43 protein-coding genes and 1 tRNA gene (1 of these 44 cut by a window edge) are annotated in these 46,782 nt (G+C 70.5%); 34 read left to right on the top strand and 10 right to left on the bottom strand.

What is annotated here, in order from left to right; all coding sequences use genetic code 11:
* The 5 genes from AWQ70_RS12555 to AWQ70_RS12575 form a co-directional block, all read left to right on the top strand.
* On the top strand, positions 1 to 346 hold the final stretch of the coding sequence (locus AWQ70_RS12555; protein WP_218004509.1) for an energy-coupling factor ABC transporter ATP-binding protein. Its footprint begins 404 nt before the window's first position; 346 of the gene's 750 nt are visible here — the last part of the coding sequence; its start codon lies off the left edge, out of view; it ends in the stop codon at positions 344 to 346.
* Between the two features lie 64 nt (positions 347 to 410).
* Complete coding sequence (locus AWQ70_RS12560; protein WP_067174694.1) at positions 411 to 755, top strand: STAS domain-containing protein; 345 nt, start codon at positions 411 to 413, stop codon at positions 753 to 755.
* A 33-nt stretch (positions 756 to 788) separates the two neighbouring features.
* A complete protein-coding gene (locus AWQ70_RS12565; RefSeq protein WP_067174697.1) occupies positions 789 to 1,568 on the top strand; it encodes an SDR family NAD(P)-dependent oxidoreductase in 780 nt (259 codons plus the stop codon).
* A 14-nt stretch (positions 1,569 to 1,582) separates the two neighbouring features.
* Positions 1,583 to 2,347: a crotonase/enoyl-CoA hydratase family protein gene (locus tag AWQ70_RS12570; RefSeq protein WP_067175012.1), complete on the top strand. Its 765-nt coding sequence runs from the start codon at positions 1,583 to 1,585 to the stop codon at positions 2,345 to 2,347.
* 142 nt (positions 2,348 to 2,489) lie between these two features.
* A complete protein-coding gene (locus tag AWQ70_RS12575; RefSeq protein ID WP_067174700.1) occupies positions 2,490 to 3,122 on the top strand; it encodes a rhomboid family intramembrane serine protease in 633 nt (210 codons plus the stop codon).
* A gap of 169 nt (positions 3,123 to 3,291) precedes the next feature.
* Here the strand turns inward: AWQ70_RS12575 and AWQ70_RS12580 are convergent, their stop codons facing one another.
* Both AWQ70_RS12580 and serC read right to left on the bottom strand, forming a co-directional pair.
* Positions 3,292 to 3,843: a TIGR00645 family protein gene (locus AWQ70_RS12580; protein WP_245646928.1), complete on the bottom strand. Its 552-nt coding sequence runs from the start codon at positions 3,841 to 3,843 to the stop codon at positions 3,292 to 3,294.
* Between the two features lie 227 nt (positions 3,844 to 4,070).
* A complete protein-coding gene (gene serC, locus AWQ70_RS12585) occupies positions 4,071 to 5,183 on the bottom strand; it encodes a phosphoserine transaminase (RefSeq protein ID WP_067174707.1) in 1,113 nt (370 codons plus the stop codon).
* A gap of 126 nt (positions 5,184 to 5,309) precedes the next feature.
* On the opposite strand from serC, the gene AWQ70_RS12590 reads away from it, so the two are divergent.
* On the top strand, positions 5,310 to 8,039 hold the full coding sequence (locus AWQ70_RS12590; protein WP_067174710.1) for an ABC transporter substrate-binding protein: 2,730 nt from the start codon (positions 5,310 to 5,312) through the stop codon (positions 8,037 to 8,039).
* A 208-nt stretch (positions 8,040 to 8,247) separates the two neighbouring features.
* Here AWQ70_RS12590 and AWQ70_RS12595 read toward each other — a convergent pair whose 3' ends face one another.
* Positions 8,248 to 9,354, bottom strand: a complete 1,107-nt coding sequence (locus AWQ70_RS12595) for a citrate synthase 2 (protein ID WP_067174713.1) — start codon at positions 9,352 to 9,354, stop codon at positions 8,248 to 8,250.
* A gap of 170 nt (positions 9,355 to 9,524) precedes the next feature.
* On the opposite strand from AWQ70_RS12595, the gene pdxH reads away from it, so the two are divergent.
* A complete protein-coding gene (gene pdxH, locus AWQ70_RS12600) occupies positions 9,525 to 10,169 on the top strand; it encodes a pyridoxamine 5'-phosphate oxidase (RefSeq protein WP_067174716.1) in 645 nt (214 codons plus the stop codon).
* Between the two features lie 26 nt (positions 10,170 to 10,195).
* Here pdxH and AWQ70_RS12605 read toward each other — a convergent pair whose 3' ends face one another.
* Entirely contained in the window at positions 10,196 to 10,807 is a 612-nt protein-coding gene (locus AWQ70_RS12605; RefSeq protein ID WP_067174719.1) for a UdgX family uracil-DNA binding protein, read from the bottom strand.
* 77 nt (positions 10,808 to 10,884) lie between these two features.
* Here AWQ70_RS12605 and AWQ70_RS12610 point away from each other — a divergent pair, with 77 nt between their 5' ends.
* The 4 genes from AWQ70_RS12610 to AWQ70_RS39835 all read left to right on the top strand — a co-directional run bounded on the left by AWQ70_RS12610 (position 10,885) and on the right by AWQ70_RS39835 (position 15,046).
* The gene (locus tag AWQ70_RS12610) at positions 10,885 to 11,589 is read left to right on the top strand and encodes an iron-dependent transcriptional repressor DtxR (protein WP_067174722.1); all 705 of its coding nucleotides are present in this window, start codon (positions 10,885 to 10,887) and stop codon (positions 11,587 to 11,589) included.
* Between the two features lie 123 nt (positions 11,590 to 11,712).
* Complete coding sequence (locus tag AWQ70_RS12615) at positions 11,713 to 13,938, top strand: SpoIIE family protein phosphatase (RefSeq protein ID WP_067174727.1); 2,226 nt, start codon at positions 11,713 to 11,715, stop codon at positions 13,936 to 13,938.
* Between the two features lie 42 nt (positions 13,939 to 13,980).
* Positions 13,981 to 14,766 (top strand): alpha/beta fold hydrolase, encoded by a 786-nt coding sequence (locus AWQ70_RS12620; RefSeq protein ID WP_067174731.1) that lies wholly within the window; start codon positions 13,981 to 13,983, stop codon positions 14,764 to 14,766.
* 118 nt (positions 14,767 to 14,884) lie between these two features.
* On the top strand, positions 14,885 to 15,046 hold the full coding sequence (locus tag AWQ70_RS39835; RefSeq protein ID WP_169808653.1) for a hypothetical protein: 162 nt from the start codon (positions 14,885 to 14,887) through the stop codon (positions 15,044 to 15,046).
* Positions 15,047 to 15,064: 18 nt separating this feature from the next.
* Here the strand turns inward: AWQ70_RS39835 and AWQ70_RS12625 are convergent, their stop codons facing one another.
* Positions 15,065 to 16,210, bottom strand: coding sequence for an acyl-CoA dehydrogenase family protein (locus AWQ70_RS12625; protein ID WP_067174734.1), 1,146 nt, complete (start codon positions 16,208 to 16,210; stop codon positions 15,065 to 15,067).
* 150 nt (positions 16,211 to 16,360) lie between these two features.
* On the bottom strand, positions 16,361 to 17,035 hold the full coding sequence (locus tag AWQ70_RS12630) for a DUF998 domain-containing protein (protein WP_067174736.1): 675 nt from the start codon (positions 17,033 to 17,035) through the stop codon (positions 16,361 to 16,363).
* Between the two features lie 412 nt (positions 17,036 to 17,447).
* Between AWQ70_RS12630 and AWQ70_RS12635 the strand changes: the two genes are divergently transcribed.
* The 6 genes from AWQ70_RS12635 (at position 17,448) to AWQ70_RS12665 (ending at position 25,126) form a co-directional block, all read left to right on the top strand.
* Positions 17,448 to 18,878, top strand: a complete 1,431-nt coding sequence (locus AWQ70_RS12635; protein WP_067174738.1) for a hypothetical protein — start codon at positions 17,448 to 17,450, stop codon at positions 18,876 to 18,878.
* A 407-nt stretch (positions 18,879 to 19,285) separates the two neighbouring features.
* Positions 19,286 to 20,092, top strand: coding sequence for a class F sortase (locus AWQ70_RS12640; RefSeq protein ID WP_157530033.1), 807 nt, complete (start codon positions 19,286 to 19,288; stop codon positions 20,090 to 20,092).
* Positions 20,093 to 20,098: 6 nt separating this feature from the next.
* A complete protein-coding gene (locus AWQ70_RS12645; protein ID WP_245646929.1) occupies positions 20,099 to 21,856 on the top strand; it encodes a DUF2079 domain-containing protein in 1,758 nt (585 codons plus the stop codon).
* 157 nt (positions 21,857 to 22,013) lie between these two features.
* Positions 22,014 to 22,940: a hypothetical protein gene (locus AWQ70_RS38800; RefSeq protein ID WP_218004510.1), complete on the top strand. Its 927-nt coding sequence runs from the start codon at positions 22,014 to 22,016 to the stop codon at positions 22,938 to 22,940.
* Between the two features lie 9 nt (positions 22,941 to 22,949).
* The gene (locus AWQ70_RS12660) at positions 22,950 to 23,840 is read left to right on the top strand and encodes a class F sortase (protein WP_067174745.1); all 891 of its coding nucleotides are present in this window, start codon (positions 22,950 to 22,952) and stop codon (positions 23,838 to 23,840) included.
* Between the two features lie 140 nt (positions 23,841 to 23,980).
* Positions 23,981 to 25,126 (top strand): acetyl-CoA C-acetyltransferase, encoded by a 1,146-nt coding sequence (locus AWQ70_RS12665; RefSeq protein ID WP_067174747.1) that lies wholly within the window; start codon positions 23,981 to 23,983, stop codon positions 25,124 to 25,126.
* Between the two features lie 84 nt (positions 25,127 to 25,210).
* Here AWQ70_RS12665 and AWQ70_RS12670 read toward each other — a convergent pair whose 3' ends face one another.
* Complete coding sequence (locus AWQ70_RS12670) at positions 25,211 to 27,088, bottom strand: acyl-CoA dehydrogenase family protein (protein ID WP_067174749.1); 1,878 nt, start codon at positions 27,086 to 27,088, stop codon at positions 25,211 to 25,213.
* Positions 27,089 to 27,255: 167 nt separating this feature from the next.
* Entirely contained in the window at positions 27,256 to 27,987 is a 732-nt protein-coding gene (locus AWQ70_RS12675; RefSeq protein WP_067174751.1) for a class I SAM-dependent methyltransferase, read from the bottom strand.
* 178 nt (positions 27,988 to 28,165) lie between these two features.
* Between AWQ70_RS12675 and AWQ70_RS40485 the strand changes: the two genes are divergently transcribed.
* From AWQ70_RS40485 to AWQ70_RS12690, 3 genes are all read left to right on the top strand, one after another.
* Positions 28,166 to 29,287, top strand: coding sequence for a LuxR C-terminal-related transcriptional regulator (locus AWQ70_RS40485; protein ID WP_067174753.1), 1,122 nt, complete (start codon positions 28,166 to 28,168; stop codon positions 29,285 to 29,287).
* Positions 29,284 to 31,500: an ATP-binding protein gene (locus tag AWQ70_RS12685; RefSeq protein WP_084516928.1), complete on the top strand. Its 2,217-nt coding sequence runs from the start codon at positions 29,284 to 29,286 to the stop codon at positions 31,498 to 31,500. The genes AWQ70_RS40485 and AWQ70_RS12685 overlap by 4 nt, the downstream gene beginning before the upstream one ends.
* A gap of 286 nt (positions 31,501 to 31,786) precedes the next feature.
* Positions 31,787 to 32,905, top strand: a complete 1,119-nt coding sequence (locus tag AWQ70_RS12690; protein WP_067174756.1) for an ATP-binding protein — start codon at positions 31,787 to 31,789, stop codon at positions 32,903 to 32,905.
* Between the two features lie 166 nt (positions 32,906 to 33,071).
* Here AWQ70_RS12690 and AWQ70_RS12695 read toward each other — a convergent pair whose 3' ends face one another.
* A complete protein-coding gene (locus AWQ70_RS12695; RefSeq protein ID WP_174552385.1) occupies positions 33,072 to 34,121 on the bottom strand; it encodes an adenosine deaminase in 1,050 nt (349 codons plus the stop codon).
* A 68-nt stretch (positions 34,122 to 34,189) separates the two neighbouring features.
* On the opposite strand from AWQ70_RS12695, the gene AWQ70_RS12700 reads away from it, so the two are divergent.
* The 3 genes from AWQ70_RS12700 to AWQ70_RS38810 all read left to right on the top strand — a co-directional run bounded on the left by AWQ70_RS12700 (position 34,190) and on the right by AWQ70_RS38810 (position 36,151).
* Positions 34,190 to 34,690 (top strand): SigE family RNA polymerase sigma factor, encoded by a 501-nt coding sequence (locus tag AWQ70_RS12700; protein WP_067174763.1) that lies wholly within the window; start codon positions 34,190 to 34,192, stop codon positions 34,688 to 34,690.
* Positions 34,687 to 35,655: a PASTA domain-containing protein gene (locus tag AWQ70_RS12705; protein WP_067174766.1), complete on the top strand. Its 969-nt coding sequence runs from the start codon at positions 34,687 to 34,689 to the stop codon at positions 35,653 to 35,655. The genes AWQ70_RS12700 and AWQ70_RS12705 overlap by 4 nt, the downstream gene beginning before the upstream one ends.
* Before the next feature lie 328 nt (positions 35,656 to 35,983).
* Complete coding sequence (locus AWQ70_RS38810) at positions 35,984 to 36,151, top strand: hypothetical protein (RefSeq protein WP_157530035.1); 168 nt, start codon at positions 35,984 to 35,986, stop codon at positions 36,149 to 36,151.
* A gap of 70 nt (positions 36,152 to 36,221) precedes the next feature.
* Here the strand turns inward: AWQ70_RS38810 and AWQ70_RS12710 are convergent, their stop codons facing one another.
* A complete protein-coding gene (locus AWQ70_RS12710; protein ID WP_067174768.1) occupies positions 36,222 to 37,427 on the bottom strand; it encodes a pyridoxal phosphate-dependent aminotransferase in 1,206 nt (401 codons plus the stop codon).
* 198 nt (positions 37,428 to 37,625) lie between these two features.
* Here AWQ70_RS12710 and AWQ70_RS12715 point away from each other — a divergent pair.
* From AWQ70_RS12715 to rpoB, 11 genes are all read left to right on the top strand, one after another.
* Positions 37,626 to 37,698 (top strand) — tRNA-Trp (locus AWQ70_RS12715).
* A gap of 76 nt (positions 37,699 to 37,774) precedes the next feature.
* Positions 37,775 to 38,032: a preprotein translocase subunit SecE gene (gene secE / locus AWQ70_RS12720; RefSeq protein ID WP_067175019.1), complete on the top strand. Its 258-nt coding sequence runs from the start codon at positions 37,775 to 37,777 to the stop codon at positions 38,030 to 38,032.
* A gap of 52 nt (positions 38,033 to 38,084) precedes the next feature.
* Positions 38,085 to 38,855 (top strand): transcription termination/antitermination protein NusG, encoded by a 771-nt coding sequence (nusG, locus tag AWQ70_RS12725; protein ID WP_067174770.1) that lies wholly within the window; start codon positions 38,085 to 38,087, stop codon positions 38,853 to 38,855.
* Between the two features lie 140 nt (positions 38,856 to 38,995).
* Positions 38,996 to 39,427, top strand: a complete 432-nt coding sequence (rplK, locus tag AWQ70_RS12730) for a 50S ribosomal protein L11 (RefSeq protein ID WP_067174772.1) — start codon at positions 38,996 to 38,998, stop codon at positions 39,425 to 39,427.
* Positions 39,428 to 39,501: 74 nt separating this feature from the next.
* The gene (gene rplA, locus AWQ70_RS12735) at positions 39,502 to 40,215 is read left to right on the top strand and encodes a 50S ribosomal protein L1 (protein WP_218004511.1); all 714 of its coding nucleotides are present in this window, start codon (positions 39,502 to 39,504) and stop codon (positions 40,213 to 40,215) included.
* Between the two features lie 195 nt (positions 40,216 to 40,410).
* A complete protein-coding gene (locus tag AWQ70_RS12740) occupies positions 40,411 to 41,232 on the top strand; it encodes an SCO4651 family lipoprotein (protein ID WP_084516930.1) in 822 nt (273 codons plus the stop codon).
* Positions 41,233 to 41,460: 228 nt separating this feature from the next.
* On the top strand, positions 41,461 to 41,985 hold the full coding sequence (rplJ, locus tag AWQ70_RS12745) for a 50S ribosomal protein L10 (RefSeq protein WP_067174779.1): 525 nt from the start codon (positions 41,461 to 41,463) through the stop codon (positions 41,983 to 41,985).
* A gap of 81 nt (positions 41,986 to 42,066) precedes the next feature.
* Positions 42,067 to 42,459, top strand: a complete 393-nt coding sequence (gene rplL, locus AWQ70_RS12750) for a 50S ribosomal protein L7/L12 (RefSeq protein ID WP_067174782.1) — start codon at positions 42,067 to 42,069, stop codon at positions 42,457 to 42,459.
* A 138-nt stretch (positions 42,460 to 42,597) separates the two neighbouring features.
* The gene (locus AWQ70_RS12755; protein ID WP_067174786.1) at positions 42,598 to 43,110 is read left to right on the top strand and encodes an Rv1363c family protein; all 513 of its coding nucleotides are present in this window, start codon (positions 42,598 to 42,600) and stop codon (positions 43,108 to 43,110) included.
* Positions 43,107 to 43,622, top strand: a complete 516-nt coding sequence (locus AWQ70_RS12760; RefSeq protein ID WP_067174788.1) for an Rv1363c family protein — start codon at positions 43,107 to 43,109, stop codon at positions 43,620 to 43,622. Before AWQ70_RS12755 ends, AWQ70_RS12760 begins: the two co-directional genes overlap by 4 nt.
* Before the next feature lie 412 nt (positions 43,623 to 44,034).
* Positions 44,035 to 46,782, top strand: a 2,748-nt coding sequence (gene rpoB / locus AWQ70_RS12765; protein ID WP_245646930.1) for a DNA-directed RNA polymerase subunit beta, incomplete at its 3' end; no start/stop codon positions are given.

The raw sequence follows: 46,782 nt of genomic DNA on the forward strand, positions 1-46,782 counted from the left end.
GATCGACCGGCCGCCGCACCACCTCTCGTTCGGCCAGCGCAGACGGGTGGCGGTGGCCACGGTGCTCGCGATGGAGCCGGAGATCCTCGTGCTGGACGAGCCGTCGTCCAACCTCGACCCCGCCGCCCGCCGCGAGCTGGCCGAGATCCTGCGGAAGCTGGACGTGACGGTGCTGATGGTCACGCACGACCTTCCGTACGCGCTGGAACTGTGCGAGCGGTCGCTCATCCTGTCCGCCGGGGTGATCGCGGCCGACGCCCCCACCCGCGACCTGCTCTCCGACGCCGATCTGCTCTCCGCCCACCGGCTCGAGTTGCCGTACGGCTTCGCGGTTCCGGCCGTTTGATCACGATGGTGAACTTCACCCACGGTGATGTCGAAGTAAAGTGGCCTCGCTGAGGAGGTCCACCATGAAGCTGCGGCTCGCGCGTCGATCGCTCTCCGGCGCCGTCGTCGTGGTGGTCGCGGGAGAGCTCGACCTGTTCACCGCACCGATACTGCGCGACGAGATACGCGACGCGATCATGCAGGACGGCGCGACCGTCGTCCTCGATCTCGCCGACCTGTCCTTCATGGACTCCAGCGGGCTGAGCGTGCTGATCGAGGCGTGGCGGCTCGCGACGAGCGAGGGCGGGGGCGTGTGCCTGGCCGCGCCGCAGCCGCCGGTGGCGCGCATCCTGCGGACGACCGGCCTCGACCGGCGCATGAAGGTCTACCCCGACGTGGACACCGCGATTTTGACCCACCCTGAGTAGAACTTCATTCGGTTGGCGCGTTAAGGTCCGGCTATGGATCTCAACGGAGCAGCAGCGATCATCTCGGGCGGTGCCAGCGGCCTCGGCGAGGCGACGGCACGCGAGCTGGCGGGCGTCGGCGCGACGGTGGTCATCGCCGACCTCAACGCGGAGCGGGGCAAGGCGATCGCCGACGAGCTCGGCGGCGTGTTCGCGCAGACGGACGTGTCCGACGAGGCGTCGGTGCAGGCGGCGGTCGACGCCGCGGTCGCCACCGGCAAGCCCCTGCGCGCGGTGATCAACAGCGCCGGCATCGGCTGGGCCTCCCGTACGGTCAACCGGGACGGCTCCCCGCACGACCTGGCGTCCTACCGCAAGGTCATCGAGGTCAACCTGATCGGCACCTTCAACCTCATGCGCATCGGCGCGGCGGCGATGGCGAAGACCGAGCCGGTGGACGCCGACGGCGCGCGCGGCGTGGTCGTCAACACCTCCTCGGTCGCGGGCATCGAGGGCCAGACCGGCCAGGTGGCCTACTCCGCGTCCAAGGGCGGCATCATCGGCATGACCCTCCCGGCCGCCCGCGACCTCGCCGCGATCGGCGTGCGCGTGCTCACGATCTGCCCCGGGATCATCGACACCCCGATCTACGGCAAGATCGGCGACAAGAACGCCGATGAGTTCAAGGCCAAGCTGGCCGCGCCGGTGCCGTTCCCCAAGCGCATGGGCCGGGCGTCGGAGTTCGGCCACCTCGTCCGCAGCCTGATCGAGAACGACTACATGAACGGCGAGGTCATCCGGTTCGACGGCGCCATCCGCTTCCAGCCCAAGTGAGCAAGGTGGATCACGTGTCTGACGAGGTTCTCGTAGAGGTCGACGGCGGCGTCGCCGTCGTCACGATCAACCGGCCCCAGGCCAGGAACGCGATCAACGGCCCGGTGGCCCGCGGGCTCGCCGCCGCCATGGACGAGCTGGACGAGCGCAAGGACGTCTCCGCCATCGTGCTCACCGGAGCGGGCGGCACGTTCTGCGCGGGCATGGACCTGAAGGGGTTCCTCAGCGGCGACATGCCGGTCGTCGAGGGCCGCGGCTTCGGCGGTCTCACCGAGAACCCGCCGAAGAAGCCCCTCGTCGCGGCGGTCGAGGGGTACGCCCTGGCCGGCGGCTTCGAGCTGGTGCTGTCGTGCGACGTCGTCGTCGCGTCGGAGGCGGCCAAGTTCGGGCTGCCCGAGCCCAAGCGCGGCCTGGTCGCCGCCGCGGGCGGGATCATGCGGCTGCCCCGGCGCATCCCGTTCCACGTGGCGATGGAGATCGCCCTGACCGGTGACCACTATCCGGCGGCCAGGCTGTACGAGCTGGGCCTGGTGAACCGGGTCACCCCGGAGGGCGGCGCGCTCGCCGGAGCCCTGGAGCTGGCCCGTTCGATCGCGGCCAACGCGCCCCTGGCGCTGGCCGCCACCAAGAGGATCGTCGTCGAGTCGGCCGACTGGTCGCGGGAGGAGATGTTCGCCAAGCAGGGCGAGATCGCCAACCCGGTGTTCGGCTCCGCCGACGCGATGGAGGGCGCCGCCGCGTTCGCGGAGAAGCGCGCGCCCAAGTGGACCGGCGCCTGACGCCGTCGTCGCCCGCCCCGTCCCCTCTCCCGAGCCCGGGGAGGGGACGGGGAGCCCGCGACCGCCTGGGGGCCGTCCTGAGCCCGTGGGATCGTGCCCCGCGAGGTCCGCACCCGCGGCTTCCAGTGCGTAGCGTGAAGTGATGAACGAGTCCGGAGCACCGGTTCCCCCTGCCGGACGGTCGGCCCGCGACCGCGTGGTCGGTCTCCTGAGCGGAGCCCTCGGCAGCGCGATCGTCATGACCGTCCTCCTCGGCGCCATGTGGGCGGTCGAGGTCGTGGACTACGTCGAGGACGGCGCGCTCGACCGGTACGGCATCGTCGCGCACGACCCCGACGGCCTGGTCGGCATCCTGTTCGCCCCGTTCCTGCACGACGGGTTCGGCCATCTGATGGCGAACTCGCTGCCCCTGCTCATCCTCGGCTTCGTCGCCGCCATCCGCGGCGTCGGCCGGTTCCTGGCGGCCAGCCTCGTCATCGTCCTGGTCAGCGGCGTGGGCGTCTGGCTGACCAGCCCGCCGGGGACGCTCACGGTCGGCGCCAGCGGCCTCGTCTTCGGCTACTTCGGGTACGTCGTCGCGCGCGGCCTGTTCGACCGGCGCGCACTCGACATCGTGCTCGGGGTCGTCGTGGCGGTCCTGTACTACTCGATCCTGTGGGGAGCGCTGCCGAGCGAGCCCGGGATCTCGTGGCAGGGCCACCTCTTCGGCCTCGTCGGCGGGGTCGTCGCCGCCTGGTTGCTCCGCCGCCGCCGCGCCGTGCGGGAAGGGGCGTGACGCGGGACCGCCCGCGACGGTGCCCCTGAGCGCCTGTCCGCGTCCAGGAGCGCTCGTTCCCCCGTACCGCATCAAAGGGGTGAGAGCCGGGCGATCGGTCCGCTGCGGCGCTCCTGGGGCCTCTCCCGGCGGGTCCGTACGGCCTGGCGGCAGGGCCGGCGGGCGGAGGTCAGTGGTCGTGGTTCTGCGCCGACGCGTTGAGCATCCGGTCGATGAGGGCCAGCCCGACCGCGGACACGATGAAGACCAGGTGGATCAGGGTCTGCCAGAGCATCGTGTCGGTGCTCATCTCGCGGGCCCTGATGAACGTCTGCAGCAGGTGTATCGACGAGATGCCGATGATCGCGGTGGCCAGCTTGACCTTGAGCACGTTCGCGTTGACGTGCGAGAGCCACTCCGGCTCGTCGGGATGCCCCTCAAGGTTGATCCGCGACACGAAGGTCTCGTATCCGCCGACGATCACCATGATGAGCAGGTTGGAGATCATCACGACGTCGATCAGCCCGAGCACGCTGAGCATCACGGACTGCTCGACGTTCATGCCGCTGGCGCTGAAGTCGCCGGTGAGCAGATGCCACAGCTCGACCATGAACTGCCAGACGTAGACGCCCTGGGCCACGATGAGCCCGAGGTAGAGGGGCACCTGCAGCCACCTGCTGGCGAACATCACGTAGCCCAGGCTGCGCTGCCGTGCCCGCAGTTCCCCCGAGGTCGAACTCACCGTCGCTCCTGTCACATGTCGTACGTGCGGGAGAAAACTTTACGGAGGTCCGGCGACCGCTTGGGCACACGGGTTTCCCGGAGTGCCCCACGGGCTGCTCCGGGGGAGCGAGCCCGGACACGCCGCGGGCCGGCACGCCTCTCGGCGTACCGGCCCGGTCACGGTCACGGTCTCGGTCTCGGATCGCCCCGACCCGATCGGATCACGGCAGATCAGGTCGGATCAGGTCAGAGGTGCTCGACCACGTAGTCGACGCACCCGGTCAGCGCCTCGATGTCGGCCGGGTCGATGGCCGGGAACATCGCGATGCGGAGCTGGTTGCGGCCGAGCTTGCGGTACGGCTCGGTGTCGACGATGCCGTTCGCGCGCAGCACCTTGGCCACGGCGGCGGCGTCCACCGAGTCGTCGAAGTCGATCGTGCCGACGACGTTGGACCGCTGGGCCGGGTCGGCCACGAACGGCGTGGCGTAGGAGCTCTTCTCCGCCCAGGTGTACAGCCGGGAGGCCGAGTCGGCCGTGCGGGCCGTCGTCCAGGCAAGGCCGCCCTGGGAGTTCATCCACTCGAGCTGCTCGCCCAGCAGGAACAGCGTGGCGAGCGCCGGCGTGTTGTACGTCTGGTTCTTGGTGGAGTTGTCGATCGCGACCGGCAGGCTGAAGAACTCGGGGACGTAGCGCCCGGTGGCGGTGATCTCCTCGACCCGGGCCAGCGCCGCGGGCGAGAACAGGCCGATCCACAGGCCGCCGTCGGAGGCGAAGCTCTTCTGCGGGGCGAAGTAGTAGACGTCGAACTCCTCGGCCGAAACGGGCAGGCCGCCGGCGCCGCTCGTCGCGTCGACCAGGACCAGCGATCCGTCGTCGGCGACACGCTTGATCGGCATGGCCACGCCGGTCGAGGTCTCGTTGTGGGTGAGCGCGTAGACGTCGACGCCCTCCTCGGCCACCGCGACGGGGTGGCTGCCCACCTCGGACTTGATCACCGTGGGCTCGCCGAGCCAGGGGGCCTTCTTGACCACCGACGCGAACTTGGACGAGAACTCGCCGAACTGCAGGTGCTGCGACTTCTCGCGCACCAGACCGAACGCGGCGATGTCCCAGAACGCCGTGGTGCCGCCGTTGCCGAGGACGACCTCGTACCCCTCGGGAAGAGAGAAGAGCTCGGACAGGCCCGCGCGCACCCGGCCGACCAGGTCCTTGACCGGCTTCTGGCGGTGCGAGGTGCCCATGATGCTCGCGCCGGCCCCGGCGAGGGCCGAGAGCTGCTCGGGACGTACCTTCGAGGGCCCGCAGCCGAAACGGCCGTCGGCGGGCTTGATGTCAGCGGGAATCACGATGTCAGCCACGCATCCAGCGTAGTGAGCCGCGGCGATGGTCTAGACCCAGGTCCGCAATGTGAGACATCATGGTGTGCCCGCTTCATTGATCATGAACTGAGCCGAATCAGCGTTTCCGTTCCGGGAGACAACCGCGTGGCCAGTCCGCATGACGCGATAGAGGAACTCGTCCGCCGACCGGCGTTCTGGCGGACCGATCAGCCGCTGCCCGTCATCGTCGTCACCGGCTCGGACGGCGCCGCCTTCGAGGCGGCGAGACGGCTCGCCGCCCCCTTCCAGGACGTCCTGCCCCACGCGACCGTGGAGTCCGGCGAGTACGGCACGCTCCGTGAGCTGGTGGCCGGTCTGGCGGGGGAGCAGGGGCAGCTCGGCAAGCCGGTGGGCGGGTCCTTCCTCCCTCCGCCGCGGTTCTCGCTCGTCCAGTTCGTCCTGTGGGCCAGACGCCAGCGCGACGAGCCGCCGTCGGACGACGGGACCGCCGGACGCTGGCCTCCCGACCCCCGGTCGCGCAAGGGCCAGGACGAGTTCAAGCAGCGCGTCAAGGAGTGGCGCAGGGCCAGGTACGGCGGGGACCGGGGGCGGCGCACGTCGGCCGACTTCATCGGGCGGGCGGCCACCACCTGGGTGCCGCTGGGCACACTCGCGGTGTGGCTGGCCGGAGGCGCCTCCGACCTGGTCGGGCTGATCCCGTGGGCGTTCGGCATCCTCGTCGCCCTCGCCGGCACCGCCGGCCAGGCGGTGCTCTCGATCAGGGGGTCGTACTTCAACGTCTGGTTCAGGCGGCAGCCGTACGTCACCCGGCGGCGTTTCGAACGCCTTCCGAGGTACGCGCTGCGGCTGGCGAACGCGAGCGACGACGAGATCGACCGCCTGCTCGTCCACGCCTTCTGCCAGGACCTACGGCAGGCGTACAAGAAGTGGATCATCCCTCAGCCGGGCTGGGGCCGGGGCCTGTACGGCATGCTCGTCCTGGAGGCGCGCGGCCCGGGCGAGGCCACCGAGCGGTTTCTCCAGATCTTGGAGGAGACCGGGGAGGACACCGGGCTCCTCGCCCCGATCCTGGTTCTGGTCGCGCTGCCGGAGGAGTTGCGGGAGGAGCGGACGCGGGCCGTCCCGACCCACCGGCTCGCCCGCCTTCCCGCGCTGGTCGCCGACTGGCGCGGGCGGGTGCGGCGGAGGGTGCCCCGGCTGCGGCTGGTCGTCGAGGCGGACGGCCCGCTCCCCGACACCGATCACCGGCCGCGGCTGCTGGGCAGTCGGATGCGGTCGCTTGGCTACTGGTCGGTGGTCGCGCTGCTGCTCGTCGGCCCGGCCGCCTGGGCGGTGCAGCACCAGCGGGACCGGCAGGCGCACTGCGGCGGTCTGGCCTGGGCCGAGCGGGTCGACGGGGAGTGCGTGGGCGTCGTCAACGCCTCCGGCCCCGCGCCCCGCGACCTGTTCCGGCCGGAGGTGACGAGGCTGATCGCGGAGATCGACAAGAACAACGCCTCCGCCGGACCCGACTCCGTCAGCGTGGTGCTGTTCGGGGAGTACTCCATCAGGGACCCCGAGCTGCCGGCCGACGAGGAGGACGGCGAGGGAGGCGGCAAGGCCGTCAAGCTGGAGGACAGCCGGTGGGCGGGCGCGCTGGCCGAGCTGACGGCGGTCGGCGAGTACCAGCGCACGGTCAGGTCCAACCCCCGCCTCCGCGTCCTGGTCGCGAACTCCGGCGACAACCTCCGCCAGGGGCGGCGCGGCGCGGAACTGATCAGGGAGCTGGCGGAGCACGACCCCCACGTGGTGGGGGTGATCGGCTTCCCGCGGAGCGTGGAGGGCGTCCGGGAGGCCATCCAGGTGCTGCACGAGGCCAAGATCCCGATGGTCGGCACCACCGGGACGGCCGACGAGCTCGGCTACGTCAGGGACGGCCCGGCCGAATCGACCAAGCTCAAGAAGGGGCCGTCCCGCTACTACTTCCACGTCGGCCCGACGAACTTCCGCGAGGCCACCCTCATGGCGCGGTTCGCCCGCCGCGCGCTCCGGAGCGGCTCGGCGGTGATCGTGCGGGACAAGTCGTCCGGCGACCAGTACACGGACAATCTGGCGGAGGACCTGGACGCCGCGCTCAAGCGGGAGAGCGTCGACGTCCGGCCCGGTGTCGAGTACTCCGTCCCCGACGGAGGCATCACCGACGCGGCCGGGGAGGCCTGCGACGAGAGCCCCGACGTCTACCTCTACGCCGGCCGCGCGCCGGAGTTCCTCGACTTCCTGCGGGCGCTGGAGAAGACGCCGTGCGGCGCGCGAACGGTGCGGGTCATCGCGAGCGACGACGTCATCAAGGTCGTCACCGACCACGGGGAGCAGATCACGAACATGCCCCGCATCGAGGTCTACTACGCGGCGCTGGCGAGCCGCACCATGTGGACCCTCGACGGGGACCCCAAGCCCACGGAGTTCGTCGCCGCCCTGCTGAAGGGCGCCCACGAGAACGCGTCCGACGACAACCTGATCATCACGTACGACGCGGCCGACGTGATCTACCAGGCGGCGAACCGGGCCTACTCGGCCGAGGGGTCGCCCAGCAAGGGCGACATCCTCTACGAGCTGGCCTTCACGTCGGGGAGCGCGGCGTTGAACGGGGCGAGCGGGGTCGTCGACTTCGCGGACGTGAAGCGGCACGACCCCGCGGACAAGGCCATCGCCATCATGCGGGTGGTCGGCGCCGCCCCGGCGCATTCGAAGGTCGAGGTCCGCTGCGGACGGCTGGCGACGGCGGGGTCCTCCGTGGCCGTCGACTCCGCCCAGGCGGGCGGCCTGTCCGGGCTGCGGGCTCTCTGCCAGAACCTCCCGGACGCGCCCCCGGGAGAGTCCGCGCCGCGCCCCTGACGGCCGGGCCTCCCGTACGCGCCGGGAAACGAGCCCGGGAAGCGGGCCAGGGAAGCGGACCGGGAAACGAGCCCGGGAAGCGGGCCAGGGAAGCGGACCGGGAAACGCGTCGGGGAAGCGGGCCGGAAAAGGAGACGGCCCGCACCGGATGTGCGGGCCGAATCAGGGGACGGCCGACGGGAGTCGGCGCGCGGTCAGGTCGAGTCGGTCAGATCCTGCCGATGACCTCGGCCGCGCCGGGGACGTCGTTGATCGAACGCTGCGAGGGGCCGACGTAGTTGGCGCTGGGGCGGACCAGCCTGCCCGTGCGCTTCTGCTCAAGGATGTGCGCGGCCCAGCCGGCGGTGCGCGCGCAGGTGAACATCGAGGTGAACATGTGCGACGGGACCTCGGCGAAGTCGAGGACGACCGCGGCCCAGTACTCCACGTTGGTGGCCAGCACCCGGTCGGGCTTGCGGGCGTGCAGCTCCTCCAGAGCGGCCTGCTCCAGAGCGGCGGCGACCTCGTAGCGCGGGGCGCCCAGCTCCTTGGCCGTACGGCGCAGCACCCGGGCGCGGGGGTCCTCGGCCCGGTAGACGCGGTGGCCGAAGCCCATGAGCCGCTGGCCCTTGTCCAGCTCCGCCTGGACGTACTTCTTGGCGTCGCCGACCTGCTCGACACCCTCGATCATGTGCAGCACGCGGGCGGGGGCGCCCCCGTGCAGCGGGCCGGACATCGCGCCGACCGCGCCCGACAGGGCGGCGGCGACGTCGGCGCCGGTGGAGGCGATCACACGGGCGGTGAACGTGGAGGCGTTCATCCCGTGCTCGGCCGCCGAGGTCCAGTACGCGTCGATGGCCTTGACGTGCTTGGGGTCGGGCTCGCCCCGCCAACGGATCATGAAACGCTCGACGATGCTCTCGGCCTCGTCCACGCGCTTCTGGGGGACCATCGGCAGGCCGAGGCCGCGCGCGGACTGGGCCACGAACGACAGCGCGGTCACCGAGGCGCGGGCGAGGTCGTCGCGCGCCTGGGTGTCGTCGATGTCGAGAAGCGGGCGGAAGCCGTACGCGGGGGCGAGCATCGCGAGGGCGCTCTGCACGTCGACGCGGATGTCACCGGAGTGGACAGGAACGGGGTACGGCTCGGCCGGAGGCAGCCCCGGCTGGAACTCGTTGTCGACGAGCAGGCCCCAGACGTGCCCGTACGAGACACGGCCCACGAGTTCTTCGATGTCGACGCCCCGGTAGCGAAGGGCGCCCCCCTCTTTGTCCGGTTCCGCGATCTCCGTCTCGAAAGCCACCACACCTTCGAGTCCGGGTTTGAAGTCGGACACTTCGGCCGCCTCCCTCTCTTGTGAAGTCAAAAGCCTTGATGTCGAGATACCGGCGGGTCAATTTAACCCGCAGGGTTCCAGTGGGTTCCCGCCGGTCCCTATGAAACGCCGTTGTCCCTGGTAGGGGGCAATGCGGGCGTCCTCTGTCAAGCGCGCAACAATACCGTTCCGTGGACACCGCTTCTCATCTGCCCGGGCTCCGGCACAGCTACGAGGGCGAACCCCTGCTCGAATCCGGCCTCCGCGACGACCCGGTGGCCCAGTTCGCCGTGTGGTTCGCCGACGCCGTCGAGGCCGGGTTGCCCGAGCCCAACGCCATGATCGTGGCCACCAGCTCCGCCGGTGGCCGACCGTCCGCGCGCACCGTTCTCCTCAAGGGCTTCGACGAGCGCGGCTTCGTCTTCTTCACCAACTACGAGTCCCGGAAGGGGCGCGACCTCGGCGAGAACCCGCGGGCCTGCCTGCTCTTCCCGTGGCATCCGATCCGCCGCCAGGTCCGCGTCGAGGGCCGGGTCGTACGGGTGTCCCGCGAGGACTCCGACGCCTACTTCCGCTCCCGCCCGTACGGCTCCCGCGTGGCGGCGTGGGCGTCGCGGCAGTCGGCGGTCGTACGGTCCCGTGAGGAACTGGACGAGAGGTTCGCGGCGCTGGCCGAGCGCTGGCCGGAGGACCCGCCGACACCGGACTTCTGGGGCGGTTTCCGGGTCATCCCCTCCGAAGTGGAGTTCTGGCAGGGGCAGACCGACCGGATGCACGACCGGCTCCGCTACCGGCGGGCCGGCGCGACGTGGGTCCTGGAGCGTCTCGCGCCCTGACCGCGGCGGCCCGGCGGACCCGGCCGTCACGGCAGCGCGGCGGCGACCCGCAGATCGGAGAGGAAGCCGGCGTAGGCCGCGTCCCTGTCCGGCGCCCGCAGGATCGACGAGGGGTGCACGGTGGCGATGAAGAAACCTCCCTCGGAGCGGGGGAGGGGGCGGCCCCGCTCCCTGCTCACCCGGAAGGCCGGGCCGAGCAGCGCGCGCCCGGCCGTCGCGCCCAGGATCACCGTCACCTCCGGGTCCACCAGGCGCATCTCCGCGTCGAGCCACGGGTGGCACGCGTCGATCTCGGCCGCGGTCGGCTTCTGGTGGATCCTGCGCTTGCCGCGCGGCTGGAACTTGAAGTGCTTGACGGCGTTGGTCACGTAGACGGCGTCGCGGTCGATGCCCGCCTCCTCGAGCGCGCGGTCGAGCACGCGGCCGGCGGGCCCGACGAACGGCGCCCCCTGCCGGTCCTCCTGATCTCCGGGCTGCTCGCCCACGAGCATGTAGCGGGCGTCGGGGACGCCCTCTCCGAAGACCGTCTGAGTCGCGTTCAGATAGAGGTCGCAGCCCTGGCAGCGGCGGGCGGCGTCGCGGAGCGCGGGCAGGCTGACCTCGTCCGGAAGAAAACGTTCCGCACCGATGTTTGCCATCCCATGTCGCTTCCCCAATAGGGTCGGCTGCGAACACATCGGAAGCTCGTAGCATCGATTACAGGACGGGAGGAACGTTGACCGCACACGGCCTGATCGATACCACCGAGATGTACCTCCGGACGATCTTCGAGCTGGAGGAGGAGGGCATCGTTCCGCTGCGTGCCCGCATCGCGGAGCGGCTCCAGCAGAGCGGTCCCACGGTCAGCCAGACGGTCGCGCGCATGGAACGCGACGGTCTGGTCAAGGTCGAGGGCGACCGCCATCTGAGCATGACGGACCTCGGCCGCACCCTGGCCATCCGGGTCATGCGCAAGCACCGCCTCGCCGAGTGCCTGCTGACCCAGGTGATCGGACTGCCGTGGGAGGAGGTCCACATCGAGGCGTGCCGCTGGGAGCACGTGATGTCGGAGTCGGTGGAGACGCGCCTGGTGGGCCTGCTTGACAACCCGACCACGTGCCCGCACGGCAACCCCATCCCCGGGCTCGACGAGCTGGGCGTGGACCAGTCTGGTTTGGTCAAGGATGAGGCGATTCTCTCCCTGATCGATCTGGCCGGACCCAGGGATGTACCCGCTGTAGTGCGCCGAATTAGCGAACAAGTGCAAAGCGATCCCGCCGCGATGCTTAAACTCAAGCAAGTTGGGATACAACCCGGACGCGAGGTGACGCTCGCGGCGAGCGATGACGGTGTACGGGTGACGGGTGACGGTGAAGCGGAGATCGGCCTTGTTGAACTTCCGCGCGACGTCGCCGCGCACGTCTTCGTCACGAGACGATGATCGAATTCGTTTGTTGACCCACAGCAGGGAGCCCCTCCTCTCTCGTCAGAACCCAGCCTCTGTTCAGGCAGGAGCGCCAGTGGTCCGCTTTGCGAACACCCGCCCCCAAGGGGTGGTCGTCGGATGAAACGTTGGGGGGACCTCTCGCAGGACAGCGCCGACCACCTCACCGCCGGTTCCGTGCTGGACCAGGCCGAGATGGCCGTCGTCGTCACCGACCGGTTCAGCAACGTCCTCTACTGGAACCCGTTCGCGGAGCGGCTGTTCGGCCGTCCGGGCGGTGAGGAGGGCAGGGAGTCCCTCCTCTCTCTCGGGATCCCGGAGAAGGACCACCCGCTGACCGCCGAGCTCGCCAAGAACGTGCTCAAGGGAGGGGTCTGGGAGGGCACCTTCGACATCGTGCGCGCCGACGGCACGATGATCTACGTGCGGGCCCAGGCCGTACCGCTCCGGCATCCGTCCGGGGCGGTCACCGGCATCGTGATCACCGCGCGCGAGGCGATGCGCAGCAACGAGCGCGAGAAGGACCGCTTCGGCCTCCTCGAACGCATCGGCGAGCGGCTGGCCGGCTCGCTGTACGTCGAGGAGACGCTCAACCGGGTCGCCGACATGCTCGTCCCGCAGTTCGCGGACCACTGCTTCATCGAGCTGGTCGAGGGCGACCGGCTGATCCGCAAGGTCTCCACCCACGTGAACGGCTGGGCCCCGCCGCCCGAGTCGTGGCTGCCCGTCGGCGGCGAGATCAGGTACCCGCCCGGCCACTACGCCGACTCGGCCCTGCGCCGCCAGGAGACCATCCTCATCGAGGACTTCTCGCAGGTCAGCTATCCCGCGCCGAGCGAGGCGTCGGCCCGCATCTGCGGGGAGATCGGCCTGACCTCGGCGATCGTGGCCCCGCTGTGCGTACGCGGCGAGACGCTCGGCCTGATGTACCTCGGGTTGTCCAACCTCACCGACCGGCGCTCGCCCCACTACGACACCTTCGACCGCGACTTCGTCGGCGCGATCGCCACCCGGGTGGCGCTGGCCGTCGACAACGCCCTGCTGTTCGAGGAGGAACGGCACACCGCCGAGTCCTTCCAGAAGCACCTGCTGCCGCGCGAGCTGCCCAAGCTGGACGGCCTGGAGATCGCGGTGCGCTACTGCCCGGCGGCGCCGCTCGCCTCCCACGGCCAGGGCATCCAGACCCAGGTCGGCGGCGACTGGTACGACGTGATCCCGCTGTCGGCCGGCCGGGTCGGCATCGTCATCGGCGACGTCGAGGGGCGCGGGGCCAAGGCCGCCGCCGTCATGGGGCAGCTCCGGGCCGCGCTGCGCGCCTTCGCCCAGGACGACAAGCCGCCCGCCGACATCCTCGCCCGCCTGGACGAGTGGACCAGGATCGTCGCCGCGCCCGAGCGCGACGACTTCGGCGAGGACATCACCAACCCGCCGATCGTCACCTGCCAGTACCTCGTCTACGACGCCTGGTCCCGCCAGCTCTCCTTCGCCAACGCCGGGCACGCGCCGCCGCTGCTGATCGTCGACGGCAACGTGACCGAGCTCGACATCAGCGAGGTCGGCCAGCCGCTCGGCGTCCACGCCAAGGGCGTGCACGCGGACCTGGTCTACAAGGAGGAGACCCGGGTCCTGCCGCCCGGCGCGGCGCTCCTGCTGTACACCGACGGCCTGGTCGACCGGCGGCCGCCGCGCGACTCGGAGGAGCCGCCGCCGAGCGAGGACGAGACGCTCCGGATGCTCTGTGACAAGGTCGCGAAGATCGCCGGTGACACGGTCGAGCGGATCGCCGACGCGGCGACCGGCGCCATCCCCGGCGAGATCGACGACGACATGGCGATCCTCGTGATCCGCTCGGTCGGCGCCGAGCTCCAGTACGAGGAGCAGACGTTCCCCGCCCAGCCGATCATGGTGGGCGAGGCGCGGCGCATGGCGTCCGACGCGTTCGAGCGCTGGCAGGTCCCCGAGGAACGCGCCGAGCTGGCCTGCCTGCTCGTCTCCGAGGTCGTCACCAACGTGGTGCTGCACGCGGCGAGCGCCAGCGTGCCCCGCCGTGACCTGATCATGGACGGGCCGCCGCTGCCGTTCGACGAGTCGTGGGACATGCCCGGCTTCGAGGACGAGGTCGTCAGCGACAAGGAGTTCACGCTCCGGCTGCGGCGCGGTGTGGAGTCGGTCTGGGTCGAGGTGTTCGACCAGGACCTGCGCCTGCCGCGCATCCGCAGCGCCGGTGAGAACGACGAGGGCGGCCGCGGCCTCTACCTCGTCGACCAGCTCGCCAAGCGCTGGGGTTCGCGTCCCACCCGCGAGGGCAAGGCGGTCTGGTTCGAGATTCCGGTCGGCGGCCGCTGAGTCGTCCTGTACGGCCCGGCCCCCGGGTGCTTGACTCGCAGTATGGAGCTGACGTACGAGCGCCGGGGGACGGGGCCGCCTCTCGTCCTGATGCACGGCATCGGGCACCACTGGCGGGCGTGGCTGCCGGTCATGGACCTGCTCGCCGACCGGCACGATGTGATCGCCGTCGATTTCCCCGGGTTCGGCTCGTCGCCGCCGTTCCCGTCCGACACCCCGTACAACGCTGAGACGGCCGCGTTCGCGATCGAGGAGTTCTGGGAACGGCTCGGTGTCGAGCAGCCGCACGTCGCGGGCAACTCGCTGGGCGGCTACGTCGCGCTCGACATGGCCTCGCGCGGAGTCGTCCGCAGTGCCGTCGCGCTGTCCCCGGCGGGCTTCTGGTCCCGCACCGAGTTCCTGTACGCGCGTACGGCGTTGCGCCTCCTGAGGAGGGCGGCGAGCAGCACGTCCGAGGGGACGGCCGCCGCGTTGATGTCGTCGGCCGTCGGGCGGACGGCCTGCCTGGGGCTGCTGGTGGCCGACCCCGCGCGGATGGCGGACGAGGAGCTGCTGCTCGGCACCCAGGCGTTGCGGAGCTCCGCCGGGTTCGACGACATGCTCGACTCGTTCACGTGGATGGCCCCGCCCGCGCCTCCGAAGGTGCCGGTCACGATCGCGTGGGGCGACCACGACCGGCTCCTGCCGCGGCGCCAGGCCGTACGCGCCGGGCGGTGGGCGCAGCAGCGGGTCAAGCTCCTGTCGGGCTGCGGCCACGTGCCGATGAGCGACGATCCGGCGCTGGTCGCCCGGATCATCCTGGAGACCACGGGCGGCCGACCGGCGTGACGGCCGGCCCCCCGACCTCGGGTTACGGCCGCCGTGACCGAGACGGCCGTTCGCACACCGGAGAAGCGGTGTCCGTTCGTCCCCGCACTCGCGGAGAATCCACCGCATACTGGTCGGCATGGACCCCGGACTCATCCTGCTGGTCTTCCTGGCCTTCCTGTTCGCGTGGTTGCTCAACCGGGTGCGCAGGTTCTTCCGGCTCGGCGCGGTCGGATACGCCGGCGTGATGATCGTGTTCGTGATCGTCATGCTGCTCGTCTGGGGCCAGCAGTTCCGCTGACGGCCGGGCGGCCGGGGGTCAGAAGCCGAAGGACCGCCCGATGATCTCCTTCATGATCTCGGTGGTGCCGCCGTAGATGGTCTGCACCCGGCTGTCGAGCCATGCCTTGGCCACCGGATACTCGGTCATGTAGCCGTAGCCGCCGTGGAGTTGCAGGCACCGGTCCACGACCTTGTTCTGCAGCTCGGTGGTCCACCACTTGGCCTTGGCCGCGTCCACGACCGTGAGCTCGCGGCGGTTCAACGCGGTGACGCACTTGTCCACGTAGTGCCGGGCGATCTCGACCTCGGTCGCCAGCTCGGCGAGGACGAACCGGGTGTTCTGGAAGGAGCCGATCTTCCGGCCGAACGCCGTGCGGTTCTTGCAGTACTCGATCGTCGTCTCCAGGACGGCCTCGGCCGCCGCCACGGCTCCGACGGCGATGGACAGGCGTTCCTGCGGCAGGTTGTTCATGAGCTGGACGAAGCCCTGGCCGTCGGCGTCGCCGAGCCGGTTGGCGACCGGGACCCGGACGTTGTCGAAGAACAGTTCGGCCGTGTCCTGCGCGTGCATGCCGATCTTGTCCAGGTTGCGGCCCCGGGCGAAGCCCTCCATGCCCCGCTCGACCACGAGGAGGGTGGTGCCGCGCGCTCCGGCCGTCGGATCGGTCTTGGTCACGACCACGACGAGGTCGGAGTTGATGCCGTTGGTGATGAACGTCTTCTGGCCGTTGACCACGTAGTGGTCGCCGTCGCGTACGGCGGTGGTGCGGATGCCCTGAAGGTCGCTGCCCGCGCCGGGCTCGGTCATGGCGACCGCCGTGATCAGCTCGCCCGACACGAAGCCGGGCAGCCAGCGCCGCTTCTGCTCGTCGTCGGTCAGGTCGACGAAGTACGGCGCCATGACGTCGTTGTGGAGGGAGAAGCCGAGGCCGCTCGCGCCGATCCTGACGATCTCCTCGACGACGACGGCGTTGTAGCGGAAGTCGGTGATGCCGGCTCCGCCGTACTGCTCGGGGACGGAGAAGCCGAACATGCCGATGTCGCCGGCCTTCTTCCAGACCTCGCGCGGGACGATGCCGTCCTTCTCCCACTGGGGATGGTGGGGCGCCACTTCGCGAGCCAGGAACTCGCGGACGGTCTGGCGGAAGAGAAGGTGCTCGTCCTCGAAGAGGTCTCGCTGCATCGGACACGCCTTCCGGGCCGGGGACATCTCGCCTGACCAGAATACGATTCGGTTACTGCTAGGTATAGCGGCGTGGTGCGGCTGGACGCGCGTGTGCGCCGGTCGGGCGATCCGCTCGCCCGACCGGCGCACTCCCGCCGTCATCGGTGGTCAGAAGTGGCGGCGGTACCGCGCGGCGACCACCGAGACCCAGAGCATCGCGGTGATGGTGCCGACGGCCAGGGTCAGGGAGCCGGCCGTGCCGCCGCTCATCGCCCATCCGTCGCCGACCAGGAGGGCGGTGCCGGCGACGAGGGAGGCGACGGCGTGCCCGCGGTTCCCCGCCCGGCTGAAGTGGCGGCCCAGGACGTAGCACGCGGCGATCAGGGCGATGAAGGCCACGGAGCCGGCGGCCATGTGGCCGTAGCTGTGCCAGGTGAGCGCGGCGGGCATCCCGGACGGGGTGCCGACGGGGAAGCCGTCCGCCGGATCCATGACGAAGATCCCGGCGGCGATCATGCCGACGCCGTTGACCAGGACCAGCCGTGGCGCCCACCTGCCGCCCGGGGTGCCGTGCATCGCCCGGCGCAGCCCCCTCGCCCCGGCGACGGTCAGGACGCCGGCGACCAGGAAGTTGGCGATCTGCAGCCAGCCGAGGGAGCCGTTGCTCAGCGCGCTCAGCGGGTGGCGGATCAGGTCGAAGCCCTCGCGGGTGGCGGCCTGGGCCAGGGAGACGATCGCCCACAGGGGAGCGGCGACGGCCGCGCACATGAGCAGGGAACGGGTGGAGGAGCGAGTGGAGGAGGCGGCGGGGGTGCTGGGGACGCTCATCTGGACGGCGGTCATGTCCGGGCCTTTCTCGGATTCGTCGTGCTTTCACTCACACGTCGATCCGGTGATGTGACAGGGAACGCCGCCACTTCCTGTCCTGTCCGTCAGCTTCCGCTCCTGGCCCGCCCTCGGCTCCGTGCTTGTTGTCGGCTTCGCCCCCGCCGCTGTCGCCCCGGATCCGCTGCCGGCTTCCCCGATGCCTCGACAACTTCGTGGGCCGCGTAGGCGATGCCCGGCGCGGATGATCTCTTGTGTTACTTTCCGGGCGAACGCCGGATTACAACTACGCCACCTTTCGGCTTTCCGCCCCCCTTGGGGCCAGTTGAAACCCATAAGATCTACCTTCGGTTTGCTATGGCCGTAGGGAATGCGGCTTTCGTGATCGGAGCATGCGGTGGATCGCTGGGGAACAGGTCTCCGGAGGACTGTGGCCGCCTCGGTTCTGGGGTTGGCGGGAGCGGCGGCGATCGTGGTTCCGTCGATCTCGGCAGGCGCGAGCACCGCTGAGCTGGTCGTCGACTACGCCTGCAAGGGTGGAATCGCGGCGACAGGGTCGGGCACGGTGAATCTCCGCACGAAGGTCACCATTCCGACGACATTGAATGTCGGGGAGCCGCTCAACATCGGGTGGAAGCTGAATTACAAGGATGTGACCCGCTTTGGCGCGCCCGCCCTTCTGCCCCAGGGCGGCAAGATCGAGGTGACGGGGAACATCCAGCTCCAGGACGCGTGGATAGGCGTCCTCAAGCCGATGGGCGCCGTCGACCAGCCGGAGGCGATGGTCAAGGGCAGCCCGCTCAAGCTCCCCGAGGGGATCTCCGACTTCGCGCACACGGACCGCGCGGGGACCGTCAAGGTGACGCCGCGCAAGCTGTTCGTCGACTTCCGGCCGCCGGCGTCCGAGGTCATGGTCAACGATGACGACCCCGCGATCCTGTACAGCGACGGCTGGGAGGATCTCAACGACCAGCCGAGCCAGAACAAGGACCACCACCTGGACCTGCACCGGACGACGAGCGGGGGCAAGTGGGCGCAGTTCACGTTCACCGGCACCGGCGTGGAGTACGTCGCCCAGAAGGACCAGCGCGCGGGACCGGTGGACATCCTGATCGACGGTCAGCCCGCTTCGCCGCCGAGGATCGACCCCTCGAAGAACGACGACGGCACGACGGTGAACGACGCCAACAAGGGCGGGCAGACCCTGTGGCGCTTCCGCGGCCTTCCGTACGCCGAGCACAAGATCGAGGTCAGGAGCGTCGAGGACGGCAAGTGGACGCAGCTCGACGCGTTCCGCGTGATCACGAGGGAACTGGCTCATCCGCCGAAGGAGTACCGAGCCGAGTGCGACCTCGTCAGCGCGCCGGTCTCGGTGAACGTCACCATCGGCGACGGTGCGACGGAGGAGCCGTCGACCGGCACCTCGCCTTCGCCGGATCCCTCGGACAGCACCGGCCCGTCGACGAGCGCCTCACCCACTCCGTCGGACACCGGGGGGAACACGCACATTCCGGTGAGTCCCACTCCTACTCCCAGCTCGAGTCCGACCGGGACGAGGAACGGTTCCACGCCGACTCCTACGGAGACCAAGCTGACGAGTGTGATCGTCCTCGGCAGCCCGACGCCGACGGCCACGGCGACCACGACGATCACACTGCCCGCCAGCACGCCGACCTCGCCGCAGGTGAAGGTCATCCCGAAGGGCGGAGCCCAGACCGGTGAGGCGCCGGAGACCTCGCGTGCTTCGGCGGCGGTGCTCATCGGGTCCGGCGGCGTCATGGTGTTCGGCGGAGTATTCAGCGGCGTCGTGCTCCTGCGCAGGCGCGCCGCACATGCCAACGACCGGTCGCGGATGGTTTGAGGGGACTGACGGCGATGAACTCGACTCCTGACGCGCACGACGACGCGCCGCAGACCGGCGGCACGTCCGACGCCAGCGGCACGCCGAGCGCCGGGACGCCCGATGCCGGCGTGCCCGGTGCCGGTGGCGTGCCACAGGCGGGCGGCGCACCTGACGCGGCGGCGCCTGATGCCGGCATGGCTCAGGCCGGGGGCGGCGCCGTACCGGACCCGGCGGCGCAGGCGGGAACGGCCGCGGGAAGCGCTGCGGCGGCTCCGGCTCCGACCTCGGTCGCTCCGGCTCCGGCTCCGACCTCGGTCGCTCCGGCTCCGGCTCCGACCTCGGTCGCTCCGGCTCCGGCTGCAGTCCCGATCGCTCCGGCCCCGGCTGCGACCCCGGCTCCGGTTCCGGCTTCCGCTTCGGCTCAGGTGCCGAAGGAGCGGAAGCCGCTGCCGCAGCCTGTGCTCGCCACGCTGCTGGTCGGCGGGTCGTTCGGCGGCATCGCGGCCATCATGGCGGGGCTGCTCGCCGTACTGTCGCCCTCCCCGGAGGAGTCGCAGGTGGAGCGGCCGGTCCCCGGAGAGGTGGTGGCACTGCAGGGAGCGGGCACGTTCCTGCCGCCGACCGTGGGACCGGGCGGCCCCGGCACACCCCTGACCGCCGCCGCGCCGACCGCGCCTCCGCCGCTCCCCGCGCTCCAGCCGCTGCCTCCGCTGACGGTGACGACGACCGCGGCGTCGTCGTCCACGTCCCCGGCCAAGAAGACGGCGTCCACCAGGCCGGTCAGGATCCGCATCCCGGCCATCGGCGTCAACGCGGCCCTCAGCTCCGTCGGCGTGCAGAAGTCGGGCGAGATCCAGACGCCGCCGCTGAGCCGCCCCAAGATCGCATCGTGGTACCGCCTGGGACCCACGCCCGGGGAACTCGGGCCGGCGGTGATCCTCGGCCACGTGAACACCCGTTCCGGCGCGGCCGTGTTCAGCCGGCTCCGGGAGCTCCGCCGCGGCAACAAGATCGAGGTACGCCGGGCCGACGGCAAGAGTGCGATCTTCACGGTGGACGGCGTCGAGCAGGTGGGCAAGACGACGTTCCCGACGAACCGGGTGTACGGCAACATCGCCACATCCGGGCTCCGGCTGATCACGTGTGGGGGCGTCTACAACGCCAAGAACCACAGCTACACGGACAACATCGTGGTGTACGCGACCATGACCGGCACTCGTAACGCGAAATAGCGGGCGGTGGGCTCCCCGTCCGCTTCGTCCCCACGGTCCGCGGCCTCCACGCCGCCCACGCCGCTCGCCGAAGGCGACGGCTCCGGCGCGGCCCGCCCGGTCCGTCCCGACACGTCCGTCCCGGAGGAGGACGACCCCGGGCCGCCCGGAGCGGGTGACCCGGCCGCGGCCGAGGACGATTCCGGCCCGGACGGCGGGGCCGGAGCGGTCACCGGACGGGAGGCGCCCAGCCGCGACGGCGGGTCCACCTCCTCGACCTCTGGGGAGGACCCGGGGTCCCCGGCGCCGGGTGGCGACGCGACGTGTGGTCCGGGCAGCGGTGATCGGCATCGGCGGGTGTGGTCGCGACACCGGTACCGCGTCGGCCTGATCACCGCGGTCGCGGCGCTCGTGTACGAGCTGCTGGGGATGGTCCGGCTGCACACGTTCCGGGCGACCACCTTCGATCTGGTCATCTTCGACCAGGCGGTGCGGGGATACGCCCACTTCTCCGCGCCGGTCAGCCCCGCGGTCGGCATGCTCAACGGGCGGGGGATGGACTACCTCCAGCTCAGCGACCATTTCTCGCCGATCCTGGCGGTGCTGGCCCCGCTGTACTGGCTGCGCGACGGCCCGGAGACGCTGATCCTCGCGCAGGCGGTGCTCTTCGCGCTGGCGATCCCGTTCCTGTGGCTGTACGCGCGCAGGTCGCTCGGGATCGGCGCCGCATATCTGGTTGCGGTGGCGTACGCGTTGTCGTGGCCGATCGCCGAGGCCGCCGACTTCGACATCCACGAGGTCGCGTTCGTGCCGGTGCTGACCGCCGCCATGATCGAGCGCTTCCAGGCGCGCCGGTACCTCGTGTCGTTCCTGTGCATGTTCGCGTTGCTGCTGGTCAAGGAGGACATGGGCCTCGCCGTCATCGGCTTCGGCGCCTATCTGGTCGTCACCGGCCGACGGTTCGACGGCGTGTGCGTCGCGCTGATCGGCGCGGCGTGGACGGGGTTGGTGCGCGGCGCCCTGATCCCGATGCTCGGCGGGGACACCGGGGACTTCTGGGCCTACGGGCATCTCGGCCGGAACGCGGGTGAGCTGATCGTGAACATCGCCACCCATCCGCTCCAGACGCTGGCGCTGCTGGTCGACAACGAGGGCAAGGTCGACACGCTGGTGCTGCTCGGGTGGCCGGTGCTGTTCGCGTGCCTGTTCTCGCCGCTGACGCTGATCGCGGTCCCGCACGTGCTGGAGCGCCTGCTGTCGGACCGCCCGGCGTGGTGGGTGCCGGACCACCAGTACAACGCGTTCGTGGTCGCGATCCTCCTGTGCGCGGGAGTGGACGGTGTCGTACGCGTCGTCCGGATCGTCAGGAAGCGGTGGCCGGGGATCGACGGGCGGGTGGCGACGGTCGCCTGGGCCGCGTGTGTGGCGGCGATCGCGCTGACGCTGGTGCCGCGGTTCGGGTTCGGCCAGTTGCTGCACCCCGATTTCTACCGGCGTGACGCGCGGGCGGTCGCCGCCGCGGAGGCGTCTGCCCTGGTGCCGTCCGGTGTGGTGGTGGAAGCGGCGAACGAGATCGGCCCCGCACTGACCGCGCGGGCGACCGTCATCGTCTGGGGTCCCGAGGCCCGGATGGCCCCCTGGGTGGTCGCCGACGTGAACCGCCCGGTTTTCCCGTTCAACTCGCCCGAGGCGCAGCGGGCCCGCGTCGGGGAGCTGGTCCAGCAGGGCTACCAGGCGGTTTACGACCGTGAGGGGTACGTGGTGCTGCGCCGCGCCGATCGGTGAGACATGGGCGCCCGAAGGCTTTCTTGACTCTGTTTCCCTACATATGAGGCGATTCCCAGGCAGAGTTCATAGGATCTCTACCTAACTGAGACGCGAGATCGGCATCCTGGTACGTCTGGTAAAGCCCAGACCGAAACCGACCACGGGAGTGAAGGAAGTGCTGAAGTCAAAGGCACGGCGTCGTATCGCCACGAAGGCCGCCGCCGGAGCAGCCAGCGCAGCCGTCCTGATCGGCGCCTTCTCGGCGGCCGGGGCTCTCGCGGACAGTAGGACGGTGACGTACAGCTGCATCCCGTATGTGGGCGGCCAGCCCCAGGCGGCGGTGAACCATGACTTCTCGGTGACGCTGACGGCTCCGGCGTCCGCGACGATCGGGACCCAGTTCACCGCCACGCTCAGCATCACGGCGCCGGCCGGTTCCCCGCTGACGGCCCCGGAGGAGATCCCGGCGGGCGCGTGGATCCAGCTCCACCCGACGGTCGTGGCGTCGGTGAGCCCGGCCGGCGCGACGGCGGCGGTCTCCTCGCCCTCGCCGTCCGCGTCGGTGGCGGCCCTGATAGCCAAGGATGCCGCGCTCGGGGCGCTGCCCATGGCGACGCTGACCATCACCCCCTCCGCGGGCGCCTCGTCGATCGTGCTCTCCGCCGAGGACTTCGCGCTGAACGTGGTGAAGCCCGCCGCCGACGGCGCGGCGGCCACTCCCGCGCCGCTGTACAACTGCGTGCTCGCGACGACGGGCGACAAGACGGTGCCGGCCATGGCGACTGTCCCGGTGAACGCCTCCGGGAGCCACTCGCCCAGCCCCTCGCCGTCCAGCACGCCGACCCCAACACCCACGCCGACCCCGACTCCGACGTCGAGCCCCCTCGGTACGCATACCGTCCGCGTGACCGTGACGGCGTCGCCGTCGAAGGACGACGACGTCCAGGTCACCAAGACGCCGGGTGGCGGCGCGGCCACCGGGGGCGGCGCGGACGCGGGACCGGACGGGCGGATGTTCGTGCTCACCGGAACCGCCCTCGTCCTGGCGGCGGCCACCGGAGGGCTCGTGCTGCGGGCGCGGCGCCGCACCGCGGAGCGGTGAGGCGGGGCAGTGACCACGCCGCCGCCGGGCCAGTACCCGCCCGGTCAGTACCCGCCGGGCCAGCCTGTGCCGCCCTACGGCGCCCCCGTGCAGCCGCAGCCGATGTACGGCCAGCCGGTGTTCCACGCGGCCCCGGTCGTGTATCCGCAGGCGTACCAGGAGCCGGAGCCGCAGCCGCGGGCCGGCGGCACGCCGGCCATCCGCGGGGTGCTGATCATGGCGGCGGTCGCGGGCATCGTCACCGTGATCATCGGTGTGTTCTTCATCCTCGGCTCACCTGAGGAGTACGAGTCGCCGGCCAGGCAGACCTTGAAGATCAAGTCGGACGGCCTGGCCCCTACGGTGGGGCCGGGCGGCACCGACCAGCCGCTGACGCAGGCGGCCGCGACCGCGCCTCCGCCGGTGCCGCCGCTTCCCCCGGCTCCCGCGATGCAGCCGGCGACGCCCCGGCGGCTGATCATCCCGAAGCTCGGGGTCAACGCGCCGATCAAGTCCGTGGGCACGGACAAGAGCGGCGCCATCGAGACGCCGCCGATCAGCAACCACAACCTCGTCGGGTGGTACCGCGGCGGCCCCACGGCGGGTGAGCCGGGCCCCGCGGTGATGCTGGGCCACAAGGACACCATGACGCGCAGCGCGGTCTTCACCCGGCTGCACGAGCTCAAGAACGGCGACACGATCGAGGTCGTCCGGATGGACGGCACGGTGGCCGTCTTCACGGTCGGCGGGGTCGAGCAGGCGAACAAGCAGACCTTCCCGACGGAACGGGTCTACGGCTCCCGGGACAACGCCGAGCTGCGGCTGATCACCTGTGGCGGGTCGTACAACAGGAGCACGGGCCACTACGTGGACAACGTGATCGTGTACGCCACCATGACGAGCACCCGCCTGGCCGGCTGAACAGGCGACCGGTCTTCTGTGGATCAGGACGATTCCGGGTATTGCTCCGGTTAACTCTCATTTCGGGGCAGGCGTCGACGAACGTTCTGTTGTAGCCTCCTGAGTAACCGAACAATGCTCGGTTTTCCGTGGGAGGCATTGTGGCAGAGGCGTACATCGTCGGGGCGGTCCGCACCCCCGTCGGCAAGAAGAAGGGCGGCCTGTCGACGGTCCACCCGACCGACCTGGCCGCGCACACGCTCCAGGCGCTGGTCGAGCGCACCGGCGTCGACCCGTCCGCCGTGGATGACGTGATCATGGGTTGCGTCATGCAGATCGGCCCGCAGTCGATGGACATCGCCCGCAACGCCTGGCTCTCGGCCGGCCTGCCGGAGAATGTCGCCGGAGTCACCATCGACCGGCAGTGCGGCTCCTCGCAGCAGGCGATCCACTTCGCCGCGCAGGGGATCCTGTCCGGCACCCAGGACCTGGTCGTGGCGGCGGGCGTCGAGTCGATGTCGATCGTCCCCATGGGGTCGAGCATCACCGCCGCGCTGGAGAAGGGCATGCCGTTCCCCTTCGGGGAGAAATGGGTCGAACGGTACGGCAACCAGGAGATCTCGCAGTTCCGCGGCGCCGAGCTGATGTGCGAGAAGTGGAACCTGAGCCGCGACGAGCTGGAGCGGTACGCCTACGAGAGCCACCAGCGGGCGGCGAAGGCGGTCGCGAACGGCCATTTCAAGGAGCAGATCGCCCCCGTCAACGGCGTCGAGGACGACGAGGGCCCCCGCCCGGACACCACGCTGGAGAAGATGGCCCAGCTCAAGACCCTGCGCGAGGGCGGGAGGATCACCGCGGCCACCTCGTCGCAGATCTCCGACGGCTCGGGGGCGGTGCTGATCGCGTCGGAGCGCGCGGTGCGCGAGCACGGCCTGGTGCCCCGTGCCCGCATCGTCACGCTGGCGCTCACCGGCGACGACCCCGTCTACATGCTGACTGCGCCCATCCCCGCGACCAGGAAGGCCCTCGACAAGGCCGGGCTGAGCATCGACGACATCGACGTCGTCGAGATCAACGAGGCGTTCGCCCCGGTGCCGCTCGCGTGGCTCAAGGAGATCGGCGCCGACCCGGCCAGGACCAACCCGAACGGCGGCGCCATCGCCCTCGGCCACCCCCTGGGCGGCACCGGCGCCGTCCTCATGACCAAGCTCCTGCACGAGCTGGAGCGCACCGGCGGCCGCTACGGCCTGCAGACGATGTGCGAGGGCGGCGGCCAGGCCAACGTCACCATCATCGAGCGCCTCTGAGCCCACACCGTCCGCCCGGACGGGAAGGAAAAGGGTGTTCCGGCCACGGCCGGGACACCCTTTCCTCATGAACGGGACGCCGCGTTATGACGGGATGGTGCGGTGGACGTCCTTCGCGGTCGTCTTGCCCGGAGCGCCGGACGCGATCCACGGGCCGTCCGTCGAGGCGTCCAGGACGCCCTCCTCCACGAACGTGTAGCGGCCGGCGAGGATCCGGCGGGCGAGCCGCACGTCGTCGGTGTCGGAGTTGACCCACAGCCGGGTGAACAGCGCGTCCGCGCGCAGCCGCGCCTGGCGGCAGAACGTGTCCGCGATCTCCAGCGCGGCGCGCCCGTGCATGGACGCGTCCTCCTGGGCACGGACGCAGGTCGCGGTGATCGCGAACAGCTCCGCCCCGATGTCGACGATCCGGCCCAGGAAGCCCTGGCGGTGCTCCAGCCTCCCCTGCCAGCGCGACATGCCGTAGAAGGTGGACCGGGCGAGCTTGCGGCAGGTCCGCTCGACGTACCTCAGGTGGTGGGCGAGCGGCCCGAACTCCGAGTAGGAGTTCGGGAGCTGACCGGCCCCCGTCACCAGCCCCGGCAACCAGCGGGCGTAGAACCCGCCGGCCCGGGTCGCGGCCCGGCCCTTGGCCCGCAGATCGGCCTTCGGGTCGATGAGGTCCCCGGCGACCGAGAGGTGCGCGTCCACGGCCTCGCGGGCGATGAGCAGGTGCATGATCTCGGTGGAGCCTTCGAAGATGCGGTTGATGCGCAGGTCGCGCAGCATCTGCTCGGCCGGCACACCCCGCTCGCCGCGGGCCCGCAGCGACTCCGCCGTCTCGTAGCCGCGCCCGCCCCTGATCTGCACCAGCTCGTCCGCGACCTGCCAGGCCATCTCCGAGCCGTACAGCTTGGCCAGGGCGGCCTCGATTCGGATGTCGTTGCTCTCGTCGTCGGCGAGGCGGCCGGCCAGGTCCACCACGGCCTCCACGGCGTACGCGGTGGCGGTGATGAACGAGATCTTGCGGCCCACGGCCTCGTGCTCGCCGATCGGGCGGCCCCACTGGACGCGTTCCGCGCCCCACTCGCGGGCGATCTTGGCGGCCCACTTGGTCGCTCCGGCGCAGGTGGCGGGAAGCGACAGCCGTCCCGTGTTCAGCGTGGTCAGAGCGATCTTCAGGCCCTGCCCCTCGCGGCCGATGAGGTTCTCCGCCGGGACCCTGACCTTGTGGAAGCGGGTCACGCCGTTCTCGATGCCGCGCAGGCCCATGAACGCGTTGCGGCGCTCGACGGTGATGCCGGGGGAGTCGGCCTCGACGACGAAGGCGGAGATCCGCGTGCCGGTCCTGGCCATGACGACGAGCAGGTCGGCCACGACGCCGTTGGTCGTCCACAGTTTGACGCCGTCGAGCACGTACGCGTCGCCGTCGCGTACGGCGGTCGTCGCCAGCCGGGCCGGGTCCGACCCCACGTCCGGCTCTGTCAGGAGAAACGCTGAAATCTCGCCGTGGGCGCATCTCGGCAGGAAGCGCTCCTTCTGCTCGGGCGTGCCGAAGAGCCTGAGCGGTTGCGGCACTCCGATGGACTGGTGCGCCGACAGTAGCGCGGCGAGCGCGGGGGAGTAGGACGCCACGAGCATGAGCGCCCGGCAGTAGTACAGGTGGCTCAGACCGAGCCCGCCGTACTGCTCGTCGATCGTCATGCCGAACGCGCCGATGCCGCGCAAGCCCTTGATCACCTCGTCCGGGATGACGGCCGAACGTTCGATGACCACGGGATCGACGCTGTCGCGCAGGAAAGCGGTGAGCGCCTGGAGGAACCGCTCGCCGTTCCGCGTCTGCCGCTCGGTGAGCCGGGGCGCGGGATGGACGAGATCCAGCCGGAAGTCTCCGAGGAAGAGCTGCTTGCCGAAGCTCGGGCGGGTCCATTCCGTCTCGCGGGCCTGCTCGGCCACCTCGCGTGCCTTGGCGTATTCGGTCATGACGACCTCCTGAGGCAGTGGATGCCTTGGTGCTACCCGCGAGTAGCCCCGCAAACCCCCAGGAATCGGGCAAGCCCCGGACGCTGACGGACCTGATCCGTCACGGAACACCAGATCGTGTGACCGCCAGGCTCATGCTCGTAAAGCGAGCGATCGGCCGGGAACGACTAGCCGGGGACGCGGGCGACGCAGAAGACCGTCTGGCCGAAAGGAGGCCGGAAGAACCGCTCGAGGAACCGCGTGGTCGGGACGACGGTCCGGTCGTAGATCTTGACCAGCCGCGGGTCCGGATAGCCGACCCCGCCCCGCCGTACGGCCGCCCACCAGGCGATGCCGCCCAGGAAGTTGATCGGCTTGAGCACCTGGGGCCGCAACCCGGCGGCGACGACCGTACGGCCCAGCGTCGCGGGCGTGTACCGGGTGACGTGGCCGACCTTGCGGTCGAAGTCGCCGTAGAGCTGCATGTAGCCGGGCACCCAGATGATGATGCGGCCGCCCGGCCTGGTCACCTTGGCGAGGGAGCGCAGCGCCTCGACGTCCTCCTCGATGTGCTCCAGGACGTTCATCATGATCACCGTGTCGACGGGGTCGTCCAGGGGGATCTCCGTCGGCAGGCCGAACTGGAGGACCGAGATGTCCTCGCGGCCGGCGAAGCGCTTGTTGAGCTGCTCCACGCAGTAGGGGTCGAAGTCGCTCACCACGAGCCGGTCGAGCCGGGGGAGGAACTGCTCCGCGAAGTGTCCGAGACCCGATCCGATCTCCAGGACAGAGCGGCCCACGTGCGGCGCGACCATGTCGAACTCGTACTGCCGGTAGTTCTTGGCCTCGTCCCCACCGAGGTGGTTCTCCAGTGCCTCGTCTCCAGCCGCCGGCTGGACTACCCGGTCATACCCAGACATACAATCCTCGTTCGCGCGTGCTGGCAGTGGCGCCGAGTCTAATGCCCGCCTCGGACGGCGGATTCCCGTTCCCGTATGGCAACCGGTGAAACGCCCGTTCCCGTGTGCGATGCCGGGGTTACCATTCGTGAACCGGAGCGCCGGGTGCAGTGAAGTCCCCCCACGATTCGAGGCTGCGATGGAGCGACGCGATCTTCCGGCCTTCCTCGGCCGCCGGGCCGAGATCGCACAGATCAGACGGCTGCTCGGCCGTTCGCGACTGGTGACGCTGACCGGGCTCTCCGGCGCCGGGAAGTCGCGGCTGGCGGAGGAGGCCGCGTGGAGCGTGCGCAAGGCCTTCGCCGGCGGGGTCCACACCGTGGACGTGTCCCAGGCGCGCGACCCGGCCACCCTCGCCCGTACGACCGCCGAGACGGTCCGGGCGCGGGACGGCCGCCTCCTGCTCGTCCTCGACGGCGTCGAACGCCTGGCGCGCCCCTGTGCGGCGCTCGCCGACTCGCTGCTCAGGGGCGCGCCCGGCCTGCGCGTGCTCGCGACCGGACGGCGCTCGCTCGGCCTCGTGGGAGAGCACATCCTCCCCGTCGGCCCGCTGCCGCCCGCCGACGCCGTCGCCCTGCTCGCCGGGCGCGCGCCCGGCCGCGGCGTCGCGGACCTGCACCGGAAGGCCGCCGCCCGGCTCTGCGAGCGGCTCGGACGGATGCCCCACACAATCGAGCTGGCGGCGGAACGGCTGCGCGCCGACCCGGACCGGGCGATCGAGGAGCTGCTCGACGACCCCTTCCACGAGACGGCCGCCAGGACGGCCCTGGACCGCGCCCTGGAACTGTGCTCGGACGACGAACGGCACGTGTGGTCACGGATCGCCGCGGCGCCCGGAACGTTCGGCCTGGCCGACGTCGAGCGGGCCTGCCCGGACGGCCCGCCGCCCGCCGAGCTGCTCGACGCCCTCATCGGCCTGATCGACAAGTCCCTCCTCGCGCGTGAGGAGAGCGGCGGGGCGGTCCGCTTCCGGGTGCCGCACGCGGGCGCCGGTCTGCCGTCCCGGCCCCCCGGCCGTGACCGGCCCCTCCCCGGCCCGTGCCGTACGGGCGACCTGGACGGGCCCCGGGTGCTGACCCGGCGCGAGCACGAGGTCGCCGAGCTGGTCGCGGACGGCCTGTCCAACCGCGAGGTGGCCGAGAAGCTGGTGATCTCGAAACGCACCGCCGAGTCGCACATGGAGCACATCCTGGCCAAGCTGAACTTCTCCTCCCGCACCCAGGTCGCCGCCTGGGTGGCGCGGCGGCGGGGCGACCGGTGATCGGGAACCTGCCCGCCGAGCCGGCCGGTTTCGTCGGCCGTGCGGACGAGCGGGAACACGTCGCGGCGCTTCTCGGCCGCGCCCGGCTGGTCACCCTCACGGGAGCGGCGGGAGTCGGCAAGAGCAGGCTGGCCCGCCGAGTCGCGGCCGACGCGCACCGGCGGTTCCCGGACGGCGTCTGGCTGGTGGAGCTCTCCTCGATCGGCGACCCGCGCGACCTCGTGCCGCTGGTCGCCGAGACGCTGTACACGGGCGACGGCGACGCCCCCGACGACCCGGACGCCGCCGCGCTCGCCGCGCGCATCGGGGGCCGGAGGATGCTCCTCGTCCTCGACACCTGCGAGCATCTGCCGGCCGCGTGCGCCGAGCTGGTCGGCTCGCTGCTGGAAGGCTGCCCGGGGCTCCGCGTCCTGACCACGGGCAGAGAGCCCCTCGACGCGCCGGGCGAGCACGTCGTGAGCGTCCTCCCGCTCGTAGGCGACGCGGTGACGCTCTTCGCGGAGCGGGCCGTCGCCACCGTGCCCGACTTCGTGCTCGACGCCGCCAACCGCCCCCAGGTCGTACGGCTCTGCGAGGAGCTCGACGGCATACCGCTCGCGATCGAGCTGGCCGCGGCCCGGCTGCGGGCGCTCTCCGTACAGGACATCAGCGCCCGCCTGCCCGACCGCTTCCGGCTGCTGAGCCGCGCCGAGACCGGGACGGGAGAGGGCAGGCACCGCACGCTCCGTACCGCGATCGGCTGGAGCCACGAGCTGTGCGAGCCCCGCGAGAGGCTGCTGTGGGCCCGGCTGTCGGTGTTCTCCCACGGCTTCGAACGCGAGACGGCCGAGGAGGTGTGCGCCGGCGACACGCTCTCGCGCGGCGACGTGTTCGCCCTGCTGGCCCGGCTCGTCGAGAAGTCCGTCCTGCTGCGCGAGGGCGACCGCTACCGCCTGCTGCACGCCGTACGCGACTACGGGGCGGAGCGGCTGCGCGAGCTGGGCGAGGAGGAGGTGACCCGCGACCGCCACCGGGACGCCTACCTGCGGCTCGCGCGCCGGGCCGAGGCGGAGTGGACCGGACCGGCGCAGCTCGACTGGGCCCGGCGGATGGCCGAGGAACTGCCGAACTTCCTGGCCGCCCTCGACCACTCCCTGGCCCGCGACCCCCGGATCGCGGTCGAGCTGGCCGGGACGCTGTGGCCGCTCTGGATCGCCTGCGGCCGCCACCGTGAGGGCCGCCGCTGTCTCGACCGGGCGCTGGCGGCGAGTGGAAGGCCGACCCCGCACCGCGTCAAGGCCCTGTGGGCCGCCGCGTGGGTGGAGGCCCGCCACTTCGACGTACGGCGGGCCCGCACGCGGATGGAGGAATGCCGCCGCGGCCCGGGAGCGGACGTGTGGGGCGCCCACGCGGCCGCGGTCGTGGCGCTCGCGGCGGGCGACGACGAGGACGCGGCCCGCCGGTTCGACGGTGTGCTCGCCGCCCGGGGAGGCGCCGGGCCCGCCTGGCTGCTCGGCCGCAGCCCCGCCTGCGTCCTCAGCCAGGCGGGCCTCGCCCTGGCCAGATCCGGCGGCGGGCGGGCCCGTGACGTCCTCGATGACGCGATGTGGCGGAGCGCGCTCACCGGAGACCGCTGGAGCCGGTCGGTCGCCCACCACGGCCTCGCCGTACTCGCCTGGGAGAACGGCGACCCGGCCGCGGCCGCGGAGCACAACCGGGAGGCGCTCCGGCTCTGCCGCGACCTCGGCGACCTGGCGGGGGCGCTCGCCGGGTTCGAGGTCCAGGCGTGGCTCTCGGCCGCCGCCGGCCGGGGCGGGCTCGCCGCGACGCTGCTGGGAGCGGTGGAGGGCCTCGGCGCCTCGACCGGCATCCGGCTGGAGGAGGCGCCCTACTGGGGGGCCCGCCACTCCACCTGCGCCGAGATCGCCCGCGGCCTCGTCGGCGGCCCCTCCTTCCGTACGGCACTCGCCGAGGGAGCCGCGCTCGACCTGGGCGCGGCCTACCGGCGGGCGCTCGGAGACCCTCCGAAGGAGGGCGTCTGCCTCACCCCGAGGGAGTCCCAGGTCGCCGAGCTGATCGCGGACGGCCTGTCGAACCGCGAGCTCGCGGAACGGCTGATGATCGCCGAGCGGACGGCCGACACCCACGTGGAGAACATCCTGGCCAAACTGCGCATGTCGTCCCGCGTGCAGATCGCCGCCTGGGTCGCGGTACGCCGTTCCGCGCGCCGCTGAACCCTCCTCGGGCATCGTCCCGATGTCACGGACCGCGTCTTTCCGGATACTTCTCGTGTCCGGGCGGCCGGGTAGGGGGGAAGCCGTCCGGACACGCCGCGCGGCGGGGGACGGCGTCGCGGCTGGGTTCGGCGGCGGGTTCGGGTCGAGGGGGGTCGTCTCGCCGCCGAACCTCCACCGCCGGATGGTGAATCTCCACCGCGGTGGGGCAATCCTCAACCCAGAGTAGTCATTCGATTACGCACTCATGATTGGCTGGGCCGCCATGCATGAGAGGGCGGATCCGGTGATCGATGCGCTGGGGCGGCGAGGCAACCTGCCCGCCGAGACGAGCACCTTCCTGGGACGGGACGAGGACCTGGCCGAGGTGGGACGGCTCCTGCGGGACGAGCCCCTGGTCACCCTGACGGGGGTGGCGGGCGTCGGAAAGACCCGGCTCGCGCTGAAGGCGGCCGGCGAGCTGCCCGGCGGCGCCTGGCTGGTGGAGCTGTCCGGCGAGCGCAACGGCGCCCTCCTGGCCCACACGATCGGCTCCGCGATCGGCCTGCCCGAGCAGGCCGCCCGCCCCCAGGGAGACGTCCTCGCCGAGCACCTCGCCGACCGCCGGATGCTTCTGATCCTCGACACGTGCGAGCACCTCCTCCGCCCCTGCCGCGACCTGGTCGGCCAGATCCTGCGGGCCGCCCCCGGCGTACGCGTCCTGGTCACCAGCAGGCAGCCCCTCGGCCTCCCGGGGGAGCGCGTCCACACCGTCCGGCCGCTCCCGGTGACCGCGGAGGACTGCGACGCCGTGCGGCTGTTCCGCGACCGGGCGCTCGCCGTGCGCCCCGGGTTCGAATGCTCCGACGACGCCGTCTTACGGCTCTGCCGCCGCCTGGACGGCGTCCCCCTCGCGCTGGAGCTCGCCGCAGGCCGGCTGCGCGCCCTGACGGCCCGCGAGCTGCTCGACCACATGGACGACCGGTTCTCGCTGCTCTCCGGGCGCGGCCGTACGGGCAGGCACCGGACCTTGCGCACGGCCGTCGGGTGGAGCCACGAGCTGTGCACGCCGGAGGAGCGGCTGCTGTGGGCCCGGCTCTCCGTCTTCGCCGGGACGTTCGACGCCGACGCCGCCGCGGACGTCTGCGCCGACGAGCGGTTGCGCGGCGTGCCCGACCTGGTCTCGCGGCTCGCCGACAAGTCGGTCCTGATCCGGCACGGCCAGCGGTTCCGGATGCTCGGCATGATGCGGGACTACGGCAGGGAGTGGCTCCGCGAGATCGGCGAGGAGCGCCTGGTCGCCGGGCGCCACCGCCACCACTCCCTCGCCCTGCGCCGCGTGATGCGCCACCCCAGGCGGCGCGCCTGTGGCGATCCCGGGCGCAGGCCCGAGTCCGGCCGCCCGCATCCCGGCCCCGGGCACTGACCCCGACCGGCCGACCGGCGGCAGGAAGCGGGCCCGGGCGCCCCTCTGAGCGTGCTCCTCGACGGCTCCCTGATCCGTCCGCGAGCGGACCTCAGATCTCAGGACCCCGTATTCCGGGACTTCGTATTCAGGGACCTCGTATTTCGGGACTTCATGCTTCGGGACTTCATGCTTCGGGCCGGGGAGCGGGTCCGTCCGGCTGGGTGAGCCAGACGTCGATCTCGCCGAGAAGCTCCTTCTTCAGCGAGTCGGGAGCCGTGGACGACCGGATCGACTGCCGGGCCAGCTCGGCGACCTCCGCGTCCCGGAAGCCGTACACATCCCGCGCGAGCTCGTACTGCGGGAGCAGCCGGGCCCCGAACAGCAGCGGGTCGTCCGCGCCGAACGCGATCGGGACCCCCGCGTCGAACAGCTTGCGCACCGGCACGTCCAGTGGACCGGGGGCCACGCCGAGCCCGACGTTCGACAGCGGGCACACCTCGCACGCGATCTGCCGGTCGGCGAGGCGTTCGAGCAGCCGGTCGTCCTCGGCCGCGCGGATGCCGTGTCCCACACGGTCGGCGTCCAGCTCGTCGACGCACTCCGCGACGCTGGCCGCGCCCAGCAGCTCCCCTCCGTGCGGCACCGCCAGCAGCCCCGCCCGCTTGGCGATGCGGAACGCGGCGTCGTAGTCGCGGGCCCGGCCGCGCCGCTCGTCGTTCGACAGCCCGAACCCCACGACGCCCCGCCCCGCGTACTGCGCGGCAAGCCGGGCGAGGGTGCGGGCGTCGAGGGGATGGCGGGTGCGGTTGGCCGCCACGATCACCGCGATGCCCACGCCCGAGGCGGCCGAGGCCCGCGCCGCGGCGTCGAGCACCAGCTCGAGGGTCGAGGTCAGCCCCCCGAAACGGGCGGCGTACCCGGACGGGTCCACCTGGATCTCCAGCCAGCGCGACCCCTCGGTGGCCTCGTCCTCCGCCGCCTCCCTGAGCAGGCGGTAGACGTCCTCGGGCCGCCGCAGCACCGACCGGGCGATGTCGTACAGCCGCTGGAACCTGAACCAGCCCCGCTCGTCCGTCGCGTGCAACTGCGGCGGCCAGTCCTGCACCAGCGCGTCGGGAAGGTGCACCCCGTGCTCCTGGGCGAGCTCGATCAGCGTCGAATGCCGCATCGAGCCGGTGAAGTGCAGATGCAGGTGGGCCTTGGGGAGCTTGTCGAGAGAGTGCGGCATTTCCATATCCTGCCGCATCCGCGTCTCAACCTGGTGCGGCTTTCACGCGTTGTGGACGGGCGAAAGGGGAGCTCATGACCGAAGAAGACGAGGCGGCCTTCGACGAGTTCCTGGCCGCGCGAAGCACCGCACTGCTCCGCACCGCGGTCCTGGTCTGCGGCGCGTCCCCCCACGATGCCGAGGACCTGGTCCAGAGCGCGCTGGAGAAGGTGTACCGGCACTGGCCGCGGATCAGGCACGACAACCCCGAGGCGTACGCGCGCCGGGTCGTCGTGAACGCCGCCATCAGCAGAGCCCGCAGGAGGCGGGTGATCCAGGAGATCACCTTCGCCAGCCCTCCGGAGACGCCGGTGGAATCCCCGGATCCGGGCCTGCGCGAGCTCCTGCTCGGGGAGCTCGGAAGGCTTCCGGCCCGGATGCGGGCCGTACTGGTCCTTCGCTACTGGGAGGACATGTCCGAGGCCGAGACGGCGGCGTCGCTCGACTGCTCGGTCGGGACCGTCAAGAGCCAGGCCGCGCGCGGCCTGGCACGAATCCGTGCACGCCTGGCAACGCTGGAAGGAGCGTCGGCATGAACGTCGAAGAGGCACTGAAGGAGGCGATGGCGTCCCGGGTGGCCGCTGTCCAGGCCCCGCCGTCGATGGGGCAGCGGGTCCGGCGGCGCAACCGCCGTCACGTGATCCGGTTTCGTACGGCGGGAGCGGCGCTGCTGACGGTCGCCGTCGCGGGAGCCGTGCCGGTGTACCTGTCCGCGACCTCCGGCCCGGCGCCGTCGCGGGCGGGGGTGGGGGCGCCCGTACCCGGAGCGTCGCAGCCCGTGGGCGAGGACAGCGCGCTGGCGGGGAACGTCGTGCCGGACGTCGTCGGCCTGACCAACGAGAACGTCGCGGGCGTGCTCAAGGCCGCCGGTTTCAAGGTGGGCGGGAAGAAGATACTCAACGACGAACACCCCCCGGGGACGATCATCGCCCAGACCCCCGCGGCCGGCACGGTGGCCCCTGAAGGGGCCCGCGTGGAGGTCACCATAGCGACGACCGCGGCGCCGAAGACCGACCAGACGCCCGAGCCCGCTGACGTCGGGCTGCCCCAGGATCTCGGCGATCTGGGCGACGGCCGGACCTTCGGCGGCATCCGCCTGGACTACCTGCCGGACGGCCTCGAATGGGGCAAGTGGTCGGGCAAGGACGGTTTCGGCAAGACGAGCTACGCCACCACCTGGGCCGAGCCGAGCAAGGCCGGCACCGGGGAGTACTCGGTGGAGGCCGTGGTCTACAAGGGGGAGGCGGCCCGCACCCGGCGCGACCGCGTGGACGGCACCCCGGTGAAGATCCGCGGAAAGGACGGCTACCTCGGCTCGTTCACGGAGGGCGGCGAGGTCGCGGGGAGCAGCCCCGAGACCACCCTCACCCTGGTCTGGTTCCCGCGCGCCGACGTCACGATCGAGCTCATGTTCAGCCCCGTGTTCGTCCAGAAGCTCGGGCAGGACGCCGCCGACGCGGAGATCCAGAAGATCGCCGAGGGGGTGACCGTCAAGGACTGAGCCTTCCGCACCTCCGCGCCCCTGCGCTTTCGTCGGGTTTCCGCAGGGGCGCGACCATTTCCTCGCCTTTCTTCTCCTCCTCGTCGTCGCCCCCGGATCGGCGGAAGCATTTGAGCGGGCCTCCCGAGCCGCGCGGAGCCGGAAGGTCCACAACCGCACGTCCTGGGGACACCCGTCCGGCAAGGGCCGGTACGTCGCCATATCCGTCCACCGGGGCAGGGGCGTCGGTACCGAACGATGGCGGAAGGACGTCTTTCGGGCGAAGCCCGAGGTCGCGACCGTCGGCGGTGTCCGCGGGCTCCTGACCCGCTCCACCACAACCGTGCGGGTGGACCGCCGACCGCTGCCCATGCGGACCTGGAGCTTCACGTGGGAGCCGCAGGCCGGGCTGGCACTCGCCGTCGTGGTGGCCGGCGTCGAGGACCCGGTGTCCTCGACCGCGTTCTCGAGCGAGATCGAGCTCCATCAGCTTGTACGGGAGGTGCGTGTGAGATAGCCGTAGGCGGTGTGTCCACCGCGTCGGAGGGCCCGGACCGACGACGGTCCGGGCCCTCCGACGGCGATGCTCAGTGCGCTTCCGCGAGCAGCTTGGCGAGCCGGCTGACGCCCTCGACCAGGTCGTCGTCGCCCAGCGCGTACGACAGACGGAAGTAGCCGGGGGTGCCGAACGCCTCACCCGGCACCAGCGCCACCTCGGCCTCTTCGAGGATCAGCTCGGCCAGCTCGGAGGAGGAGGCCGGCCGCCGGCCGCGGATCTCCTTGCCCAGCAGCGCCTTGATCGACGGGTACGCGTAGAACGCGCCCAGCGGCTCGGGGCACACCACGCCCGGGATCTCGTTGAGCATCCGCACCATCGTCTGCCTGCGGCGGTCGAACGCCTCGCGCATCTTCGCCACCGCGGAGAGGTCGCCGGAGACGGCGGCGAGCGCGGCCGCCTGCGCCACGTTCGACACGTTCGAGGTGGAGTGCGACTGCAGGTTGGTCGCGGCCTTCACCACGTCGGACGGCCCGACGAGCCAGCCCACCCGCCAGCCGGTCATCGCGTACGTCTTCGCGACGCCGTTCAGGACGACCACGCGCTCGCGCAGCTCGGGCACGGCCGTGGCGATGCTGGAGAAGGCGGCGTCGCCGTACACGAGGTGCTCGTAGATCTCGTCGGTGACGACCCAGAGGCCCTTGTCCAGCGCCCAGCGGCCGATCTCCTCGACCTGCGCGGGCGTGTACACGGCGCCGGTCGGGTTGGACGGGGAGACGAACAGCAGCACCTTGGTGCGCTCGGTCAGCTTCTCCTCGAGCTGCTCGACCGACGCGAGGTATCCGGTCGTCTCGTCGGTGACCACGTCCACCTGGACCCCGCCCGCGAGCTTGATCGCCTCCGGATAGGTCGTCCAGTACGGAGCGATGACGAGCACCTCGTCACCCGGGTCGAGCAGGGTCGCGAAGGCCTCGTAGACGGCCTGCTTGCCGCCGTTGGTCACGAGGACCTGGGAGGCGTCCACCTGGAACCCGGAGTCGCGCAGCGTCTTGTCGGCGATCGCCTGCTTCAGCTCAGGCAGGCCCCCGGCCGGCGTGTACTTGTGGAACCTGGGGTTCCGACACGCCTCGACAGCCGCCTCGACGATGTAGTCGGGCGTCGGGAAGTCGGGCTCGCCGGCGCCGAAGCCGATGACCGGACGACCGGCCGCCTTCATGGCCTTGGCCTTGGCGTCCACGGCCAGCGTCGCGGACTCTGAGATCGCGGAAATGCGCGCGGAGATGCGAGGTCGGGTCATGCCTCCATCGTTTCAGACCTGCGGGAATCCTTCCGCGCTTATCCACCATCCGGACGGCCGCCCAAGGTAGCTTTGAGCGGCGCGGACTATCTGGTTCGACGAAGTCGGCATTCCCACGTACACTTCAGCGTCTAGTGGGCCACGACGGGAACGTTCGGCGGTGTCGATCCGTTTCTCAGGTATTGTGGTGCACGGCTTAGGGCACTAGCGCAATTGGTAGCGCACCGGTCTCCAAAACCGGCGGTTGGGGGTTCGAGTCCCTCGTGCCCTGCGGAGTGCGGTCCGCGCACCAAAGGCGTGAAAGCGCGCCGCAAGTTGCGATGGACACGACGGATCAGGTGAGGACTGTGGCGATCGACACCCGCGGTGAGACCGCAGGAAAGCCAGGCAAGCCAAGCGGTGAGAAGAAGGCCAAGCGCACCTCTCCCGCCCTTTTCTACCGGCAGGTCGTCGCCGAACTGCGCAAGGTCATCTGGCCGAGGCGCAAGGACCTGATCACTTATACCTCTGTGGTCCTCGGCTTTGTTCTGATCATGGTCGCGATCGTGTCCGGGCTAGACTTCCTGCTGACGAAGGGTGTGCTGGCGGTCTTCGGCGGATCCTGATCCGGCCCTGGCCGTCGCACGTCATGTCACCGACGAAAGAGGAAGAGTCACCGTGTCCGAGTCCCCGCTGCCGGTCGATGGCTCCCGCGATGAGTGGGAGACCGAGCCGGACGAGGCCGTAGAGAAGGTCGACGACACCGCTGCCGCCGGCGAGGGCGGCGCTGACGCTGACGTTGACGCCGACTCGGGCGAGGCCGTGGCTGAGGTTGACGAAGACGGCGATGTCGTCCCGGAGGTCGACCCCGTCGAGGAGTTCAAGCGCCAGCTCCGCGGTCAGTTCGGCGAGTGGTACGTGATCCACTCCTACGCCGGCTACGAGAACCGCGTGAAGCAGAACATCGAGAGTCGTACCGGATCCCTCAACATGGAGGACTACATCTTCCAGGTCGAGGTGCCGACCCACACGATCACCGAGTTCAAGGGCGGCAAGAAGACTCCGATCAAGGAGCGCGTGCTCCCGGGGTACGTCCTGGTCCGGATGGACCTCACCGACGAGTCCTGGGCCGCGGTTCGCAACACGCCCGGCGTCACCGGCTTCGTCGGCCTCTCGAACAAGCCCAGCCCGCTCAACCTCGACGAGGTCGCCAAGCTGCTGGCGCCCGAGCCGACCGAGGAAGTGAAGAAGGCCGCGTCCAAGGCGACCGCCGCGACCGTCGACTTCGAGGTCGGCGAGTCCGTCACCGTCATGGACGGCCCGTTCGCCACGCTTCCCGCCACGGTCAGCGAGATCAGCGTCGAGTCGCAGAAGCTCAAGGTGCTCGTGTCCATCTTCGGCCGCGAGACCCCCGTCGAGCTGTCGTTCAACCAGGTCTCGAAGATCTGACGGCCTGGCATAAACTCGTTAGTCGTCCTCACGGTCGTGAGGGTGAGCCTGGACGGCGGCACCGGTCTCGGTGTCGCCGTGTCCTCACGTGGTGAGGGACCGGGCTGTGAGATTCAAGTAGTCAAGGACCCGGAGAGAGCATGCCTCCCAAGAAGAAGATCGCGGCACTGGTCAAGGTCCAGCTTCCCGCTGGCCAGGCCACGCCCGCGCCGCCGGTCGGTACCGCGCTCGGTCCGCACGGCGTCAACATCATGGAGTTCGTCAAGCAGTACAACGCTGCGACGGAGGCTCAGCGGGGCAACATCATCCCCGTCGAGATCACCATCTTCGAAGACCGCACCTTCACCTTCGTCACGAAGACGCCGCCGGCGCCCGAGCTGATCAAGAAGGCCGCCGGTCTGCAGAAGGGCAGCGCGAACCCGCACAAGGACAAGGTGGGCAAGCTCACCAAGGACCAGCTGCGTCAGATCGCCGAGACCAAGATGCAGGACCTCAACGCGAACGACATCGAGGCCGCTGAGAAGATCATCGCCGGCACCGCCCGGTCGATGGGCATCACGATCGCCGAGTAGTACCTCCACCGACGCAGGCAAGCAGTGGCAGGGCCCGCGCAGGCCCGGACCACGAACTCCATGAGGAGCCGATAGTGAAGCGCAGCAAGAACTGGAAGAACGCGGCCGGCCAGGTCGACCGCGACAGCCTGTACAGCCCGATCGAGGGTGTCCGGCTGGCGAAGAAGACCGCGACCACCAAGTTCGACGCCACCGTCGAGGTCGCCCTGCGTCTGGGTGTCGACCCGCGCAAGGCGGACCAGATGGTCCGCGGCACCGTCAACCTCCCGCACGGCACCGGTAAGACCGCCCGGGTCCTGGTCTTCGCGACCGGCGACCGTGCCGAGGAGGCCCGCGCCGCCGGCGCCGACATCGTGGGCGCCGACGACCTGATCGACGAGGTGGCCAAGGGCCGCCTCGACTTCGACGCGGTCGTCGCCACGCCGGACCTGATGGGCAAGGTCGGCCGCCTCGGCCGCGTGCTCGGTCCGCGTGGTCTCATGCCCAACCCGAAGACCGGGACCGTGACCCCGGCCGTCGGCAAGGCCGTCACCGACATCAAGGGCGGCAAGATCGAGTTCCGTGTCGACCGGCACGCGAACCTGCACTTCATCATCGGCAAGGCGTCCTTCGGCGAGCGTCAGCTCGTGGAGAACTACGCCGCCGCCCTCGACGAGGTGCTGCGTCTCAAGCCGTCGGCCGCCAAGGGCCGCTATCTCAAGAAGGTCACCTTCACCACGTCCATGGGCCCCGGCATCCCGGTCGACCCGAACGTGACGCGGGCGATGACCGCCGAGATCGACGCCTGATCTCAGCCAGCCACGAGAACCCCTGTCCGGACGCCCGGGCGGGGGTTCTCGCGTGTACGGGGTGAGATCGTGCGGACCTCGCCGCGACTGCGATGCGAGAGTGCGGGATATGTCGAGATATTTCGCAGATCGCGCGGCGGCGGTGCGGGCACCATAGGCTCGAGGGCAGTTGTTCTGTACCGAAGGGACGAAAACATGCGCCGACTTCTGCTGGCCGCCGGGGCGGCCGCCCTGATCGGGGTCGCGGGCTGTGCCCCCGCCGCCACGTCTCTGGGCAACGTGAAGTTGTCCGCGTCCGAGGTGTTGCAGCAGGCCTCCGACAAGGCGCAGGACGTCACCTCCTACACCGCGGACCTCGTCCTGAACTTCTCCGACGCCGGTGGGCGCGCAGGCGTCGTCCAGGGCAAGATGCGCTACCAGCAGAAGCCGACGCTGGCCACGGACCTCACCCTCGACCAGATCGCCGTCGACGGACGGAACGTCCCCGGCGGGCTCCGGGTGATCCTCCAGGGCGAGACGGTGTACGTCCGGTCCGACACGCTCAAGACGCTGGTGGGCGCCACCAAGCCGTGGATCAAGGTGGATCTCAAGAACGTCGGCTCCTCCGGAGGCGTCGACGTGGACGAGATCCTCGGCCGCATCCAGCAGATCGACCTCAAGACCAGCGTGGCGCTCCTTACCGCGTCCAAGGACGTCAAGCCCGTCGGCGGCGAGCAGGTGGGCGGCGTGGACACGACGCACTACTCGGGCACGTTCCCGGTGGCCGAGGCCCTGAAGCAGGTAGCCCCCGAGGCGCGCGCCAAGGCGGAGGCCGGCCTGGCCGAGCTCGACGACATGAAGTTCGACGCGTGGATCGACGCCGACGGCCTGCCGCGGAAGATCACACTGAAGGGCGACCGGGATCAGGGCGCGTTCGACGCCACCGTTGCCTTCACCTCGTTCAACGAGACCGCGGCGATCGAGGCGCCGCCCGCGGGCGAGGTCGGGGAGCTGCCGCGGAACATCCACGGCGGCTGATTTGGCGTAGAGGGGATTGACACCCTATGCTGGCGTCTGCCGAAGACCGCCGGTCGTCGTCGGGCTGCATCAGTCCGATGACCGAAGGATCCACTCTGTGGGCGACCCGCGTAGGTGTGATGTGAGCTTCCGGGCGTGTTCTCGCGCCTGTGTCAGCCCCGTGCGCCTGCGCCGGGGCTCCTCTATTTTCTGGACGCCTTCGCCGGTGGCACATCTGGAAGGAGGCCCATGGCGAGGGCGGATAAGGCGATCGCGGTTGCCGAACTCAAGAGTGAGTTCGAGGGCTCCAGCGGCGCCGTTCTGACCGAGTACCGCGGTCTCACCGTCGCTCAGCTCAAGGAGCTGCGCGTTGCTCTCGGTGGGAATGCGAAGTTCGCCGTGGCGAAGAACACGCTGACCAAGATCGCGGCGAACAACGCCGGGATCAACGCCCTGGACGATCTGCTCCAGGGCCCGACCGCGATCGCGTTCGTCAAGGGCGACGTGGTCGAGGCGGCCAAGGGTCTGCGTGATTTCGCCAAGGCCAACCCCCTTCTGGTGATCAAGGGCGGTGTCGTCGACGGCAAGTCGATGACCCCCGCCGAAATCACCAAGCTTGCCGACCTTGAGTCCCGCGAGGTCCTCCTCGCGAAGCTGGCCGGTGCGCTGAAGGCGAAGCAGTCCCAGGCTGCCGCCACCTTCGCCGCGCTGCCCACCAACATGGCTCGACTGGCCGAGGCCCTGCGCGCCAAGCGCGAAGAGGCCGGCGAGTAGGTCCGCCCACGCGGACCCGGGGGGAAGCGCACACCGCGGTCCCTGCACGTTTTTGCTAGATCCAAACGGAGGAACACCATCATGGCGAAGCTCAGCACCGACGAGCTGCTCGAGTCCTTCAAGGAGATGACCCTCCTTGAGCTGTCCGAGTTCGTGAAGCTCTTCGAGGAGACCTTCGACGTCAAGGCCGCCGCTCCGGTCGCCGTCGCCGCCGCCGCTGCCCCGGGCGCCCCCGCGGCCGCCGAGGAGGCCGAGGAGCAGGACGAGTTCGAGGTCATCCTCGAGTCGGCCGGCGACAAGAAGATCCAGGTCATCAAGGAGATCCGCGCCCTGACCAGCCTGGGTCTCAAGGAGGCCAAGGACCTCGTGGACGGCGCTCCGAAGCCCGTCTTCGACGGCAAGGTCAACAAGGAGCAGGCGGAGAAGGCCAAGGCTGCCCTGGAGGGCGCCGGCGCCAGCGTCACCGTCAAGTAACTCTGACGCTTACCGCGAAAGGGCGGTCACCTTCGGGTGGCCGCCCTTTTCGCGTTCGTACGGCGGCACGTGGAAGGCGCCGGTCGTGTAGCGGTGGACCCTCCGGCGCGCGATGACATGGTCGGGGGTGATCCACCGATGGGACGCTGGCTGACAGCGGGACTGGCGGTGCTCGTCGCGGGGCTGGCCGTGTCCGCCGTATGGCTCGGAGCGGGCCGGAGCGCGGCGCGGCAGGACGAGTGGGACCGCCGCGAGGCCGTCCGGGCCGCGACCGTCCACGCGGCCGCCCTGCTCACCCTCGACCACCGTACGGTCGACGAGGACGTGCGGCGACTTGTCGAAACCTCCACCGGGCAGGCCCGGGACGGTTACGTGAAGGGCCGGGCCGCGATGAGGCAGGCCGCGCTCGAACGCGAGGTCTCGCAGACCGGGGTGCTGCGCGCGGCGGGCCTCGTCTCGATGTCGGCCGAGGGACGCGCGGCCGAGGTCCTGGTCGTCGGCGACGCGTTGATCCGCTGGGGAGCGGACGGCGGGAGCGACAAGGACGGGGGCCGACGGGAGGGACCGGAGGAGCGCGCCTACCGCTGGCGGATGGAGGTGACCAAGGTGGGGAACCGCTGGCTGGTCTCCAGGTCGGAGCTGGTGCAGTGAGGCGTCTTCTCGCGGCGCTCCTCGCCGCGGCGGCGGTCGGGCTCGCCGCCGTCGCGGCCTGGCTGTACATGGACCTGAGCCGCATCCAGGGCGGCGTCGCGGCCGGCCGGGAGGCGATGACCGCCGCCCGTTCCTACGCGGCCGACATGCTGTCCTACGACTACCGGACGATGGGCGAGGACCTCGCCCGGGCGAGGAGCCACACCACCGGGGCGCTCTCCGAGCGCTATGCCCGGCTCGCCGCGACCCTGCCCCGGCTCGCGCGGCAGCGGCAGGAGGTACGGCAGGCGGTCGTCGCGGCCGCGGCGATCGAGTCGGCGACCGCGGAGGAGGCCCGCATTCTGGTCTTCCTGAACACCGTCACCAGCGGTCGTGAAACCGGGCAGGACCGGCCGAGCCAGGAGGTGGGGCAGAGCCGGCTCCGCCTGGTGATGACCAGGGAGAACGGCCGCTGGCTGGTCTCCGATCTCTCCACGCTCCTCGGTGACACGCCCGTTCCGCAGGCCCCTTAATTCAATTGTTAGCAAAGGCTATGTTTGGGCTGAGTTACGTGAGGACATACCGACCACAGGCAGTGTCGACCGTTGGTCAGCGTTCGGCTCGCCGCGTGACAGAGCGTTAGCCGGACGGGCTCGCGGGTATCGTCTGGGTCCGGTGACGTTGGATCGTCATGTGAGCGGGAAAACCCAGCGTGCTGGGGCTCCGACGGCCGAAATGTCGGCCTCCGGGCTTGACGTTTCGCCGCTGACGGGTGATGCTGCCACCAACGTGGAGCGCAGAGCGAGAGCGGAGTGGACAGGTGTATGCCCATCGGCTACACTGCCCCTTTGCGCTGCCCTTTGACGACCCGCTTCTGTGAGTAATCTGTTGCATGGTCGTCTGGCGTGCGTGTAGTCAGTCCGCGAGCCCTCGGAAGGACATCTGTTGGCAGCCTCGCGCAACGCCTCCGCCGTACCCGCCGGTCCCCGTACCGTGTCGTTCGCACGTATCGAGGAGCCGCTCGAAGTTCCCGACCTTCTCGCCCTGCAGACCGAGTCCTTCGACTGGTTGCTCGGCAACGAGAAGTGGAAGGGTCGGGTCGAGGCGGCTCGCCAGGCCGGGCGCAAGGACGTTCCGGCCCAGTCAGGTCTCGAAGAGATCTTCGAGGAGATCAGTCCGATCGAGGACTTCTCCGGAACCATGTCCCTGTCGTTCCGCGACCACCGGTTCGAGCCGCCCAAGTACTCGGTCGACGAGTGCAAAGACAAGGACATGACCTACTCCGCCCCGATGTTCGTCACGGCGGAGTTCATCAATAACACCACCGGTGAGATCAAGAGCCAGACGGTGTTCATGGGCGACTTCCCGCTCATGACCTCGAAGGGCACTTTCATCATCAACGGCACCGAGCGTGTCGTCGTCTCCCAGCTGGTGCGGTCCCCGGGCGTCTACTTCGACCGGTCGGTCGACAAGACCTCCGACAAGGACCTGTTCGGCTGCAAGGTGATCCCTTCTCGCGGCGCCTGGCTCGAGTTCGAGATCGACAAGCGTGACAGCGTCGGCGTCCGTATCGACCGCAAGCGCAAGCAGCCCGTCACGGTGCTGCTGAAGGCGCTCGGCTGGACTAACGACCAGATCCTGGAGCGTTTCGGCCAGTACGAGTCGATGCGGGCCACCCTGGAGAAGGACCACACCTCCGGCCAGGACGACGCCCTGCTCGACATCTACCGCAAGCTGCGTCCGGGCGAGCCTCCGACCAAGGAGTCCGCGCAGACGCTGCTGGAGAACCTCTATTTCAACCCGAAGCGCTACGACCTCGCGAAGGTCGGGCGTTACAAGATTAACAAGAAGCTCGGCGTCGACGCCGACATCACCCAGGGCACGCTGACCGACGAGGACATCGTCGCCACGATCGAGTACATCGTGCGCCTGCACGCCGGCGAGGAGACCATGGGTCCCGACGGCTCGGTGATCGTCGAGACGGACGACATCGACCACTTCGGCAACCGCCGTCTGCGCACGGTGGGCGAGCTCATCCAGAACCAGGTCCGCCTGGGTCTGGCCCGCATGGAGCGGGTCGTCCGCGAGCGCATGACCACGCAGGACGTCGAGGCGATCACGCCGCAGACCCTGATCAACATCCGCCCGGTCGTGGCGTCGATCAAGGAGTTCTTCGGCACGTCGCAGCTGTCCCAGTTCATGGACCAGACCAACCCCCTGGCCGGCCTGACGCACAAGCGTCGCCTCTCGGCCCTGGGCCCGGGTGGTCTGTCCCGTGAGCGGGCCGGCTTCGAGGTCCGTGACGTGCACCCGTCCCACTACGGCCGGATGTGCCCGATCGAGACGCCGGAAGGCCCGAACATCGGTCTGATCGGCTCGCTGTCGTCCTTCGGCCGGGTCAACTCCTTCGGTTTCGTGGAGACCCCGTACCGCCGGGTCGTCGACGGCCGGGTCACCGACGAGATCGACTACCTGACCGCGGACGAGGAGGACCGGCACGTCGTCGCCCAGGCCAACACGGCTCTGCACGCCGACGGTTCGTTCGCCGAGTCCCGCGTGCTCGCCCGCCGCAAGGGCGGCGAGTTCGAGGCCGTGCACCCGTCCGACGTGGATTACATGGACGTCTCGCCGCGCCAGATGGTGTCGGTCGCGACCGCCATGATCCCGTTCCTCGAGCACGACGACGCCAACCGCGCGCTCATGGGTTCGAACATGCAGCGCCAGTCGGTGCCCCTGCTCAAGAGCGAGGCGCCGCTGGTCGGCACGGGCATGGAGTACCGCGCCGCCACGGACGCCGGCGACGTCATCAGCGCCGAGAAGGCCGGTGTCGTCGAGGAGGTGTCGGCCGACTACGTCACCGTGATGAACGACGACGGCACGCGCACCACCTACCGCGTCGCGAAGTTCAAGCGCTCCAACCAGGGCACCTGCTTCAACCAGAAGCCGATCGTGCACGAGGGCGACCGGATCGAGGTCGGCCAGGTCATCGCCGACGGCCCCTGCACCGACAGCGGTGAGATGGCGCTCGGCAAGAACCTGCTGGTGGCGTTCATGCCGTGGGAGGGCCACAACTACGAGGACGCGATCATCCTGTCCCAGCGCCTGGTGCAGGACGACGTGCTCTCCTCGATCCACATCGAGGAGCACGAGGTCGACGCCCGTGACACCAAGCTGGGCCCCGAGGAGATCACCCGGGACATCCCGAACGTCTCCGAGGAAGTCCTCGCCGACCTCGACGAGCGCGGCATCATCCGCATCGGCGCGGAGGTCACGACCGGCGACATCCTCGTCGGCAAGGTCACGCCCAAGGGCGAGACCGAGCTGACCCCGGAGGAGCGGCTGCTGCGCGCGATCTTCGGTGAGAAGGCGCGCGAGGTCCGCGACACCTCGCTGAAGGTGCCGCACGGCGAGTCCGGCAAGGTCATCGGCGTCCGCGTGTTCAGCCGCGAGGAGGGCGACGAGCTCCCGCCCGGCGTGAACGAGCTGGTCCGCGTGTACGTGGCCCAGAAGCGCAAGATCACCGACGGTGACAAGCTCGCCGGCCGTCACGGCAACAAGGGCGTCATCTCCAAGATCCTCCCCGTGGAGGACATGCCGTTCCTCGAGGACGGCACGCCGGTCGACATCGTCCTGAACCCCCTGGGTGTTCCCGGACGAATGAACGTCGGCCAGGTGCTGGAGACACACCTAGGC

Origin of the sequence: Microtetraspora niveoalba (assembly GCF_001570405.1) — a bacterium.
GTDB classification, from domain to species: Bacteria; Actinomycetota; Actinomycetes; order Streptosporangiales; family Streptosporangiaceae; genus Microtetraspora; species Microtetraspora niveoalba.

Excerpts from the sequence above, each read along its gene's own strand:
- rplL (WP_067174782.1), top strand. The coding sequence starts at position 42,067 with ATGGCGAAGCTCAGCACCGACGAGCTGCTCGAGTCCTTCAAGGAGATG.
- AWQ70_RS12630 (WP_067174736.1), bottom strand. The coding sequence starts at position 17,035 with ATGACCGCCGTCCAGATGAGCGTCCCCAGCACCCCCGCCGCCTCCTCC.
- AWQ70_RS12575 (WP_067174700.1), top strand. The coding sequence starts at position 2,490 with ATGAACGAGTCCGGAGCACCGGTTCCCCCTGCCGGACGGTCGGCCCGC.
- AWQ70_RS12565 (WP_067174697.1), top strand. The coding sequence starts at position 789 with ATGGATCTCAACGGAGCAGCAGCGATCATCTCGGGCGGTGCCAGCGGC.
- AWQ70_RS12710 (WP_067174768.1), bottom strand. The coding sequence starts at position 37,427 with ATGACCCGACCTCGCATCTCCGCGCGCATTTCCGCGATCTCAGAGTCC.
- AWQ70_RS12755 (WP_067174786.1), top strand. The coding sequence starts at position 42,598 with ATGGGACGCTGGCTGACAGCGGGACTGGCGGTGCTCGTCGCGGGGCTG.
- AWQ70_RS12615 (WP_067174727.1), top strand. The coding sequence starts at position 11,713 with ATGAAACGTTGGGGGGACCTCTCGCAGGACAGCGCCGACCACCTCACC.
- AWQ70_RS12560 (WP_067174694.1), top strand. The coding sequence starts at position 411 with ATGAAGCTGCGGCTCGCGCGTCGATCGCTCTCCGGCGCCGTCGTCGTG.
- AWQ70_RS12670 (WP_067174749.1), bottom strand. The coding sequence starts at position 27,088 with ATGACCGAATACGCCAAGGCACGCGAGGTGGCCGAGCAGGCCCGCGAG.
- AWQ70_RS12605 (WP_067174719.1), bottom strand. The coding sequence starts at position 10,807 with ATGGCAAACATCGGTGCGGAACGTTTTCTTCCGGACGAGGTCAGCCTG.
- AWQ70_RS12740 (WP_084516930.1), top strand. The coding sequence starts at position 40,411 with ATGCGCCGACTTCTGCTGGCCGCCGGGGCGGCCGCCCTGATCGGGGTC.
- AWQ70_RS12625 (WP_067174734.1), bottom strand. The coding sequence starts at position 16,210 with ATGCAGCGAGACCTCTTCGAGGACGAGCACCTTCTCTTCCGCCAGACC.
- rplJ (WP_067174779.1), top strand. The coding sequence starts at position 41,461 with ATGGCGAGGGCGGATAAGGCGATCGCGGTTGCCGAACTCAAGAGTGAG.
- AWQ70_RS12700 (WP_067174763.1), top strand. The coding sequence starts at position 34,190 with ATGACCGAAGAAGACGAGGCGGCCTTCGACGAGTTCCTGGCCGCGCGA.
- AWQ70_RS12695 (WP_174552385.1), bottom strand. The coding sequence starts at position 34,121 with ATGGAAATGCCGCACTCTCTCGACAAGCTCCCCAAGGCCCACCTGCAT.
- rplK (WP_067174772.1), top strand. The coding sequence starts at position 38,996 with ATGCCTCCCAAGAAGAAGATCGCGGCACTGGTCAAGGTCCAGCTTCCC.
- AWQ70_RS39835 (WP_169808653.1), top strand. The coding sequence starts at position 14,885 with ATGGACCCCGGACTCATCCTGCTGGTCTTCCTGGCCTTCCTGTTCGCG.
- AWQ70_RS40485 (WP_067174753.1), top strand. The coding sequence starts at position 28,166 with ATGGAGCGACGCGATCTTCCGGCCTTCCTCGGCCGCCGGGCCGAGATC.
- AWQ70_RS12705 (WP_067174766.1), top strand. The coding sequence starts at position 34,687 with ATGAACGTCGAAGAGGCACTGAAGGAGGCGATGGCGTCCCGGGTGGCC.
- AWQ70_RS12675 (WP_067174751.1), bottom strand. The coding sequence starts at position 27,987 with ATGTCTGGGTATGACCGGGTAGTCCAGCCGGCGGCTGGAGACGAGGCA.
- AWQ70_RS12620 (WP_067174731.1), top strand. The coding sequence starts at position 13,981 with ATGGAGCTGACGTACGAGCGCCGGGGGACGGGGCCGCCTCTCGTCCTG.